A 57,671-nucleotide genomic window follows, 5' to 3' on the forward strand; every position below is an offset into this window, starting at 1 on the left:
GAAAAACTGGGTCGAAGCGCAGTTCAATCTGCTAATGCAAATCGTGGACTCCGTGCAGCATCTGGGCCGCTCGCTGGGCAACTACCTGCGCAACACGGAGCTCACAATGCAGGGAAATCTCTGTCAATGCGAACACGTGTTCGAACCGAACCAGGACCCGTTCCAGCTCTCGCGTATGCAGGCGCGCAACATCGCGTTTGACACGGTGGACAAGAAAGTCAAACGCGGTTATATCTCGAAAGACGACGGCGCTCGCGAGTTGGGTTATCAGAAGGCGTTTGCGAACGACTAAGGGGTGGTGCTTCCCACTTCAGTAAACCTGGGTCCGGCCTCTGGCCGGACGCATTGTCGCGCCAGAGGCGCGACCCAGGTCATATTCTGCAATGAAACAGGGCGCCACTCGCGTGGCGCCCTGAAACCCAATGCGTTTGCGCAGCGCAATGTGCGCCGTTTGCAAGCGGCTACTTCATCAACAGCATCTTCTTCGAATCCACGAAACCGTTGGCTTCGAGACGATAGACGTAGACGCCGCTGGCAAGCGAGGCTGCGTCAAAGTTGACCGTGTAACGGCCCGCTTCGTGATGGCCCGTGGCGAGTGTCGCGACTTCGCGGCCCAACACGTCAAAGACCTTCAGGCTCACGTGGCTCGCTTCGAGCAGATCATAGGCAATCGACGTGCTCGGATTGAAAGGATTCGGATAGTTTTGATGCAGTTCATACGACTCGGGCAAGTAGTCCTTGTTCGGATCAGCCATTTCAACCGCAATCACGCCGTCGCCATCGTTAGGACCGTCCGGATTGGCGCAGGCCGTGCCGGTGACGTTCAGCGTGTACGCGCCGCGACGAGTTGAATAACCGTGTACCATCAGCCAGTAGGTCTGATTCGCATTGGCCGTGAACGTGATCTGGCTCGAGTTGCCGCAGAAGTCGTCGTTGCACGCGACCAGCGTTGTGCCGGGGCAAGCGCCGCTTGTGCGAATGCCGAGACCCGTGTCATAGCTCGAACCGCACAGTGACACGGTCACCACGCGGCAGGTCGAGAGCGTCAGCGCATAGACATGCTCGCGCGAATTCGCGCCCACACAATCGGCGTAGTTGTTGACCGCGTTGGTGGTGTTGCCCGTCGTCGAATAGGGCACTGCCGTGATCGCCACACCCGGACAAACGTCAGGATTCGAGCCGCCGCCGCTGCACGCCGTGCCCGTGACATTGATCGTGAAGTTACCGCTGTTGGTCGAGTAGCCGTGCACGCGAATCCAATAGGTCGTATTCGCAGCCGCCTGGAAGGTCACCAGCGACGAGGTCGAGCCGCTGCCGCAGGTCGTCGCGTCGTCGTTGCACGCCACTTGCGTCGTGCCGGGGCAGGAGCCGCCGCTGTAGACGCCGAGACCGGTGTCATAGCTCGAACCGCAGAGCGAGACGGTGACATTCTGGCAACTGGTCAGGGTCAGGGAATAGATGACTTCCTTCGAGGTCGCGCCCACGCAATTCGTGTAGTTGTTGGTCGCGAGCGTGGTCGAGCCGCTGCCGCTATAGGGCAGACTCGTGATCGCTGTACCGGGACAGAGATCGTTGGCCGGAGGCGTGCCGCCGCCGCCGCCCGTGCCGTTCAGACCATTCAGAGTGTTGGGCGCGGTGCCAGCCGGATCGAGCCAGTTGCTCAAGCGCGTCGCACTCGTCCCGCCGCCCGCCCACGACGTCGCGAACTTGCCGAAGTAGTCATTGACGTTATTCGTGCAGGTCGCGTCGCCGCCATGCAGCTGGCCCGTGATGCGCGAATTCTGATCAAACAACGGCGAGCCCGACGAGCCGGGTTCAGTCGTGCCGTCGTCCCACGCACCGATGTTCCAATGGTTGTCGCCTGTCGTGTACCAGCCGCTGGACGTGGGCGCGTTGTTGTCAAATGAAATCTTTTTGATGTCGCCGCTGGGATGGTGAATGCAAATCGAATTGGTCGAGGCCGCGTTCACGCGATTCCAGCCGTTGTAATACGGGTTGTACGTCGAGGGCACCGCGCTGGAGAGTTGCAAGAGCGCGAAATCCGACGTGCTCCAACTGGCGCGCAGCGTCGCATTGGCTACGGTTTGGCTCGTGGGGCCGTCCACGTTCGAGCAGCTTGCGCTCTCGTAGTTGAACATGAACACCCAGCTCGCCTGACTGCCATTCAAGCAGTGATAGGCCGTGAGAAAATAGGGCGTCTGATCGGCTGCGGTGTTGTTCACCAGTGAGCCGGTGCAGATGCGCGAGCCGCCGGAGAGAATCATGGCCACGCCGCGCTTTTCGTCCTGCCAGTTCGCGCCCTCCGGACAGTTGATGTTATTGTTGCACGAGCCCGACGACCCAAACGCGTCGAGAGCACGGTCCCGCGGGCGGCTGAACACGTCGCGATAGCCGTGGCAGACGGTCATAATCGAGAGCGCCGATTGGCCGCTCGTGACCGCCGGTTCGAGATATTCGAGCGTGACCGCGGAGCCCTTAACGGGTTGGGTGATGTTCGTGCCGTCTTCCCAGTTATTGAACGTGGTGAAGGCGCCGATAACCTGCGAACGGTCGTCGTTGTAGATAAACAGTTGGCCGCCCTTGGGAATGAACCACTCATCATAAACCAGACCGATCGTGTTGGCATTCGCCGAGGCGATGCGCACTCGCCACAGGCGGTCGCCGTTGGGCAGAGTCTCCCACATGCCGCTGTTGTTCAAATTGAGATTCACGGGAATTTCCGCGGCAAAACGCAGCGGGACGTCCTTGCCTGCCGTTTCGTCTTCAGCCAGCAAGGCCTGATGATCCTGATAGACCATGTTCACCGTCGGCACGTTGGCGGACACGGCCCACTGTTCACTCGGCGGCGTCCCCCCAGCCGATATCTGTGCATACCCCAGTTGACACGCGGTCAGCACGACGACCGCGGCCACGACCCAACGACACCATTTGCGCATGAGTTGACTCCTTGCTGCTTGCGGTTGAAATTTACTCCGTCTTCCCGGCGGAGGGCAAGTAGCTTAATGGAATTGCCGCGAATAGTCAAGACCCTCACGGCTTGTCAAGAAAATAAACACGCGTCAGCCCGGCGAACATGTTGCCAAAATGAAACGGGCGACCCGAGGGGCCGCCCGCTGCAACAAGGCAAGCAGGAAGTTACCTATTCCTTGGCACCATTTACCGAGGGCAGGCGGAAATCGCTCAGCACGCCCGGCGTGGTGGCGAAGGTCACATGGTAATGCGCATGCACAATTGCATTGGTCACGCCCGGATCGGTGTAGGTCGAAGCGGTGGTCGTGCCGATAATGTTGTATACTCCGGCGGGCATCGTGGCGCGCCAGATGCTCCAGTCGTGTTGCTGAGGTGCCTGTGTCCAACTCAGCACAATATCACTGCCGTTGGAGTTGATCACCAACAGCGGACCGACGGTCACCGTGTCAAGCGCGACATTGCTCCATTGGCCCAGATCGTTGCGCAACCTGACGCCCACGACATGCAGGCCCATGGGCACGGAATCCGTCATCGTAATGTAGGCACTTTCGTTCAATTCGTCCCACACGCCATCCGACGGCAACAACGGCAAGCCGTTGCCTTCGCCGGGATCGGCATTCACCCAGCATTCACCGCCCGCGATATGGCCGGCGTTCGGATCGAGACTGCCCGGCATCACGAAGAAACGGCGGCAATCGGGAGAACTCCAGATGCCGCGTTCGTCCTGATAGCGCGCGCAAACTGTGTGTGTGCCATAGCCCATCGCGCTCGCCGGAAGATGCGCGATTAGGTTGGCGAAGCTCGAATCGGTCACATCGTGGTAGGTTGCTGGCTGCGCGTCCACTTGCAACTCGACCTGCGTGACGTTCAAGGTGTCGTTCGCGGCGGGCGCGAATTTGTAGAACCACTCGCCGTGAATTTGGCCCCAATTGCCGAAGTTGTCACGGGCGCGCACATTGACATAGTGCAAACCGTTCGTGAGCGTGTTCACGGCGATATTGCGAATCATCTGCACCAACGAAGCGTCGGGGACGTCATATACCGTGCCGACGTTGCCATCGAAACCTACTTGCAGTTCGAGCACTTCGCGGTTCGAAGGCGTAATCTGCGGGAATTTATAGAACCACTCGCTGTGAATGGAACTCCAGACCCCGAAATTATCACGAGCACGAACGTTGACGTAGTGCAGGCCGTTGGTCAGCGCATCCACCGCAATATTGCGAATCAACTGCGTCGTCGAACCGTCGGGTACGTCATGGATTGCTCCGACGCTGCCGTCAAAGCCGATTTGCAGCTCGAGCACTTCGCGGTTCGAGGGGGTGATCGTCTGGTACTTGTAGATCCACTCGCTGTGAATCTGGCTCCAGTTGCCGAAATTGTCACGGGCGCGAACGTTGACATAGTGCAGGCCGTTGGTCAGTGCGGCAATCGGGACATTGCGAATCAGTTGCACTGATGACGCGTCAGGCACGTCATAGACCGTGCCGACGTTGCCGTCGAAGCCGATTTGCAATTCGAGCACTTCGCGGTTGGAGGTCGTGACCGGAGCGTATTTGAAAATCCACTCGCGGTCAGCCGAGCCCCAGCCCGCCGAGTCGTCGTAAGCCCGGATGAAGAGCTGGTGCAGTCCGGCGCTGAGTGCGTTGATCGGAATGTTCTGCACCACGTTCACCTGTGCACCGGGAGCGGCAACCGTCAGCGGTGCTCCGGTTCCAGCGGGCGCCGGTGTGTCCCACGAGTACTCGACGGCCGTGATGTTGTTCGCGAACAGATTAGCTGTGCACAGCAGCAGCAAGAGAATATATCTCATGCGCGCCTGATTAGTAGCGCGGACCGACGCGGCCCGTGGTGTTGACATTGAGCGAATCACCCGCGATGATCGCCGCCGGAGCGATGATCGAGGTCACGAACGGATAGGAAGACACACCGTTCTCCACGAACTGATACGGGCCGCCGTAGATGCCGAGGTCCGAACGCGAGCCGTCACGATCCAAAAGTGAGGGCACACCGGCGTCAATCAACGACGAACCGGCCGCGAGATGCAAGTCGCTGATGCCTTGCTCGTAGTTGTTCGCTTCGGTGTACAGCACGAACGGATCGGCTGCCAACGTGATGCCGTTCGTTCCTGGCGGAGCAGGCGTCTGGGAAGCATTGTAGTCAAACAAGGCGCTCGAAGAGTAGGTGCCCCACGTGCCGCCGGAGTTCCAATCCCAGACAATATTGTTCGCGACGTACATGCCGTAGTTACCCGGCGACGCAAACATCTCGCGCACGTTAACCATCGTGTTGTTCACGAATGTCAGGAAGCGCGGAGTACCGTCGAGCAGCGTCTGCGTGGCCGCTTGCGTGGTCGCCATGGTGATCAGGCAGTTGCGAATCACGAGGGAGTCCTGCACCGTCCGAATCGCGTCGGCATTCAAAGCGTTGTTGCCGGCCTGATGAATGACACAATCTTCAAAGGTCACCCACTTCGACGACGCGCCGGCTTGGCGCTCGAAACATGGATAGATGTTGCTGTTGTAAATGTAGCAGCGACGGAACGTCAGCGAGTCCGGTGTTGTATAGGCATAGAAAGTTTGAGCGGCGGTATTACTGTTCACGCGCATGCCTTCGACCGAGCACCCCGTCGAGCCGGTATTGAAATAGAAATAGGACGAGGTCACGAGGTCCCAGCCCGCGCCGATGATCTTCACGCGCTTCAGGGAGGTGAAGAAGTCCGTGTAATTGCCCGGCGAGACGATGATTGTGTCACCATTGACGGCGGCGTTATAGGCCGCTATGATCGTGGTGTAGGGTGCGCTGCCGTTGGGGTTCACGCGCAGAATCGCGGCTTGAGCCGAGAGCGAGGCCAGAACGAGACCGAGTGCGTAGGTCAGTAGTCTTTTCATCTTGTTCAGTGTGGTTAACAGGTGCGATGTCTTCAAGTTTGCGAAACCGCTAATTTACCAAATCCTTGCAGACATCGCAAGGCCGGACATGGGGCATTTGTCCTATGCTGAGCAGTAGATGGTGAACAATGCGTCACACCGCTCGCCCTAAGCCTCTTCACGGCGCGATGCAAGCAAAACGGCCCGGCGCTTGATGCACCGGGCCGCAAAGGAAGGCGTTGCCGCGAAGTGATTACGTCAACAGCAGCATCTTCTGCGTCGAGCCGAATGCGCCCGACTTCAACACGTAGAAATAGAGACCGGAGGGCACGGGAGCGCCCCTCGGGCAGTTCCGCGTCATGAAGACCGGCAATCGTGCGGAATCGGCACAGCGAAGAATCAGCGCATGGCCACAGCGCGGCACCAGTCTACAACTACTTTGACGATGTCCCGGTTGAATTCCTTGTTCGGCATGCCGCTGATCATGTTGTCAAAGCTGGCCTGCTGGTCAGGCTGGCGGAACATGAAATGATCCATGTCGTCAATCGTAACGAACTCGGCTGTCCCGGGGCGGAATGAGTTGATGAGGTCCACGCCATATTGATGCTCCTCGGGCGCGGTCACGAAATCACTGGTGCCCTGAATGAACAGCACCCTGCCCGTGGCCTTCTGCCACAGCGCGCCGGGATTGTTCAGAACGAGGTCCTTAATGAAGCGCGGATGCACGGGATACTGCAAATACTCAGCAAGTTCGGGATGCGCGGCGATGATCTCGTCGGCGCTCTGACCGGAATAGCCGAGCAGATAGAGCGCCTGCAATTTCAAGTGCGCCGCGATTTCGATCGAATCGTAAGGCGACTTGGCGAGCAGCATCTGGCGGCGCTGGTTGATTAATTCGTACTCGCTCCAGTCAATCGCCGAGGTGTTCAGCGCGACGATACCGACGAGCGGAATCTCCGTGCTGATATAGGGGCCGACCAGTCCGCCCATGCTGTGACCGAAGGCGATAATGCGCTGCTTGTCGGCGAACTTGAATTTGTCAAGCTGCTTCAGCGCCTCGACGAAGCCGTGCACCTCGTCATAAAAGCTCATCTCGGCGCAGGGCGGGCCCTGGCTGTCGCCCATGCCGGTAAACTCGACGCGCAGCGTGGCAAAACCCTGCCGTGTGAGTTCCCAGAGAATTTCTTTGTAAGACTCCATCGAGGCAGCGAGCGGATCCACCGAATAGCAGCCCAGCCCGGGGCAGAGGACGACCAGCGGAAACGGGCCCTCGCCGTGCGGCTTGGTAAACACGACGCGGCGCAAATGGCCGTCAATATTCACGGCGTCGTGCAGGATCTCAAACTCTTCGCTCGTTTCACGCGGGCGCTCCTTCAGCGTCACGGACTTCGAGAGCTTTTTGCTGCCGCGCATCAACTCGAGCTTCACTTTCGCGCCGGGGCCAAGTTCTTTGATCAGGCCGGTCAGATCGGCGGAAGTCTGGAGCGCTTTGCCATCGGCGGTCAACAGAATGTCACCCACTTCGAGACCACCGTCCGCGGCGCTGGAATTGGGAAGAATCATGGGCAGAACGAGACCCTGTCCGAACGGCTGGTTGACCGCGAGCAGTTCGGCATCGGTCGCCGGACGCAGTTGCGCGCCGAACTGCGGGCCGCGCGGCAGCGGGTCCTTGGCATAGGTCAGCGAAACAAGAAGGAGGAAAATCAAGAGGCGAATCATGGGAGTCTCCTGGAAGGTGGGGGTTAACACTTTCTTGGAGTGGCGGGCCGCGCCGGAGGTTGCACAACGAAACGGCCCTCCGAAGAGGGCCGTTTTCGGGACCAAATGGCTAACGGGCTATTTCCCGTTCTTGTAGGCCTGCTCTTCGACTTCGTTGTTCATTAGGAGCGCAGGATTCTCGCGGACAACGCTCATCACAGCGTCGGCCTTTGTCAGACCCAGCGCGGCGTTGTTGCCGGATTCGTTGGGCGCGGTGGCAGCGACGGGAACGTATTCAGCGGTGACCGCGAAGAAGACTTCAAACGACGGTTCGTTTAGACAGCCGGAACAGTCGAAGGAGTTGGTGGCCACATCGGCAATCAGATTGGCAGGCGAGACGATGTCGTTCTGATCCGTCGAACGATAGATATGATAGACATTGGCATTCAGCGCGCTCGACCAGAAGAGCTGCGCCGACGAGGTGGACGGCTCGACGCGAATGACGAGACTGTCGGGAGCAAGAGCGACCGGCGGCGGGCAGGGCACACCACTGGCGTTTATCACATAGTTGCCGCAGTTGCTTGAAAAACCGTGCACCAGAATCTGATAGTTGGTATTCGGTTCGGCACGGAAGGTTGCGGTGGACTGATAGGAGAGGCCGCCGCCGCAGTCGTCGTCATCGCTGCATACAATCAGCGGCGCGATGTTCGGACAAGTGCCGCCATAGATTCCGAGGCCGGTGTCATAGGAGGAGCCGCACAGCGATACGGTGACGTCCTGACAGGTCGTCGAGTAGTAGTTGTACACGACTTCACGCGAATCGGGCCCGACGCACGGCGTGTAGTTGTCGGCCATGCAGCAGGTGTTGCCGTAGTCCGTGAAGGGCAGCGTCGCGATTTGCAGCGCCGTCTCACACACATCGCCGGCGGGCGCAGGGATGGCGCCGGGAATGTTGTAGAACTGAATCGAGAACGGGCCTGCGCTGTCTTGAAAACCGGAGACAACTATGTAGTAGGTGCGGTTGGCCTCGGCAGCCCATGTCGCTTGACTGGCCAGACCGCAGTAGTCGTCGTTAAACGCGACAACGGTCGTGCCGGGGCAGGGGCCGCCGGTGCGCACTTCGACATACGAGTCGTAGCCGGTTTCAAAGCACATGGAGACGCCCATATTCTGGCAAATCGGCGACGTGTATTGGAACAACACGTCTTTCGCCGCCGGGTTGAAATAGGTCGCGATGTCGTCGCGCGCGGGGCGCGTGTCGCCAAAGTCATTGAACGGGAGGCTGGGGACGACATAGGGTGTGGCACAGGCATCGTTCCAGACTTCAAGTTCGAGCGACGAGAAGCCGGTCGCACCATTGTATCCGTCCATGGTGATGTAGTAGACTTGGCCGACGCTGGCATCAAATACGACGGTACTGGCCAATGAGCTCGTTCCGCAGAGGTAGTCGTCGCTGCAGCCAGTGGCCCACGTTCCCGGGCAGGCACCGCCCTCGCGAACCTGAAGAATCGTGTCGAAATTGATGTAACAGGTCTTGGCGCGCATAACCTGATTGTAAGGCGAGACCCAGTACCAATGCACGTCCTGTGCGTCGTTGCTCTGACAGGTCGGGTTGACATCATCTCCGCCGCAATCCGTCGCGCCGTAGGTGAAGTAGGGGACTTCGGTGATTTCGTAGCCGGGGCACTGCGCGTTGCCCTGCGCACCGGCGGCGGTGCCGGTGACATTCAACACGAAGTTACCCCACGAGGACGCATAGCCTTCCAGCACGATGGTGTAGCTGACGCCGCCCTGCGCGTTGAACGTGACCTGACTCTGCGTGCCGCAGAAGTCGTCGTTGCAACCGGCTTGCGTAAACCACTGACTGCAGCTCCCCTGAAACACGAACAGCTCGGTGTCGAAATTTGAGCCGCAAGTCGAGACCGTGACCGTGTGGTCGCAGGGCAGATTCAGCGTGTAGATGACTTCCGGAGCGGTATTCGTATAATTGCAGGCGATCGTGTTGAAATTGTTCGCGGCGAAGAGCGTGCTGCCGGACGCGGAAAACGGAAGCGTCGTGATATTCGTGAAGCCCGGCTGACCGCAGGAGTCGTTGGGCGGGCCGAAGGGCTGCCAGTAGTTGCTGACTTGCGAGCCGCTGTTGTTGGGATCAAGCCAGTCGCGCAAGCGCGTGCTCTGATTGCCGCCGCCGTCCCAGCTTACGGACAGTTTGCCGTATCTGTCCGCGGCATTCGGCGTGCTGCAAGATGATAAACCGCCATGTAACTGGCCAATCACGCGGCCAGTGTTGGCGATGAGCGGCGAACCGGAGGAGCCGCCCTGAGTGACGCCATTGTCCCATTGCACCGCCCAGTGGGTGTTGGGGAAATTGCCGTTCCAACCCGAGGTGGTCGGAGGATTGTAATCTTCACAGCCCTTTTTCACATCGCCGATCGGATGGTGAATGCCATACGTGGACGACGGCGTGCCGGTCCAGCGATCCCAACCCATGAACGCAGGAATGAAGGGTGAGTTGGGGCGCGGACGCGACAAGCGAAGCAGGGCGAAGTCCGAGTCGAGCCAATTTGAGAGAAGCGTGGCGTTCGAGACGACGTGGTTCAAACTACCGTTAGTATTCGGCGAACACGCTGGGCTTTCGTAGTTGAAGTAGAAGAGCCAGTTATTCTGATTGCCATTCAAGCAATGGTCGGCGGTCAGGAAAAGCGGATCACCGTTCTGCAGAGTGTTGTTGAGCATGGTGCCTGAGCAAACGCCGCCCATCGGATCGGCAACCAGCGCCACGGCACGCTTCTCTTCCTGCATGTAGCCAAAGCAATTAATATTGACATGACAGGCTTCGGCATCGCCGAAGGCGTCGAGTGCGTCGCGGTCGCGGGCTTCGACGTCATGAAAGTGGCGGTAGCCGTGCAGCACGCGCAGCACCGACAGTTCGCCGACGTCCGACTGATCAACGGGCACATGATACTCGAGCGTGACCGCTTCGCCGCGAATAATCGGCGTTACGTTCGTGCCATCCCAATTGTCCACGCTGGTATAGGGACCGTAGATCATTGAACGGTCGTCGTTGTAGAGAAAGAGCTCGCAGGGCTTGACGATGCGCCACTGGTCATAGACCAGCCACGTGTCGGTGGCGTTAGGCGAGACGATCCGCAATCGCCAGATGCGCGAGCCGTCGGGGAGCATTTCCCACGAACCGGAGTTGTTGAGGTTGTAATTGACTTCCTGCGGCCGGGCAATCAGCGCCGGAGGCGTCACGCCTTGCTGCTGCGCGAGCGCGTAGTTGGCCTCATCTTCCAGCAGAAACGTGCGGTTGTCCTGCGCGGGCAGCGTCACCGTTTGCGGCGCGGAAACCGAGTACTCGGAACTCGGCGGGAGCAGTTGCTGATCAGGCGGCGCAAAGGCCTGTGTTTGCGCAAAGGCATACGACGCGCACAACAGCACGAGGAGCGTCCACATAATTCGCGAGCTCTTCATCCAAATCTCCTTAAGTCTAAGACACAATACGCCGCCCGAAAACAGGCGGCGTTCAGCAAAATATTCTACGACCAACATGTAGTTCAATCTAACGAAAAATCATCGATACTACAACAAACCCCATCAGAAATAATAAGTAATTATTGTCCATCCGCTATCCTAACCCGCTGTTAACCCTACACAGGAGTCCCACCTCATGATCCTCCAGACCCGTTCGCTTCCCATCGCCCTCCTCAGCACGCCGCCTGCTCACGATCAACTGGCGGCGATCCATGCGCTGCCCAATCCGCCCTTGGTGCCGTTGCATGAGCATGAAATACACGTGCGCCGCTGTCGCTTGGCAGGCGACGCGATTGACGGCCACTTCGGCTGTTTTCGCACAGGCGATCTCGACAACATCTTGCAACTCACCAACGGCGCACCGGCCTTAATCGGACACAACCGCTATTCGATTGCCGTGGCGCGGTTTTTCGGCGGCACGATTGAGCCGCATCTGAATCACCGTTACATCGTGCCGAATTTCTATTGGCCCAAGGCGCACAGCGGCGCGGAAGATTTTCGCGTGCTGCTGGACAGCGGCATCATCACCGAAGCGTCCATTGCGTTCACCTTTCAAAAACCCACCTGCGCGGTGTGCGGTCACGACATCCGCGACTGCGAACACGAGCCGGGCGTCATGTACGGCCAGCAGTTGTGCCACTACTGGTACGACGGCGTGGACAAGGTGCTGGAAGGCAGCTTCGTCTATCGCGGCAGTGAACCGGGCACCGGTGTGCTGGCCGAAATGAAAAACCTGCAGCGCGGCCTCAAGCACAAGCGCCTGACCATGCGGCTGGGCGGGAAGGTGTATGAGGTCCTTCCGCAATAAGTTAAGGGCCGGTCAATTGACCGGCCCGTATTGTCTTGGACAAAACCCACGCCGGAGGCGCGGGCTAGGCTAAATTGTTCATTTCTTCCAGCCGAATTTCTTGAAATCCACTTTGTCGCGGTGATCGAACTCGACGCCTTCGTGTTCGAGAAACTTGCGTTGGATTTTGGCGGCGAGGGGGTTGCTGCGGATCGAAATGTAGCCTTGCGCGTTGATGACGCGCTGCCAGGGGACGTTCTCGACGTCGCTCTCACTTAGGGCGTGCAGCGCGTAGCCGACCATCCGCGCATGCCGCTCGAGGCCCGCGATGCGCGCGACCTGACCGTAGCTGGCAACCTTGCCGCGCGGGATTTTTTTCACAACGGCGTAGATGCGGCGGTAGAGGGAGTCGGACTTCACTTGTGAAGGATGAAGGAAAAAGGCGGATGCGGAATAGATGATATTTGATTGATGATTGCGGAGACGCGCGCTTTGGGGTTCGGGGCACCCGCAGCGGGTGCCGCCGCGACTCTTCTTCAGACGTCGTAGTTCAGCAGCTTGTAGATGATCAGCGCGCGGACGGTCAGCTCGCGGTCGGGCGCGGAGTCCTCCAGCGGAAAGTACCACGACAACGACAACGGCGTTTCGGTGAAGTCGAAGTGCCACAAACCGTCGGCGTCCTGCGCGACTTCGAGTTCATCGTACAGCCAGCGCAAGTGCTCCACATCTCCGACGATGCCCGCGCGCGCGCCGTGTTCAAGATCATAGAGCATGCGCACCGGTTCGGCCAGATAGATGCCTTTATCGGGAATCAGCAGGCGCGACGCTTCCGGGAGCAGCGCCGTGGGGAGATTCTCGACTTCAGTCAGAAGTTTGATCAGCAATTGACGTTTGCCGAGCATCTGCTGCGGCGGGGCTTGCCACCAGGCCATCGCGGAGTAGGCAGGCACCGTGGGCGGAGCCGAGCGCTTGTTCGCAAACCAGCGCTCCCAATCAAGCCTGACCAATTCCAAATAGGTCTCTAACAACGGATGCACGCCGCGCGTGGCCCGAGCGAGCATGTGCAGGCAGATGTCGCGCACCAGCGAGCGCTGGGCGGCGGGGAGTTCCCACGTCGCATTGTCCTGCGCGAGGGTGGGCAGCACGACGCGTTCAAGCGTGTTGGTCACCGCCTGATGCGATTCCGCGCCGGCTTCACAGAGCCAGAGCAAGGCTGCGGCCGTGTGCGACAGGCGATCCCCGAACGAGCCGTTCGTCAACTGCTGGCCGGTTATTTCAAGCACGCGCGCATGCTTCAGCACGGCCGCTTGCGCCGCGGCAGTTTCAATCCAACTTTCATCACGGCCCAATACGTCTCGCAAAATGCGAAAGCGCAGCAGCGGGCCGCTGTCGGTGAACAGCGACTGAAAGGAAGGCGGTAGGTCGGGAATCACGGGAGTAGTGCGAAAATCATGAGATTAGGAATATTCACGCTGACGTCAAAAAGCTATGAGCAGCCTACAAGTCCCGGTTAATATGCAAATGAGTTTTAAGAAATGCAAACGGGGCCGATTGCTCGGCCCCGTCCACACAGGTATGCGGTTGCACTTCAAGGTGTGCAGTCAGAGGTTACCACAAAATAGTTGCGGCCAGAGGGCGGTTCGGGCACGATGGACGTTGTGGCGGTCGAGGTGGTTAGCAGATCACCAGGTAGAGGCACAGCCTCGGGACTTGAAACCGCGTAAACGTGATACCGGAAGGCTCCGTCAACGGGTAGCCAGCTCAGACCGAACTGTAACGGAGTGAAGTTCGCGACGCGTAGGCGCAGCGCAACAGGCTGGGGGCAAGCGGCAGGCTCGACACAGCTAACGGTCAGCACGTACGGACCGTTCCCGGATTCAGAGTAGGCGCGGACCCTATAAGAACTCACCGCTGGCTCATTCAAGGCGACTATCCGCGCGTCGCCACCGTAGCCAGAATTGGCATCCCCCGCTACAACTGTGCACGCGCCGCCGCGCATTAGTTGAATCGCGGGATCGAGAGTCGACCCGAATGGAAACCAGTTAGGGTTGTCGCCACCGTGGATGTTGATTTCAACATAGTCGGTCATCCCAGAAAGATCAACGCGAATGTAATCCGAGGCGCCGTTGTCAAGTTCGCCGCAAATCGTGTCGCCGCACAGCACGATCTGTTGAAACCCGTTTCCGCTGCAACTATTGTTAGGTTCCAGATCGCGATCGGGGTAGTCACACGAGTTCGGCGGACAGGGAGATGTTACGGCGGCCAGGGCCAAGACGTAGTTCCCGACTTCTCCGGGCGTGGCCATGACATCAATCACGTAAGGTGTGCCGCCTTCAATGAAGATATTATCAAGCCGGGCATCGCCTCCGGTTCCGCCGGAGTCGTCGGAGGCGATCTCGACGCAGTCACGAAACACTCTCAAGTTCGGATTCACGCCGACCGTATGCGGAGAATGTCCGGGAGTGGATCGACCAAAGGCATCGATCGAAAGGAAAGCGCATTGTCCGGCGGGCAACGTGAGACGGAAGAGATCGCGGTCGCCGTTGGCGTCGATGAATCCACAGATGGTGTCCGTGAAAGCGACGACCGGAAGCACGGGCTGACCGCAGCTTGGCGCGTTTGTGCCATCGTCGACAAGTGCATGATCGCACCATAGATTGCAGTCAATCTCAACACCCGACGCATGCAGCAAATAGCTCCCATAGCTTGCGTTAAGGCCGGAAACGCGCAATCGATAGAAACCGGGCGGCAGCGGCAGGCTCAACGACGGATCGGACATTGCCGAGCCTTGCGCGCTAATGATGAAATCGTCGCATGTGGGGCCGTAGAGCGCGATTTCCGTTTCAGGACCCTGGGCGGCCAAACAGCTTGCGGTCACCTCGCGAGACTCTACCGAGATGTCCACCTCGTGACAGGTGGTCGGGACATTGAAATAGTACCATACTTCGGGGACGGATACCGTCAGCGAATCGTAGCCTGAAATCTCATTGATGGTCAGAAATGCGTTAAAGAAGATGCAGTCCTCCGTCACGAAAGACTGCCCGGCGGCATCGTAACACGTTTCGCACGGACGAGGATCCGCTTCCCACCGAATAGCGTAGCTGTCCGATATTGGTCCATTTCGTCGGACACGCAAGTAGTAGGAGCCCGCCGAAAGCTGCAGATTCGACGGAGCCAAAACTGGATCAGCAGAGACACCACTTGCAGAAGCCAGTACCGAGCTGCAGTCTGATTCAAGGAGATCCACACTGCACGATGCATAGGAGTGGAAACCGGGGATATCGTATGTGTAACCCGCGAAAACAGACGCGTACACTCTCGTGCAGTTTTGCGGAATGTTGATCAGAAAGACGTCCACGCTGTCGCTGGGCGAGAACTCTGCGCACATTGTCGTATTGGGCAGCAACTCTGGCGCGCCTCCACAATAACTGTCCCCGTTTACCTCTAAAGAAGCAAACGGGCAGGTGCCGTTCAAATGCTCGCATGCTACGTCGTGAGATATGCTAATCGTGGCAAATTCATCGCCGCTGGCGAGGAAGCGATCCACGACGACAAAGTACGTTTCACCGGCGACTAGCGGTGCGCTATGAATGCAGTTCTGGTCTGGCGAATAACCACTTGAGGTATCATTCTCGCACGCGATCAAGGTCGCGGCGCTGTCGGGACAGCCGAGCCAAAGCGAGACGCCTAAGACGGGTAAATAGATGTGGGGGTCTCTCTGAAGGACGATGGTGACTGGCAGCGTGTCCGCGGCCGTGAAGCGGAAAACGGCGTCGTCACCGACTAAAGGTGCCGTGCAGGGGTTAGTAAAATCATCGGCGAATGCGGTGAGAATAGCCAGTCGACCGCAAAACGGTATGGCCTCGATCAGAAAGGGGTTAGAACAGTCATCGCCTTCGATCGCAAAGGCAGGCGATGCGAAAGGAAAGAGGATCAAGGCAAAAGATAGAATTAAGAATTCTCGCATGTCCAAAGGGCTCTCGGTTGCTTTAAATGTTTCGGTCTCTGCTCCATCGCAAACGGGGCCGATTGCTCGGCCCCGTTTGAACTTGGCGAGATTATGGGGTTATTCGCGCGGCATGATGATATCCGGCGCGGGCGGCGTCACCACGGTGGGGACGACATCGCAAGGCGGGAAGTCGTGGCGGCAGTAGCCGACTACATAGTAGATGTACTCTTCGACCGGATTGCCGAGCGGAATGACGTCTTCGTGAACAAAGAAGGTGTCATTCGTCGTGGCCACGTAGGTAAACGGCGACGGAATGAACACGCCGACCGGATCGCTCGTACGGTAGATGCGGTATTCATCCACGCCGGGAACAGGCGGCCAGTAGAGCACGATGTCTTCCAATTCGTTGCCGACGCCAATCGTATCCGGGAAGTGAATCACGACACTGTCAGGGGCTTCGCAGCGTGCGGGCTCGCAATCGGAGCAGACGGCACCGAGCAGATAGTTCCAACAGCTGAAGACTTGACCGGGTTGCGGCTCGTAGTTGATGAAATACACACCCGGCGAGAGACAAACCGACAGGCATTGGAATCCCTGACAGGCGGCGATGGGTGTGCACTCAACGAGATCAATGTTTTCACAGCCGTCACGGCCGGGGCCACGACTGTAGAGACTCAATGTACCGTCGAATTCACTCGACACGCACAGACGAACTTGCGTGGGCTGGAGTACAGGCATGAAATACCAATCCTGATCCGACGTCACGCCATTGGAGAATGACGTGCCGCAATAGAGGACGTCGCATCCAATTTCGAGGAAGTTTTGCGGATCGGTGTCGCAGCCGCCGTTGGTCGTATCCACATTGCCCGGGCAGGGTTCATTCTCGATTCGCGCGTCCTGCGGGCAGGGAACTTCACAGGGCGGATTGCAGGTGCAGCTCTCGCAGCCGATGAAGAGAATGTACGGGCCTTCGGTGAGACCTTCGCCGAAGACTCGGAGCATGTAGAAGCCCGGCTCAAGGCATGGCGTGTTCAGCTGGGCATCTTCACCAACACCGCTGTTCAAATCCTGATAGAGCATCTGCTGACAATCAGCTCTCCACAATTCGGCGGCGGTGTTCAAGCCGCGGCCGAACGGATAGAAGCCGGGAGTGTCGTCGCCCAGGATGTCAATGAAGAGCTGCGTGCACTGCGTAATCTGGAGCAGATACCAGTCGTCGTTGATACCGTGATCCTGCGTGATTTCCCCGCAGAGCGCGTCGTTGCAATGAATGAGCGGATTCTGCGTGCCGCAGTTGTCGTTGATCGGCTCGATGTCGAGACTCGGGTAGGGACAGGTGTCGCAGGGGGCACAGGAGATGGCCAGAATGTACGGTCCGCTGGTGAAGTCCTCCTGCTGCACCTGAATGTTGTAGGAACCTTGCGGGACGCAGATTTCCAGACGCGCATCTTCACCCGCGCCACCGGCTGTATCCACTCCGAGAATAGTGGTGCAGCCGTTGCCGACAAGCCGCACGAGCGGATCGAGACCTTGACCGAACGGGAAGTAGCCCGGAGTGTCATCGGCGAATACGTCGAGTGTCACGCGCGTGAGACCCGGACCGACGACGGTCAATAGATACCAGTCGTGATTATCCGTGGGCGAAAGCAGATTCCCGCAGAGCGTATCGCCGCACAGTGTCGGCGGATTGAACGTGCCGCAGGTGTTGTTGACCGCTTCGTTGTCGCGATTCGGATAGGGGCAGGTGCCGGGGCATTCGCACGGTTCACAGGCCGTGGCGAGAATGTAGGGTCCCGGTGCCGTTGCCGAGGTTGTTGATGAAGAGCTTGTAGGTACCGGCGGGCACGCAGACTTCAATATAGGGATCGAGGCCGACGCCGCTTGTATCATCGAAGGTTATCGTCGCAGCACAATCTCCCGTGATCATGCCGACGAACGGATCAAGACCGCGGCCGAACGGATAGAAGCCCGGCGTGTCATCGCCGAAGACGTTGATTTTCACGCGGTAGCAGCCCGTGCCGACGACGCGCAGCGTGTAGTAGTCCGTACCTGTTGCCGAGGTGAAGTCGCCGCACAGCGTGTCGCCGCAGGCGATGACTTCGCCGCCGTTGGCGCAGGTGTTGTTCGGCTCGATGTCGAGATTCGGATAGATGCAGGTGTCGGTGCACTGACAACTGCCGCAATTAATCGCGACAACGTAGGGACCGAAGTCCGTCGCAACCGGATTGCCGACGACGAGCAGGCGGTAGATGCCCGGTTCCAGACAGACGCTGTCAATGCGGGCATCGTTGCCGACGCCGCTGCTGCCGTCCGCGGCGTAGACAGTATCGCAAGCCGCCGAGTAAATGTAAACCGAGGGATCGAGTCCTTGTCCAAACGGCCAGTAGCCCGGAGTGTCGTTGCCGAAGACATCAATGGAGACATTGCGGCAGCCTGGTCCGGCGACTTGGAAGTAGTAGTAGTCTTGTGTGTCGTTGCCACCGAGAATATCGCCGCAGACGGTGTCACCGCACATCAATGTGCCGCCGCCACCGGAGCAGAGATTGTTCGTTTCGAAATCACGATTGGGAAAGGTGCAAGTGTCCTGACAGGGTGTGCTCGGGCAGAGTTCGCCCTGAACGACGTTGAATTGGTAGGGGCCGGAGTGCGGCGTGAGACCACCATCCACGACGACGAAGTAGGTGTTGTTGGCGGCCAGTGTCACGCCGGAACAGCAGGCGTCATCGCCGCAGACGTTGTCGCTGCAGCAGACCAGCACGCCGCCCTGCGACGGGCAGCCGCGCCAGATGGTCAGCGCTGAATTGTAGGACGTGCCGCAGAGCGAAAACGGAGCGTACTCGTCACCGGCGGCGTGATGGAATAGACGACGTCCGGCGCGACGCTGCCGGTCTGACAGGGCACACCGTAATCATTGAGGTGACCGGCGGTGCTGCCGGTGTCACAAAACGGGATCGTGGTGATGGCCACGGCGGTCGCGCAGGTCTCGCCACCTTGGTCGAGCGGGTTGTTCGGGTCGCGGCTGTCCTCTCCTTGGGCGGCCCAAAGTGGTAGAGCCAGCGTCAGCAGAAGCAGGGTAAGCACAAGGCTACGACATCGCTTCATCTTGATTTCTCCTAATTTAGTCATATTTCATCTGTGCAGCGCAAGTTGCTATTCTATATGATATAATAAAACACCCTACCCCAAAGGCGCAAGCCATTCTATGATAATCTTTAGAATCGATCAAGAGAGTTTGGAATTAGTTACTACACTCGTCGACTTGAGATAATATAAACAAGTATTTAAAGCGATAAGTGAGTAAATAGATTTCATGATTGCTTGACAATCGTGAGGCGAATGCCGTTCTTTTGTCCACATCGAATGAGGTTTCTAAAGGGGGTCACATGGAACAGATCGCGGCGTTTCGGCTCTGTCCAAAATGCGGGTTTGAATGGGAGACGGTTGAGCACTTCCTGGTCGATCAGTCCGTTCGGGTTATTGCGTATGAGCCCATGTTCAGCAACCCTGAAGAGGGGCACTTCTTTTTCGTCCATGAGGCCGTGGGTTGTCACGAGGGTTTTCGCTGATGGTGGGTCAACTGGCTGGTGCGTTTCGCGCGCCGCGCGGCAAGGAGTTACATTTCGCGGGCCCTGAGTGTGAGGGGCGTTGCTTTGTGCGGCATGATCTGGCGCCATGCGAGGTGGAGTGCTCGATGCGCTGGCGCGGGTCATCCGGCAGCACCTGCGCGAGCACAAGCTGCCGGAAGCGTAGGGCGATTGCCAAAACTATTCAAAGCAAACAGCCGCATGGAGTGTCAATGCGGCTGTTGTTGTTTAATTGGGTGCGTGAAATCTTGCGATTAGTTGCCGCTGTCGCAGGGTGGGGCGCTGGTCAGGAAGCGGACAACGACCGCATAGTAGACCTGTTCGGTTGATCCGTCGTTTTGAATCCGACTCTCATCAATGTAGCGGTTGAGATCGGTGACGGCGATCAAATTCTCAGGCGAGATGATCGCCCCGGGATCGGTATTGGTCGTGCGATAGACCAGATATTGATCGGCGTCTTGGATTTCTTCCCAGCGCAGCACGACATTCGTGCGCTCGGGGTCGGCGACGTACTCGTCATCCGGGAAGTGAACCGTCAAGTGTTCGATCGGAGCAGGACGTGACGGCTGACAATCTCCGCATTTCATGCTCAAGCGATATTTGCCGCAAGTCACGAAGTAGGGAGCGAGCGGCTTGACCTCGAAGAAGTAATCGCCGGGAGCAAGACAGAGTGAGTCACATGTTGTGGCGCACTGCGGCGCGATGGTGCAGTTCAGGAGGTCGCGTTCCCAGCAGAAGTCGGAGGCGGGTCCGGCGGCGATAACTGAAAGTGCCGCGTCGAAGCTGGATTCGGGCAGACGGCAACCATGTCATTGGAGTCGTGGACTGTGAATTGGTACCAATCTTGGTCAATGAATGCCTCGTTCGCATCGGAGTAGCCGAAGTAGGATTCGCCGCACTGGATGGAATAGGCTGAGAAGAACTCGCCTTCGCAGCCGTTGCCCGCGGACGACATCCCACAGTACTCGTATTCGAACAGGTCGCCCGGCAGCGGTTCGACGATGCAGACTTCCAAACACTCCGCCGGTTGACCATTCACTTCCAGTATGTAGCGGCCGCTGGAGTTCGCAGTGCCGCGTACGACGATCGTGTAGGCGGATTCGGGATACTCTTGGCAAAAGGTTGCGATTGGATCGGTACCCACGCCGCCGAAGTCTTCGCTGTAAAGGACCGCCGCAGTTGGCGCTATAGACGTCAATCGCCGCATCGAGACCGCCGCCGAAGGCGCATTGGTCCGGAGTGTCATCGGCGAGCACTCGGATTGTGAACCAAGTGCAGGCGTCCTGCGGCGGAATGAAGGTGTAGTAGTCGAGGTCGTTGGGATTCAGAATCTCGCCGCAGAATGTTTGACCACAGGAGACGACAGGATTGTCCAGACCGCACGAGCCGTTGTTCGCCTCGTTGTCGCGATTCGGGTGGGGGCACGTCTCGCACGGGCAGCTTTCGCAGCGCGTGCCGAGAATGTACGGGCCTACGCTGCCGTTGCCTTCAACCTTGATCGAGTAGAAACCTTGCGGCAGGAAGATCGGGCCGAGGAACGCATCCGCGCCCAAGCCGCTGTCGTCGTCGTTGGCAATCATGCTTTGACACTGGTTGCCAAACAGGAACAGCTTGGGGTTAAGCCCTTGACCATATGTGAAGAAGCCGGGATGACCGTCGGCGATGAGAGACACTGAAACTGTTTCGCCCGATTGTTCGGTTACCTCAAAATTGAACCAGTCCACGTCCGCGAGGTTCGTGATGGCGCCCCAGAGCGAATCACCTGAGGCGAGTGCGGGGTTGTTCGGGCCGCAGAGATTGTTGTTTTGCTCAAGATCAAAATTCGGCAGCGATGTCGTGCCGCAGGCGCATTCGGTACACTTGAACAGCAGCATGTAGTAGCCGCCCGGACCTTGACTGGCCACACCGAATTGATAGAGTCCCGGCAACAGGCAAGCGAGGTCAAGATAGACATCGTCTTCGCCGGTAACACTCGCCTCGGGCAGGCCCACGAACTGCATCCTTCGTCAATGCGGTGAGTGTAGATAACCGGATTGAATGTGCCAGCACCGTCAGGAAATCCGAAGACTTCAATGGTGGGTTGATAGCAGAATCCGGGGTCAATGTAGAAGGTGTAGTAGTCAACCGTATCCGGTCCGCTCATCGAGGAAACGTGACCGACCAAGGTATCGTCACAAACGATGAACGGGGCATCCAGCCCGCAACGCTCGTCGTTTACCGGTTCGATGTCGCGGCTTTCGCCGGGGAAAGGGTTCGAGTCGCAAGCGTTCTCAGAGCAGATCGTTCCTTCGCGAATGTTGAGCTGGTAGATGCCGCTATTCATCCAACTTTGGCCGCCGTCTACCACGATATAGTAAAAGGAATCGGGGTGCATGGTGAAGGTGACACAACCGTCATCTTCGCAAACGCTGTTGCTGCAGCCGATCAAGGTGCTGCCGGCGCGTCGGGGTGGCGATTGCGCCAGACATGCAGTGCGCCGTCAAATCCGGTGCCGCAGAGTGAGGCCGTGACGGTGCGGACAAAGCTGTCGCCATAGTAATCGAGACAATAGACCACGTCAGGACCGGTATTGAAAGGCCCACCGATGCAAGGAACGCTGTAGTCATTGCGCGCCGGCGGTAGTGGCGGTCGTGCAAAACGGAAGCTCAGAGAAGTGGAGCGGGATGGAATCGCGACAGGCCTCGCCCCACGAAAGGTCATCCAGAGGGTGTGATCGGCGAGCGGTCCGAAGGGTTGGCCGCGTTGGCCAGAGCCACGGTCGAAGCAAGGATAAAGCACAATAGCACAGAATAGAAGATTTTCATGCAGGACATTCCTGATCATTCGCGGTTCATCAAACGACATGGAGAACCTACAATATATGACCAAAGGTTATCCATAAAGCAAGTGGTGACACGGGGCAGGAATATGCAACAGCCGCATGGGGGGACCATGCGGCTGTTTGGTGTTCTGTCCGTCAGGCCGGAGGCCTGACCTATGCTCGCGGGAACAGACAATGTGGCGGGCCGGGGGCCTGACACAGGGATCGCGCGTGTTTACACCCCGGCGTCCTTGCGGGCGACGATCTTGACGGATTTCATCTTGATCTTTTGCAGCGGCGTTGAGCCTTGCACGGCGGTGTTGGCGATCGCGTCCACGATTTCCATGCCCTTGATGGTCTTGCCAAAAACGGTGTACTGATTGTCCAGGTGAGGGCGTGGCGACGTGGCAGATGAAGAACTGCGAGCCCGCACTGTTCGGGTCTGGCGTGCGCGCCATCGAGAGCGTGCCCGGCTCGTGCTTGCGATCATTGAACTCGGCATTCACATTCCAACCGGGTCCACCGCCGCCGGTGCCGGTGGGATCGCCGCCCTGAATCATGAAACCTTTGATGACGCGATGGAAAATCACGCCATTGTAGTAGTCGTGGTCGGCCAGCCATTTGAAATTGCGCACGTGATTGGGCGCCTTATCGGGATAAAACTCGCAGACGATGGTACCCTTGATTGGGCCGCCTTCCTGCTCAATTTCGATCACGGCGACGCTATCGCCATCCACCGGATAATCGGCGGGCCACTTCTCCAATTTGGGTGTATCGGACACGGGTTTCGTTTGCTCCTGAGTGTTCTTGACTTCGGTCTTCTTCGGCTCTTCCTTCTTGGCAGCCTGATCAGCGGGCTTGTCCGCCTTGCTGCAACCGGCGAAAGCAACACCGGCCGCCAGCAGTAACGCGAAAACTGTCTTCATGCGGGTCCTCTATTTGAATGATGAATGATGAATGCGGAATGATGAAACGGGCGGCGCCGTATTGTACGACGTTTGCCGGTGGTTAGCGCAACAGCATAATCTTGCTTACGAGCGTATTCGATCCGCTCTGCAATTCGACCATGTAGATGCCGCTCGCGCAGTCGGCGCAGTTCCACGCGAGCTGGTGCTGGCCTGCGCTCATGGGGCCGCTGAGCAGCTGCGCGATGGAGCGGCCCAGAATGTCATACACGTTGATCGTGACCTGCGCTGCGCGCGCCAGTTCGAAGTGTATCGTTGTCGAGGCATTGAACGGATTCGGATAGGCCTGCAGCAGGCGGACGTCACGGGGAGCCGGGACGACTTCGGCGGCAGAAAACACCGAGTCGCAATTGACAGGCACGCCGTCGTCTTGATGCAGAGTACCATTCGAAACATACCAGTTCTCCCATTCGCCGCCGACGCTGGTCTCCCAATCGGCGACGCTAAAGGTGTACATGCCCGTGTTGGTGCCGTAGACTTTGCAGACGCGCACGGCCTGTCCGGCGAGATTCCAATCCAACGGCATCGTCGGTGCGCAGAACTCGGGCCTGAAGTCCTCCAGTTCGCAATTGGTCTGCAGGAAGAAAGCGGCTTCCTCGTAGTTGGGGTAGTCTCCGTACACGGTGGCGATCCCGTTCGTGTCAATACAGACCGCCGTGTATTCGTTGCAGGCGATGCCGCGCGGCACCCGCGCGTTGTCGGTCAGGATTCTGGCCATGAACACGACGTGACGGCCTTCGCGCGCCCGGGCATCATAGTGAGTGTCGGTCACCACATCGTCCATATAGCGGACGTCAATGAACTTCGTGGAATCCACGGTCACCAAGGGATCGTAGGGATTATTCAAGGCGACCGGGGACGTTACGCTGCCGTTCTGCCCGGTGTAGTAGAACCCGCCGAGTATGGCCATGCCGGCGCTGGTGCCGCCGACGACGACATTGCGATTGGTGATACCGAGATTAATTAGGCTGTCTATGGGAGTGTGGCGCCAGTATGACACATAATCCCACTGGTCGCCGCCGGCGAACCAAATTGCCTCGGCCATGCGGATCTTGGTGTGGATGTAGCTTTCGCCCGCCGACAGAGCATTATGACAGACGATGGTTTCAACCGAATTCACCGGCACACCCAATTCAGAATACAGGTAGTCGTTGTAGCCGTCCGCTCCATCCGTCCGCAAAACGAGCACGTCCCCGCCATTGGCCCGCCGGAGAAACCACCTCATCGCTTCGTCATGTTCCGTCGCTCCGCCCATCATGCACACACCGCCTTCGGCCTGGACCGGGATGTCTAGCGGGCTACCTGTGAAGTAGGACGTGTAGTTTTGGGCGCGGACGAAATTGAACGCGGAACACGCAAGAACAACGGCAATCACATACAGAAGATTCATGGTGCATAATTAGTCTAGATAACGAACGGGGTACCTAAAGCGGGTGCCGCCGCGAGCACGCGCACCGGCTATTTTCAAACACGAGCCTGTGATGCGCGGGTGCCGCGGAAGCGCGTCCAACGAGTCGGTCCACAGATTTGACGCGGCCGTTGTGGTCATCGCCTGATCACAAAGTGAGAATGGGGCCGAGTGTCTTTTGGGCGGTCAGGTGCACGGCGATCTCGGGGTTGTCAAGCGCGGTACGGGCGCTGGCGCGCGCGAGATCGGGATGATTGTTCTCTTCGGACAGATGCGCGAGCACCGTGTGCTTGAGCTTCTTGCACGAGCGGAGCACGTCGGCGGTCTGGCGATTTGAGAGATGGCCCGTGTGGGAGGCGATACGCTGCTTGAGCAGTTCGGGGTAGGGACCGGTGCGCAGCAGCTCCTCGTCGTGGTTGCTCTCGATAACGGCAATCGTCGATTCGGCAAATGCGTCGTGTAAGTCAGGGGAGACCTCGCCCAGATCGGTGGCGACAGTCAGCACTTCGTGGCCGCAATGAATTTGATAGGCCGCAGGTTCGGCGGCATCGTGCGAGACGTGCAGTGCGCGCACCGTGAACGGGCCGACATCCACGAGTGTGCCGTTGATCGGAAAGGCCTTCTGACGACGCATGAAACCCGGTGACAGGGCCGTGAGCGTGCCGGTCGTGGCATAGACCGGGGCCTGCGTCTTCTTCAACAGGCTGTTCAAACCTTTCGTGTGATCGGAGTGTTCGTGCGTAATGAAAATCGCGCTGAGATCCTGCGGCTGCTCGCCGAGTTCCTGCAACGCGAAAAGCAGCGCACGCACGCCGAGGCCCGCATCCACGAGCAGGCGCGTGTCACCCGAGCGGATGAACAGTGAATTGGCCAGTGAACCGGAAGCGAGTGTGGCGACGAACACGGGAAAAAGTATGAGGTATGAGGTATGAAGTATGAATCAGCGGTGATTCATTTCTGGACGACTAAGGTGTCGGCGAGAATGTCGTGCAGGCCTTGCTTCTTCTCGGTGAACGCGACCATGATATAGCCGATGCCGAGAATAATCGCGCTGATGTACTTGGCGAAGTGGCGGCCCGTCGCCCTCGCGAAAGAAATACGGCGATAGTTCAGATCGGTGACGACGATGTTCATCACGATCTTGCCGATGGTGGCCTGCCGGAAGGAACTTTCAAACAGCGCGCAATAGAGCCACTGAATAACCAACTCGAGACCAAACGTCATCGAGAATAGATCAAACTCCGCATGCCAAGTGAACGGTGCCGCGGCAATCTGGATAATGATGGTATCAATAATCGCGGCCAGCACGCGCCGCCAGAAGCCGGCATATTGCACCGGAAAGACGTTGAGCGAGTCCGGCGCATGCGCGGTCTGCTCAGTCTTGGGCAACACGATTTCCCGGCCGCAGTTTTCGCAGTACTGCGCCGTTTCGTGTGTTTGCTTGCCGCAATGTGGACAGAACATGGGCGGAAAATTTAGAGGAATGAAGTCAGAAGCTAAAAGTCAGAAGTCAGAAGTCGGACCGTGGAACGATGGCCCGGACTTCAGCGTTTGTAGGGGTTGCCGACGTAGGCATTAATGATGTACAAGAGATGCAGAATCAGGCCGGGCACGATGAGCAGCCAATAGCCTACGGCAGTGGCGCCCATCCAGAGCAGACCGCGCAGGATCTTGCCGCGATAGATCTGACCGAGGCCGGGAATGAAGAAGCTCAAAACCGCGGCGATGCCCGGATGCCAGTGTTTCTCGGGCGGTTGTTGCACGACCACAACGGGCCGTTCCTTCGCACCGCTGTCCGTGCCGCACTTCGGACAGAAGCGCGCGTCAGACGCGAGTTTTTCGCCACAGACGGTGCAATGCATGGGGATTCCTCAGACAGCGACGCGGCTGCCGCGCTTCGAGAGCGGGACGCCTTGCAGGCAGAACGGGCAATCGGCGGGCGCAAATGACTGGAGCGCCAGTTTCACCACGGCATAAGGAGTCGGCGAAAGGTGCGTGTCACCGCGCTGAATCAAGGCGCCGATACCGATCACGTTGCCGCCATCACGTTCAATGGCTTCCTTGACCTCGCCGACCGACAGGCCGGTGGTGATGACATCTTCGCAAATCAGCACGCGCTGGCCGGGCTGAATTTCAAAACCGCGCCGCCATTCCATGCGGCCGTCCACACGTTCAGGGAAGGCGATTTGTACTCCCATATCTTTACCGACTTCGTGCGCCACCAGCACGCCGCCGGTCAAGGGACCGACGACCAGATCGGGGCTGGCAATCCGGAAATGATTGGCCAGAGCGTGCGCGAACTGTTCCGTCAGTTCAGGCCGTTCGAGCAGGCGAAACTTCTCCACATACACATCACTGTGTCGGCCACTCGACAACAGAAAATGCCCTTCGAGAAACGCGCCGCATTCGCGAAGGAGATCCAGGGCGATTTCTTGATTCATGATTAGGGCCACGCGGGACGTGGGTTGGGGGGTTAGGATTTAGATATCAGGCGAAAGGGATCGGGTATGAGATATGAAATTTGAAATTAGAGATTGCAAAAGCGGATGCCGGCCGGCGCACCGAGGGGTATTCTAACCGAAGTCCCAGTGAAGCGAGGAGCTCCAAGGTGACATCGGGGCCGGGTTGCGCGGCGGGCTTAGTATTCCTGCTGCCGGGAATAGATCACGTAGGTGTCCGCCAGAATGTCGTGAAGCGCCTGCTTCTTGGCGGTGAAGCCGGCCATAATGTAACCGATCATGAGAATCATGCTCGAGAGAAATTTAGCGAAGTAGCGGCCCGATGCGCGGGCGAAGCTGATGGTTTGGCCGCGAGAATCCACGACTTGCAGGCCAACGGCGATTTTACCGAGCGAGCCGCGCGAGGGCGAGCTTTCCATGAACGCAAAATAGAGCCACTGGCCGATGGAGATGATCGCCGCAAACACCAGCCAGCCGCCGATGACAGCGATAATCGCCGCCGGGTCTGGGTCGTCGAGCTCAGTGATGGCCGAGATGCTGCCGATGCTGAAAACGATGCCGATCATCACGAAGACGAAGCTCACGACGGAGATCACGAGTTGGTCAATGATGTGGGCCACTAAGCGAATCCAAAAACCGGCGTAGCGGGGCCGCGGGACCGCAGGGGCAGCGGGGGGCGGCGGCACAGCTTCGGCCGCAGCGGGAACGAGCGGCAAAACCGGCGCGGGATGACCGCAACGCGAACAGAACTTCACTTCGTCGTTCAGGGTCGAACCGCATTTTGTGCAGAACATGACTTACTCCTATGGGGAGAGTTTCTCCACCTCGTTGACGGCAGCCTTGATGCAATCGGGGCCGTTGGAGGCATAAAGGACGCTGCGCGAGACATTCAGTAGCGCGGTGCCGCCGGCGGCTTTGACCTGATCCAGCACGGCGACGCTGCCGCCTTGGGCGCCGCTGCCGGGCAAGAGGAGCGGCAGCTCGGGGGCAATTTTCAGCACGCTGGCCAAGGCCGCGGGTTTGGTCGTACCGACGACCAGACCCAGGTTGCCGTTCAGGTTGGAGGCCTGAACTTGCCGCGCAACTTCCTCGTAGAGGGCGCGTTCACCGACACTTAGCTCTTGTATCAGAGCGGCGCTCGGGTTCGATGTTGCAGTCAGCACGAAGACGCCCTTGTCCGTGTGCCGCCAGAAGGGTTCCAGGGCCGCCATACCCAGATAGGGCTGTACGGTCACGGCATCGGCACCCACGCGGTCGAATAGGGCGCGGGCGTAGAACTCATTGGTGTGCTCGATGTCGCCGCGCTTTGCGTCCACCAGCCAAAGTACGTCGGGGGGGCAGGCGATGCGCAGGCGCTCAAGCATCAGCCAGCCGCCCGAACCGTAGGCCTCGAAGAAGGCGGTATTGGGCTTGAAGGCCGCGACTTTCGTCCACAGCGCGATGATGATCTCTTCTAAGAATTTCTGCGCACCTTCAGCTCCGTAGCCGAAGTGCTTGGGAATCTTGGCGGGATCGGGGTCGAGGCCGACGCACAGAGGGGAACCGGCACGCTCGATACTGGTTTTAAGACGGGAGAGAAAAGTGGTCAAGGAAAGTGCAGAGTTCAGGAATAATCCGTAGAATATACCGAATTTGTGACAGAAGTGCAACCGGGCGATAGTGTAAATTGCCGTCTGGAGTTGAAGTTAGGTAGAGGATTGGGTAGATTGGGGTGGGGCCACGGGGACCAGTGACGGCGTTGCGCCGGGTCGGTGTGGAGCGAGCAGAGGCCGAGGGATTCTTCGGCCCGCAGCGGGCTTCAGAATGACGGCGGTGAGATGGGGTGATCGTCCTGCCCCCCGCGTGAAGCGAGAGGGGATTAAGAGAGAGCATGATCGAACGATATTTCATTGAGACTTGGGCGCTGTACATGGAGATGGCGCCGTACCTGCTCCTGGGGTTTGCCCTGGCTGGAGTGCTGCACGGGTTTGTGCCGCGCAAGGCGATCGGGCGGCATCTGGGCGGCGAAACGCTGCTGGCGTCGTTTAAGGCATCGCTAATTGGTGTGCCGATGCCACTGTGCTCGTGCGGCGTGATTCCCACGGGTGTGGGCCTGCGCAAACGAGGCGCCTCGCGTGCGGCAACGGTGTCCTTTTTGATTTCCACACCGCAGACGGGAGTGGATTCGATGATCGTGACGTACGGCTTCTTCGGCTGGGTGATGGCGATCTTTCGACCCGTGGCGGCGTTCGTCAGCGGGGTGCTGGGTGGGCTGGCGGTGCTTTTGGTCAAACCGGGCGCGCGCGAAGAAGAGTGGAACAAGCATCACTTGCACAGTGAAGACGCGCTGGCCGAAGCCGACGAGCGGCGCTCATTCGGCGAAAAGCTGGCTGGCGGCTACGACTTTGCCTTTAAAGAACTGTTAGGGGACATCGCGTTCTGGCTGATCGTCGGTATCCTGTTGGCGGGCGTGATCTCAACGGCGATACCGGATGACTTCTTCGCGGGGAATCTGGGCGGCGGAATCGGCGCGATGCTCGTGATGATGCTGATCGGGCTGCCGCTGTATGTTTGCTCGACGGCCAGCGTGCCGATTGCCGCGGTGCTGATGACCAAGGGGATCTCGGCGGGAGCGGCGTTCGTGTTCTTGATGACCGGCCCGGCGACGAATGCGGCGACGATGCTCGTGATCGCGAGAGCCTTGGGCACGCGCGTGCTGGGCGTGTATCTGGTTTCGATTGCCGGATTCGCGCTGGTGTTCGGACTAGGATTGGACTACCTCCTGGCACAAACGGGCCTGACGATTACTACGCCGGAACATCTGCATGAGCATGGTCCGTCATGGTGGCAATGGGCCGCCGCGGCGGTGTTGAGCGTGTTCATTGCGCGGCATTATTTTTACAAACTCAAACGGCGGTATGGAACCGCACCGAAAGCCATGAGCAACGAACTACAACTGAATATTGAGGGCATGAACTGCTCGCATTGCGTGAAGAACGTCAAGGACTCGCTCGAAAAAGTCACGGGCGTGACGAGCGTGGATGTGAATCTTGACGCGGGCACGGCCGTGGTGCAAGGCGAGCAGATTTCGCGCGAGTCGCTGACCAGCGCGGTCGAAGGCGCGGGGTATAAGGTCAAAGGATGAAGGACAGAGGCGGAAGCAATTTGGTTGAGCAGATAGTGAGCGCATGGCGCGACTGAAATATCGCTCGCCGGGTTATGATCCCGGCCTGTCGCAGCGCGTGGACGGCGATCTGCGCCGCGCGATTGAACATGACGGCAGCTTCAACGTACGCCGCTTTGGCAGGCGGTTCGAAGGGCTGCACGCCTACCAGTACCTTGTGACCTGTTCATGGACGCGCTTCATGGTGATCGTGGGCGCGTTTCTCGTGGGCATCAACGTTATCTTCGCGGGATGCTATTGGGCGCTGGGGATTCAGCATTTGCAGGGTGTGCCGGACGGCACGCCGTTCGAGCAGTTTCTCTACGCATTCTTCTTCAGCGTGCAGACGTTCAGCTCGGTGGGATATGGTGCGATCGCGCCGCGTGATATTGCGGGCGGCGCGGTCTCTTCGATTGAGGCGCTGTTGGGATTATTGGCCTTCGCGCTGGCGACCGGACTGCTGTTCGCACGCTTCTCACGACCCAGCGCGCATTTTCTATTTTCGCAATCGGCGATCATCGCGCCGTATCAGGATCGCACCGCGCTGATGTTCCGACTGGTGAATCAGCGCGGCAATCTGGTGACGGATTTGTCCGCCGATGCGATCTTTGCTTATGTGGATGTGGTGGACGGGAAGCCGGTGCGGCGCTTCTCACCGTTGACGTTGGAGCGGCCGGCGATTCTGTTCTTTCCGCTGCCGTGGACGATTGTTCATGCGATAGACGAGAACAGCCCCTTGTGGGGGCTGGATGCCGAAGCGCTGGCGAAGCGTAAGGCGGAAGTCATGGTCATCGTACGCGGCTATGATGATACATTCGCGCAGTCCGTGCATGTGCGGAACTCATACCGTTTTGACGAAATCGAATTCGGACGGCAATTTGTCCCGGTGTTCCATGTGGATCAGCACGGCACCCTGATGGTCAATGTGGATCGCATTGACGAGACGGAAGCGGCAGCACTGGCCGTGGAATTGAGTGATAACGCCAGCACCAGCGCCAGCGTGGACGCTGGACCCGGTGCCGCTGGCGCGTAGAGCTTGTGGGTGTGGGTGTTGTTTGGGTGAACGTTGCCTTGTGGACCCGGTGACGCTGGCGCGTAGAGCTTTCGGGTGTGGGTGTTGTTTGGGTGAACGTTGCCTTGTGGACCCGGTGACGCTGGCGCGTAGAGCTTTCGGGTGTGGGTGTTTTACCCGCCTAATCCCCTTGTGAGACCGGAGGGGAATCAGAGAAGATGCGGGGGACTCGCGGATTTAGCCATGTGGTGAGTTCGTAGGGCAGAGCGTCTATCAGGGGGGAAAGTTCATAGAGGTAAATGGTCTCTGTTCCCTGGCGGCCCCAGAAGACGATTTCTTCGGCGACAGCTGGTTTGCCACCTGTGGTGAAGGCGTAGGATCTATCGCGGGACATGACGCCGACTAAAGGAATCCGCCGACCGTTCAGGAGAACTTGCGCCGAGCCGACCATCGTGCGGGGATAGCCTGTATCGTAGCCCAAGTCAATCTCGATGCCCCAACCGTCATACGGCGCTTTCCAGAAATGCGGCGCGGGAAAGCCGTGACCGCGCTTGACTTTGCGCACCGCGATAATGCTGCCGCGCAATGTCATCACGGGTTCTAAGGGCAACATGTCCGCGACGGTCGGCGAGGGCGGTTGACCGTAGAGCGCAATGCCCGTGCGCACGAGATCACCGGGGACTTCAGGCAAGGCGAGGGCCGCGGCGGAATTGGCCAGATGAGTGACCGCAGGAGTGATGCCTGCGGTTTTTGCGTTCTGGAGAATCTCGGTGAAGGTGGCGATCTGCGCCAGGCCGCGGGCACGGTCGTGCGTACCACCGTAGGCCAGATGAGAATAAATGGCATCAAGTCTCAAGTGCTTCATCTGTGCGAGGGCGGCCAGTGTCGGGCGGTGTTGAGTGTGATGAATGCCGACGCGACCGAGGCCGGTGTCGAATTTGAGATGCGTCGAGATGGCTACACCCGTCTGTCTCGACAGCGCTTCGAGATATTCCACCTTGTACCACGAGGTCGCGGCGAAGGATAGATTGTACTCGGTAAAACACTTGACGGGTTTGCCGACCCAATCGGTCATGACGAGGATTGGCTGCGCGAAACCGTGCTGCCGCAACGTGACACCGTCCGCAGGGGAACTCACGCCGAAGCCCCAGGCACCCGCCTCGGCCAATACACGTGCGCACTCGAGGAGGCCATGCCCGTATGCATCCCACTTGATCACCGCGAGCACCTGCTTGGGTGCCACGCGCTGCGCTAGCGCCGTGAAGTTGGCGCGGAGCGCGGTGAGGTTGATGACGGTGGAAGGCACGCGGACGAAGGATGAATTATGAAATGCGGAGGGGGGCGTACGGTTTGGGTGGGGGCAGAAAAAAGGCGACCGTGCGGTCGCCTTAAACTTTTCACAGCGCGGGTTAGTAGTTGCCCGGCAGCTTTAGACCGTCCAGACGGGCGAGCTCTAACTGCGCTTGAGCAAACGACGTGGTGCCGGCGAACGTGGAGCTGGTAATAAAGGCCTCGAGCGCCTTGCGACGTTCGTCAGGACTGCGGAATGTCATGATGCGCTCGTATTCAGCGCGCGCCAATTCATCGCGGGCGCGGCTGCCCGCCGGCGTCTGCGGATACTCGCGGGCGGCTTCGGAGATGCGACCGGCATCATACAGCGTCTGCGCCGCCATCTCACGCGCCATAATCGCGGCCGGTGTGTCCGCGAAGTCACTGAGGACTTCTTCATGCTTACCGGCTTTTAACAGCTCCTCGGCATAGCGTACGCGGGCCTCAACCGCCAGCGGCGATCCCTTGAACTCCGTGAAGACCCGCTGGTATTGCCCTTCCTTGAGCAGCTTGGCCGCCAGAGCATCGCGGGCCTTATCGGCGGCAGGCTCCTGCGGGTAGCGCGCGAGCACTTCCTCGTACTTGCCGTCTTCAAACAGCTTCTCGGCGCGCTCGGCAGGCGAGGCGCAGCCCAACACGAGCCAGAGCAGGGCAAAGCCGAGCATCCGTGCGACGTGGATCATATCCGATTCCCCTCCGCGGCGGCGGTCTTACTTTTGTTTGGCGCGGACATCGCGCAGCAGATTGGCCGCTTCTTTGTATGCGACGGTCTCGGTGTAGTTGCGCATAATCGCTTCGAGCGCCGCGATCTGTTTGTCACCCTTCATCTTCTTGGCGGCCTCAAATTCGGCGGCGGCGCGCTCATCCTTGACCTTTTTGCCGAGTTCAGATTTGGGGTACTTGACCAACAGCTCGTCAAACTTGCCCTGGCCATGCAGTTCGGTCGCTAACACGCGCTCCGCTTCGGTCGCCAGCGGCGAGCTCGGGAATTCTGCCAGTACGCGCGCATACTCCTTGTTGTTGAACAACGTCTTGGCCTGCTCTTCGCGAGCCAGAAACGCCGCGCGAGTGCCCGGGTAGTTCTTGAGGACGTCGTCAAATTTACCGGACGCCAGCAGGTCCTCGGCCATTAACGCACGAGCCCGGCGCTCAAACTGAGTGTTGGGGAACTTGTCAATGACCTCTTGATACTTGCGGTCTGCAAGGAGCTTCTGCGCATCGGCAGAGGGATTCTGACAGCCAACCAAGGCGAGCGTGGCAATACACCACAACAGGGAGACAACAATCAGTCTGCGGGATAGCATGGGTGTGCGGGGTTTGTTTGGACCTTTGTATATGGAACTTAGAAAGTTAAGGATTCCCTCGGGGATTGTCAAGGTCTGGTCATCCCGAGTTGCCGGAGCTTATGGAGAATCAAGAGGTTGCGCAGGTTCAACGGGTTCAAATCGGCACAGAGCGTGCCTTTCGTTCTGTGAAACGACACGACAGTGTTGACAGTTCCACGCTGGGATGCTATATTACCTGTTATAACAAAGATTTACCGTGGGTGGGCGGAGAATCGGAGGAAAAGCGTATGGTCAATGATGAATGGCGGACGGGTATGCGGAAGGATGAGGGACCTATGATGAATCAGAGAAGGTGGATTGTGCGGCGAAGCAGAGTACGACGGATCGCGTGGGCCGCGGTCCTGTGCGTGTTAGGCGGTTTGTGGAGTACCGCCGGTGCACAGACGCAGACGGCGCAGGAGGCGGACTCTCTGGCCAAGCTGCTGTTCGGAAATGAAAAGACCGAAGAGCAGGCTGCTGTGCTGTTCCAACGCGGGCAGGACGATTTCGCGGCAGGTGAGGAATTTCTCAAAGAGGCCGGCAAGATGCGCGCGAGCGGCGAGGATACAACGATGAAGTCCCGCGGCGGCGTGCTCGGTTTGATTGGTCAGGCCATGGGCGACACGACCAAGTCCTCCAAAGAACAGGACACGCGCAAGCGGGCGAGCGCGGCCTTTAAGGATGCGGCGAAGAACTTCGAGCGCGCGCTGGCCAAACAGCCGGAAATGAAAGAGGTGCAGCTTTGGCTGGTGGCGACGTATGACCGCTTGGAAGAGTGGGACAAGTCGCTGCCGCTCTATCGCGAGATTCTAAACGAGCGGCAGGGCGAGGACAATCTGTGGTTTTCGTACGGCTATGCGGCCTTCAACGCCAAGCAGTTCGACAAGGCGGTGACGGGATTTGATCAGGCAATGCGTATCCGCGAGCTGGTGACTGGGAGCGCGGATTCGATACCCAACAGCTACCGGCTCTATCTGGCCGAAGCCTATGTGCGAACTTATCAAGATGGCAATGCGCTGAACATGTTCACGCTGGCGCAGGCGCACGCGACGCCGGAGGATTCGGCGGAGATTCAGAAGACGATAGACTGGATCAATTGGGATAGCGGAGGCATTGCGGCGGCGGAATACCGCGACGCGGGCTTTGCGGCAGAGAATGCGGAAGATTGGAATGCGGCGCGGGAAGCGTATCTGGGCGGCATCGCCTCGTCGCGCACGCTCAAGGCGCGCGATTTTCTGACGTGGCGACTGGCGCTGGTGACGTATAACCACGGCAACAAGACCGAGGGGATTCAGCGGCTCTCGGAAGTGGTGACGCGGCTGGCCGCGGAGTGTCCGCAGGACTATCTTGAGAGTTACGGCCGCATGCTGTTCGCCTACGGGCAGGAGCTCACGGCTAATGGCGACCGGCGCGGCGCGCTCGAATACTATTTGAACAGCACGAAGGTGAAGTGGGAAGGACAGGGCGGCGGATTTGTGGCGATTGCGCAGATTGCGGCGAATGACTTAACGCAATCCATCGAGCAGGCGGAACGCGCTCTGGCGTATCCGCTGACGCCGGAACAGCGCAAAGCGGCGTACGAAGTGCTGGTAAGTGCGTACCGCTCAAAGGGGAAGTGGGACGAGATGAAGAAATATCAAGCTCTGCTGGGAGAAATGCAGTGAAGCATACGAGATGGCTATGGACAGCGCTAACGGCGCTTATGATAACGATGAATGCGTTGGCCGAGGTGGAATACAAACTCGTGACGCAGCAGAATGTAACCACGGCGCGCGAGATTCAGGTGCTGCGTGAAGAGCTGTTCCTGGGCAACGAGACGGTTGAGCGCGTGCTGATCACGGATTTGCTCAGCGACGGTTTCGATCAGAACGACGCGGTGGTGCTCTATCCGACGGGGCGCGTGCTGCGATTGGAGCCGATCTCCGAGCGGCTTGATTCGCTGCTGCGCTCGTTCCGGCAGCCGGCGAACACGGAGATTTACGAAGGGCGCCAGTTCCATACGCTGTTCGATTCGGTGTCGTACACGAGTCGCGGCGGCAAGGCGCTGGGTTACGGGCTGTTGGGCGGATTGCAGGAGCGGCTGGCGCGCGGCTACCGCGGCGAGCACATTGAAGGCTATTTCCAGTTTACGGAGAGCGGCGCGCAGATCCGCCTGTGGGATTTCGACTCAACGCGCGTGAGTTTTCCGCGACCGCAGCCGTCGAAGTATGACACGGTTGTGATCTACCAACGCGACACGGTATTCGTGCCGGAAATCGTGACGATTGAGAAGGATCCGGTTGTTATTCACGACACGGTGTATGTGCCGAGTGAACTGCTTGAGCGACCGCGCGGATTGTTCTACCGCGAAGCGCTGGGGATGATCGGCGGCGGTTACAATATGTCAAAGCGCGAGGTATCGCGCGGGAGTTTGGCGTTTGCGGCGGGCAATGAGTGGGAGTTTGGCGTGTGGGATCGCTGGATCGCGGGGCGGCAGGAGATTGATTCGCGGTTGGGCTTGCGCTTTCAGACGGAACTCGCGCCGTGGAAGAGCGACACGCTTTCGGCAAGATTTTTGAGCGCGTCGGGCGAGATTATGTATATTCCGGCGTGGGATCGTTCCCTGTTTGCGTTCGTGGGCCTGCGCGCGTTTTTTCAGGACAATTTGTTTTGGGATCGCGTGCGCGCGGGCTGGGATGATGATCTTTACCCTACTGGCAGAACGAGCCTGCCGCGCAGGACTTGGCGCATTACGAGTTAGCCATTAAGACAGGTGTCGACAAGCTTGCGCCATACGGTGCTGGAAAGAACATCGGCTTGTGGCTGCGAGCCTCCGCGATTTGGCCGGGCGGCGACGAAGGTCGGTATTTGATGTGGCAAGACACATCGCTGATTCAAAACGCAGTGCGTAATTTGTTTTGGGAGTGGCGCTTGAAGACTGCTCTTGACGTAAGCGGTAATGTTAACTTCAAGCTATCTGACCAGACGCAGATTACGGGTGGAGTCGGTATCTATACGAACTCAGGAATTTCGTATTCAATTGCGCGCTCCACATCCTCAGAGGTCCCTGAACTCACTGAGGCGAATTCAATAGCCGCTAACATCTTCTATCAGTCGCTTGCGCTAAGGTGGACATTGGTTAGCGCTGCTTCGTATCGTTTCCGAATGGAGCTTGGTGCGACAAACCATGTGCTGAACGCGACATTTGACCGCTTCGAGTATAGCCGCGAGACTGCGGATAAGTTCTTCCCGTATATCGAAGCGCCAATGTTCGACGGATCGCTGCAGCTTGACGTGGATATTGTGCAGGTGAATCTGGGCGTGAAGGCCTACATGCCTGACGGTGAGGATGCACAGGTGCGGCCGTGGGGCGGAGTGTACTTCCTGTTCAAATAGGAAACAGGAGATTAGAAATTAGAAAAGGCGGCCCAGTGGGTCGCCTTTTCCTTATTCAAAACGCGGAAGGCACGCCTGCCGCTTCATACCGTTACTCGGTTAGCTCGGCGGCGGCGTCTTCGTCAACGATCCAGATCAGGCGGCCCTCGTGCGGGTTGATACGCGCGGCGGGCAAGCGTTGGTCGTTCTCGATGAGCACGTTACGCACGGTCTGGGATTTTTCTGCGCCGGTGACCAGGAAAATGATTGCGCCCGCGCTGTTCAAGACACGCAGAGTAAGGGTGAGGCGGTGCGGCAGTTTGTTGCCCGCGACTTCCACGGCTTCGACCAATGCGCCGCTCTCGAGCGCCGAGGTGCCGGGGAAGAGAGAAGCGGTGTGCCCGTCGCTGCCCATACCGAGCAGGACGGCGTCGAAGGAAACGGTTTCCGGCGTGAAGCGGCCTTTCAAGGTGCGCGCATAGGCGTCGGCGGCTTCCTGCAAGTTGGCGTGATCAGCGGGCATGCGGAAGACTTCGCCGATTGGAACATGACTCAGGAAGAGCTCGTGCGCGAGCCGATAGTTGGAGTCGGGATGCGTGGGCGCAACGGCGCGTTCATCGGACCAGAAGACTTCCCACTTAGCATAGTCCATCTCGACGCGCCACTCCGGGGCGGTGAGCAATTTGAAGAGCAGTGCCGGCGTTGAGCCGCCGGAGAGTGCAAGACGAAAGACGCCGCGCGCGGCGATGGCTTCGTCCTGCAGTTCTTTCAATACCGCCGCTGCGGCATCGGCCACGTCGTCGGGAAATTCACAGTAGATGACTTCAGGATTCATGCGAAGAGCAGTTCAGGGAGCCAATCGTGAGCGAGACGCACGCTTTTGTCCATGCGCGGATCGCGGCCCCAGGCGTGCAGCTCGTGCGACAAGAGCGTAAGGACATCGGCGGCGCGGGCGCGCGCGGCGTGTGTGTGCGCGCCGCAGGTGAGTGAAAATTGCGCACCGGTATGCAGGACGGCGGCGGTGCGGTCGCCCGTGAACAGAAACTCGATTCCCGACGTGGGCGAGCCTTCGGGAATAAAAATGATGCGACGGTCGTCGGCGCACTCGATGACGGGGCGGCTGCCTAGCAGCGCGACGTTGGTGAGTCGCCAGTCGAGCGTCGAGGCCAGCCACGCGCCGCACAGCAGCGCGCCGCAGGTGAGCTTGTCGCCGCGCGAGTGAATGCGCACTTCGTGGAGTTCGGAGACGGCGGGGCACTCGTCGAAAAGCTCGGCCACGGCGCCGCGCCAGCCGGAGAGTTCGGCCCAGAGCAGATCGGTGATCACGCAGTCGGCCGGGGCGTTCTCGTAGAGATCAAACCAGGTGTGCAAATGCGAGGCCGGGGCGAGATGATCGGCGGCGCAGGTAATAATGCGTTCGCAATTTCGCGCCAGCGAAAGCAGCAAAGGGTGCGTCAACGGCAGCGACTCGTGCCAGACTACGGCCGTTGCCAGGCTGCCCAACGCGAGCGAGTGAATCAGCGATTGAGCGCGCAGTTCGGCTTCGCCGTCAATTTCCAGAATGATCGCTTCGGAACAGATCTGGCGATTCTCGCCTTCGAGCTTGCGACAGTGCGCGGTGACCCACGCACGCTGTGCGGTCGGCGCGGTTTCGTTGAGCACAACCAGAATGGTGCGCGTGGGATGCACCAGCGCGAGTTCGGGCACGAGATCGCGTACGGCTTCCTGCGCCGTGTGATGACAGACGAGCGCAAGATTGAACGCCGTGGCGCGCGTGACGGGATGATCGGTGGACTCGGCGTCGCGCCAAAGCTGTTCGAGCTCCTGCTCGATTTTGGCCACGTCCACAATCGCCGGTGGAGCGAGCGGCGTGATCAGCGGGCCGCTCACAGCTTTCTCCAACGATGATTACGGGCCGCGAGCATGAGATCCGCTTCGGCGGGTCCCCATGACCCGGCGACATAGTGCGGCAGCGGGTCGCTCGCGTCTTGCGCCCAAGCGTCGAGAATCGGCTGCACGATGCGCCAGCCCTCTTCGACGGAATCGCGGCGGGCGAACAGCGTTTGATCGCCAATCATGGCATCGAGCAGCAATCGTTCATAGGCATCAGACAAGCGGCCGCCGAACGACGTGCCGTAGCGGAAATCCATCTCGACGGGCCGCACATGCAGAGCATGGCCGGGCAGCTTCGCTTCGAACTTGAGGCTGATGCCTTCGTTGGGCTGAATGCGAATCGCGAGCACGTTCTGTTCGAGACGATCCACGGGTGATTGCGCGAAAACCATGTGCGGCACGGAGCGAAAGACGATGGCGACTTCGGTGACGCGCTTGGCCAGGCGCTTGCCGGTACGCAGATAGAAGGGCACGCCGCTCCAACGCCAGTTGTCTATATGCAGTTTCAACGCGGCGAAGGTTTCGGTGCGCGAGGCGGGATTGACTCCGGCTTCCTGCAGATAGCCTTGCACCGCGCGACCGGCGACGGCGCCGGGGGCGTATTGGGCGCGCACGGCGACTTGCGTCACTTCATCGGGACGTATCGGGCGCACGCTTTCGAGGACCTTGCGTTTTTCGTCGCGGATCGCTTCGGCGGCGAGACTGGCGGGCCGCTCCATGGCGATCATGGCAAGGATTTGCAGGAGGTGATTTTGAATCATGTCGCGCAGGGCGCCGGACTCTTCGTAATACTGCGCGCGCTCTTCGACGCCCAACGCTTCGGCGGCGGTGATGGCGACGTGATCCACGTAGTGATGATTCCAAATCGGCTCGAAGAGCGTGTTGGCCAAACGCAGAACGAGAATGTTCTGCACCGTCTCTTTGCCGAGGTAGTGATCTATGCGGTAGATCTGCTCTTCGCGGAAGACGTTGGCGGCGGCGGCGTTCAGTGTGGCGGCGCTGGCCAGATCACGACCAAATGGCTTCTCGATGATGATGCGGCTCCATGCGCCTCGGTCGGGCGCGGCCAGACCGACCGCGCCGAGCGCGGCAATCGTGGGCGCGTAAGCGGTCGGCGGAATCGAGAGATAGATCAGATGATTGCGAGGGCCACCCGCTCCGGCCATTTCACCAAGGCGCCAGCGCAATTTGTCGAAGCGTCCGCCGTCGCCGCTGTCGGTGACCAGGAAGATGCGCTCGCCGAAATTGCGCGCGAAATCGTCATCGGGAATTGAATCGGGCGCAAGCTTGCGCGCGTTGTCAATGACCTCGGCGCGAAAGGCGGCCTGATCCAGTTCTTTGCGCGTGACGCACAGGAATTGCGTCTGCTCGGACATTCGGCCCTCGCGCACGAGATGGGCCAGCGAGGGAAACAGCTTGCGCTGCGCCAGGTCACCCGTGCCGCCGAAGATGACGAGTACGCACGGGTCGGCGGGATGCTCCATCAGCATACCGGCGCGGAAGGGATTGGCGGCGCTCATTTCTCGGTCTTGATCGCGTGGCCGCCGAATTGATTGCGCAGAGCACTTAACAGACGCAAACCGTAGCCTTCCTCGTCGCGCGAGGCGAAGCGAGCGAAGAGCGCGGCGGCGATAGTCGGAGCGGGTACAGCGTACTCGACGCACTCATTGACGGTCCAGCGACCTTCACCGGAGTCGGCAACCCATGGCTTGACCTTCTCAAGTTGCGGATCATCCTGCAATGCACGCGTGGCGAGTTCGAGCAGCCATGAGCGCACGACACTGCCGTTCTCCCAGAGTGCGGAGATCGCGGGCAGATCGAGTTTGTATGGGCCGCGGTGCATGAGTTCAAAGCCCTCGGCGTAGGCTTGCATCATGGCATACTCGACGCCGTTGTGCACCATCTTGACGAAATGGCCTGAACCGGTTGGACCGCAATGCAGGTAACCATTTTCAGGCGCGAGCGTTTTGAGCGCCGGTTCGATCAGCTTGAAGGCCTCGGGACTGCCGCCGACCATCAGACAATAACCGACCTGCAAACCCCAAACGCCGCCTGAAGTACCCGCGTCCACATAGTGCAGGCCGATCTTGGCCAAGTCTTCACCCCGGCGCATCGAATCGCGGAAGTTCGAATTGCCGCCGTCAATGATCACGTCACCGGGCTTAAGAATCGTCTTGAGCTTGGCGATACTATCGTCCACCGGCGCGCCCGCGGGGATCATCAGCCAGACGACTTTTTGCGGTGATGTGAGCTTGGCAACGACGTCTTCCAATGATTTGGCGCCAGTCGCACCTTTGTGCACGGCGACGTCTATCGCTTCCTGCGAGCGGTTGGTGACGATACAGCTATGCCCCCCGCGCAACAGGCGCTCGACCATATTGCCGCCCATCTTACCCAGTCCGACGAAGCCGAGTTCCATTCTAAGCCCTTAGAATAATTTAGGTTAAGACATCCCGCGGGATGCCAGATTTCGATCTTTGCGAGCACAATAAAGCAATTTCCCGGTGTGATTGCAATTTACGGGACAAACCACCTTGAGAATCTGCGCTGTAACTTGTATCATGTAAAACTATGATGCAAATGCGATACAGGTGTGACGTCCCGAGAGCATGCTGAGTGCATCCGCCAAACCGGAGCGCTGGCTGTGGCTGCTGACAATCGTTGGCTGCGTGTTTCGTCTATACGATTTGGGCGGAGAAAGCCTGTGGTTGGATGAGGTCGTGACGGCTGAGCGGGTGTACCAACCGATCGGCCAAATCGTGCTTGGGTGGGACTCCGTGACACAGGGCCCGCTCTACTACCTGTGGGTTAAGGCCTGGTGCCTGCTGGTCGGGACAAATGAATGGACGCTTCGCATTTGGTCGGTTGTTTGGGGGACGCTGACGATTCCGGCGGTCTTTCAACTTGGGCGGCTACTATTCACGCGGTCGGTGGCAATGTGGTCGGCGCTGTTCATGACCGTGCTGCCGTTCGCGGTGCACTACTCGCAGGAGGCGCGGCCCTATGCGCTCTTCCTGCTGCTGTCCACGCTGTCGTTCAGGTATTGGTCGCGGCTGCTGGCTCTGCACACGCGGCGTGACGCGATCCTGTATGTCGTGGCGACCGCGGGGGCGTTTTATACGCATCCGTTTGCCGTTTTTCTGATTATGGCGCAGCTGCTGCATGCCATTGTGTTCAGGGGCGATGAGCGTGTGGCGGCGGCGTGGCGCACTCCGCGCCCGTTCGTGTGGACGCTTGTATGTTTGGGTTTAGCCTGCCTACCTGAGATCGTGCAGAATCTCAGCGCGATGAAGGCGAAAGTCGGTGGTACGTCGTCGGCAGGGTGGATTCCCGTGCCGGACTGGACCTGGTTTCTGGAAACGCCGGTACAATTCTTTATGTCCATGACGTTTGGCGCGGCGGTTCTTACCATCACGATGGCGCTCATTGTGCTGAGTACGCGGGGAGACCGGTTGTTGCGTGAATGCGTGAAGTGGTCGCTGGTCGTGGTGGGCTGCTTCTGGTGTGTACCGTGGATAGTGTCGCACGCGCTATCGCCGGTTGCCGTGATGCGCTATGCCGCACCGAGCCTCTTGGCGCTTGTGTTTCTGATGGCGGCGGCGACGGTTGCGCTGCCCAAATTGCCGCAACTTGGTGTGGGTATTGTTCTGGCGCTGCTCACGGCGTTTCCGTTGTGGAATTACTACACGAAAGTGGACAAGGACCCGTGGCGACAGACGGCGGAGTATTTGACCGGCGTGGTCGGTCCGCGTGACGTCATCGTGAGCTATCCATACTTCACGCGCGGCGCAGTGGCGTACTACCTGCCCGCAGGACTGCGGACGAAAGTGATTGCCCCGCGTTCAGTCGCGGCGCTTGACTCCGCGCTTGCCGAGGCTGCGAGTGTGTGGGTTGTTGACTCGTATTCCACGACCGCAAAGAACGGCGCAGCAGAGCTTGCGCGGCTCAAGCAGTGGGGAAGTGAAGGCGTCAGCGTGAACATGCACGAGCAACTGACGATGAACCCGAACCGCTATTGGGCCGCACCCGTTCAGGTTTGGCGGCGCGACCGCGACAAGATCGGCGTGGCCCCAAGGACAGAATGAGTACCCGCGTTGCCAGTCACTATGGGGATGGAGCCCGCGGCTTGCAATGGCTGTGGTTCTGGACCGTCGTCGGACTGGCGCTGCGCTTGTGGACACTGGGCAGTGAGAGCCTGTGGTTGGATGAGATTCTCGCGGCAGAGCGGGTTGATCAGTCGCTCGGGTTCATCTTGTCCGGTGGAGATTCGGCGTCGCAAGGGCCCATCTTCGCGGTTTGGATCAAGTTCTGGGGGATGATCGCCGGAACTGACGAATGGATGCTGCGCATTTGGCCCGCGATCTGGGGCACGCTATGCATCCCTGCGGTGTATTTCCTGGCCCGGCAGCTATTCACGGGAGCGATTGCGCTGCTGGCGGCGCTGTTCATGGCCGTGCATCCGTTCGCGATTCACTACTCGCAGGACGCGCGGCCTTATTCGTTGTTCCTGCTGTGCAGCATCGTCGCATCGTATCTGTTGTTGAAGATGATGCGGCAGCATCGCTGGCCCGTCGCGCTGGCCTATGTGCTGGTCGCGGGTGCAACCGTGTACATTCATCCGTTCGCCGCATTTTTGATTGCGGCGCACCTATGGATGTACCTCTGGTTTCGCCGGGAGTCGCGTTTTCGCGGAGCGCTGCGCTATCCGCGCCCCTACGCATGGACTTTGGTCCTGCTCATCGTCGCTTGCAGTCCCGAGATCTGGCAGGATGCGGCGATAATGTTCAGCGACACGGTGCGTCCGCAAGCCACCGCGTGGATTCCCATCCCCTCGTGGAATTGGCCGCTTGTCAATGCGGGTGACTACTTCATGTGGCGCAAATTAGGTTATGCCGTCCTGCTGCTGGCGGCACTGCCGGCGATATTTCGAGCACTTACAGAAACGCAATTGCGAATCGGTTTTCAGTGGATGCTGATCGTGGCCGTGTGCTTCTGGATATTGCCGTGGGTGATTTCGCTGACGGTCAAGCCGATTACCGTGGCGCGCTACACGACGCCGGGACTGTTGGTGATCATCTTGCTGATGGCCGTGGCCGCGACGACGCTGCAAGCGCTGCCGCGTCAACTCTATATGATGGTGCTGTTTGCGCTGACGGTCTATCCGTTGTGGGGCTATTACACGGGGGTGGACAAGGACCCGTGGCGGCAGCACGCACAGTATCTTGCAGAGCGCGTCAAACCCGGCGACCGCATCGTTGCCTATCCCGACGTCGCCGACGTAGCGCAGGAGTATTACCTGCCGCCGGGCGTGTGCTCGCAGGTGGCGCGCGCCGACAGCCCGGCAGAGTGGGACTCGCTGCTCGTGAACACGCCGCGCGTGTGGCTGGTCACGTCGTATCTGCAACTTACGCCTGCCGATCGCTCGCAAATCGAGCTGATCGAGCGCACGCACGTGCGGGCGCGACAGATTGCCATGCGTGACTTGCTGCGCATGCATAAGCACCGCTTCTGGGCGGCGCCGATCCAAGTCACCTTGTACGAACAGCACGCGACCGAACAACCGGGACCTGCACCGGCCATGCCCGCTGATACGACCACATCTTCATGATACTCTCGATTGCACTTTACACCGTTCTGGTGTTGGCGGCACTGGCCGCGCTGATTTTGTTGGGATACAAGCCGCGCACGGAGATCGGCGCCGTGTTTGAACGCTATCGCCGGACCGACGCGCTGCGGCGCACGGTGACGGCATGGTTTGTGGTGATGGCGGTGGTATTCGTGTTCGTGCAGGTGCTGCGTTTTCCGTTTATCAAATACGCGGCGCAGCGCATTGCGGCCACGGCGGCGCTCAACACGACCGGCTGGGAGCCCGTGCATGTGCTGGGCCTGCTGGTGCTGGTGCTTTGCGAATATGCCGTGTTGATGCACTGGCTGATGTACATCTACTACTGCTGGAGGGCGACGCACCGCTATCAGTTGCCGCCGCTGCTGCCGCTTGACGATGCCGCGCCGGAGGTGCTGATCTTGATCGCGTGCTGCGATGAGGATCCGGAGATCCTGGCGCGCAGCCTGGGGAGCGTCGGGAAACTCGACTATCCCGAATACCGGGCCTATCTCGTGGAAAACTCGCGATCGCCGGAGAAAAAGGCGGCGTGTGTCGCCGTGGCCGACCGACTCGGAGTGGCTGTACACCACGTCGTGAATCGCGGTCACAAGGCGGGCGCGCTGAACGATGCGCTGCCGGACTTGCGCGGCGCGGCGAAATACATCGCGGTATTCGATGTGGATCACGAGATTAAGCCCGTGGCGCTGCGTGAATTGGTGCCGCTATTGGAGCGCGACGACGGCTTGGCGTTCGTCCAGACGCCGCAGCTCTACGCCAACGCTGAAGAGACGTGGACCACACGCGCGGCGGCGATGCAGGAGATGTTGCTCTATGATTCCGTGATGGAGGCCAAGGGCGCGAACGAACGGGCGCTGTGCTGCGGTTCGAACTTCGTGATGCGCATTGAGGCGCTGGACAGCGTGGGCGGATGGGACGAGAAGACGGTGTCGGAAGACCTGATGACGTCGTTTTGGATGCACGCCAAGGGCTGGCGCTCGCTGTATCACCGCAAAGCGTTCGCGATCGGCATGGGACCGACGACGGTGCACGGCTATTGGAAGCAGCAGCGGCGCTGGGCCACGGGCAACACGACGGTGGCAAAAATCGTGGCGAGCAATATCTTCGGCGGCGCGCGTGTGCCGGTCAAACTGGGCGTCGAGTATCTGTGGTCGTCGGGCTACTATCTGGTGACGCTGGCATTGGCTTATCTGGCGACGGTGCCGATGCTGCTGCTGCTGTTTGTGCGCTTCGGCGTGGGCGGCGCGGATTGGTATTTACAACCGGAGATGCGGCCCATTGACTATGTGTATCTGTCGGTATACCCGCTCTATATTGCGGTGGCGCTGTTTCCCTATGTACACATGCGGCTGCGCGGCTATTCGATTCGCAATCTCGTGCTGCTGCAAGGGCTGTTGGCCAACACGATTCCGGTGTACGTTACATCCGTGATCAAAGGTCTATGGAAGAACATTCGGTTGTTTGAAGTTGCGCCCAAGACGGCGATGATTCTGCACCGCCCGTTCTGGCGCACGCCGCAGACATATATTTTCGCGGTGCTGATCGTCACGGGCGGCTCGTTGTTTCACATGGCCCGCACGGAAGCGGTCGCGCCGTTTGTCTTTGTGCTGCTGTTCTGGACGTTTCTGTACACGCTATCGTTCGCGCATTTCTTTATCTTCACGATAGATAGCCGGCGCGTGGCCGCGCAGGAGTTACGAGCGGAACAGGATCGGAGGCTCAATGGCCAAGCCTAATGTGCGCAAGATTGAGCCGGTGATCGCGGCCGAGCCGCGTCCGCGCGGTGACGGGCGGGCGGTGTTCGCCGTGCAGAGCGTCGCGGTGTTGGCGCTGGCCTTGTCGGTTGTGGCGATGCCTAAGCCTGAGTTGCGGCTGTGGGCGGTGCACCAGACGGCGTTCTTGCATCCCGTGCTGGCGATTGCGCTCCTGCTGGCCGCGGCGCTGCTGATCAGTCCGTGGGGCGGGGTAGTCGTCGCCATGATCGCGCGGCGCGCGCGCGCGTGGCCGCCGGTGACGTATGCGGCGGGAGCGTTCGCCGTGTTCATGGTGTTAAGCGTGTACGGCAGTCTGTTGGGTGATGGACAGCTCGCGTTGACGAGACTCGCGCACATCGGTGACATGCTTGAAGAGGGGCAGCGGATTCCAGCCGGGCGCTTTTTCTCGCAAAAAGAGCCGGGGACGATGCTTTTGCATGAAAGCGCGTTTCGCATCGGCATGGCCGTGGCTGGGCCGGAGATGAATGTGGCGAGCGGACGGGCGGGCCAACAGGCGCGAGTCGAGCGCCAGTTGGCGTACCGCGATATCGCGCAATGGTGTTTTCGAATTCTGTCAAGTCTGGCCGGCGCTCTGCTTGTCTTCTGGTTCACGCGATTCCTGCGCACGCGGCATGAGCGCGACAGCGCGTTGTGGTGGAGTGTGATGGTGAGCGGCGGCGTGTGGTTGATGTTCTTTGGTTACGTCGAGAACTACGCGTGGGTATCGCTGGCAATGCTGATGTTTCTGGCGGCGGGGATACGAGCCACGGAGCCGCCGCGCCGGATTCCGATCGCGCCGATCCTGATATTCAGCGCGGCCTGTGCGCTGCACTTCATGGCGATTGTCCTGCTGCCGGCACTGGTGTTCCTGCTGTGGACGCTGCACTTTGAACAGCACGACTTGGCTGCGCAGGCGGTGGATGCGCCGCGCAAGCGCGTGCGGCTGCTCGTGCTGAGCTTCGCGGTGCTTGGGTTGGCGGCATTCTTCTATTTGAAGGCGTGGGATGGATGGAGCGGTTTCATTCCGCTGCTACCGCGTTGGGTGAAGGACGGCTACGCGCTGCTGTCCGTTAAGCACGGTGTGGATTTGCTAAACCTGTTCTTGTGGGTGACCGCGGCGCCGCTGGTGATCCTGCTTGCAACGAAGCGCCACTTGACCGGTGTGCGCAGCCGCAATCAGGAGTATTTCCTGCTCCTGGCGGCGGGATCAGGCGTGCTGTTTGCGTGCACATTCAGTCCGAATTTAGGCATGGCGCGCGACTGGGACGTAGTCGGCGCGGCGCTCTGGCCACTGCTGTTTTTCGGCGCGTGGCGGCTGGCGCAATTTGAGTTCGGTGACGTTGAACGCGCACGCTTGCAGGCGGCACTGCTGGCGCTGACGGTCTTAATGGTTGTGCCCGCAGTGCTCGTGCAGACGCGTCCGGCCAGCGCGATCGAGCGGTTTCGAGCGCTCTTGGAGCTGGATCGCTCGCGCTCGGCGTACGGCTGGGAAAATCTGGCGCTCTACTATCAGCGCGAGGGAGATTTGGAGCGCCGCGTGGAAGCGTGGAGCAACGCGGTCGCTGTCGAACGCAATCCGCGCTACTTATACAATTTGGCTGAAGCGTTTAAGCTGTCGGGGCGCATCGTGGAAGCCGATACGATGGCCGTGGCCGCGGCACGGATGAATCCGGACTACGCGAGCAATCTATTCTACTACGTTGTGGCCCAGGCCAAGCGCGGTGATCTGCTGCGGGCGCGAGAGTTGGTGACGATTGCCCTGGAGATTGATCCGCAAGTTGAATATGGTCCGCGCATGCGACAGTGGGTGGGGCGAGCCTGTGAAGTGGATTCTATCGCCAAACTCGGTGATATCGCGCGGGCGCGCGAACTGCTGGCGGTCTATACCGCGCAGGATTCGAGCAACAGCTTTTGGCGGGAGTATGCGCTGACGCTCGGGAGGTAGCCGGGCGACAGCGCGCGACAAGACAAAGCCGCCCACCTCTTGCGAGGCATGCGCGGTTCGACCGTGCGAAATGCAAGTGTAAACTCGGTTGAAGAAAACAAGAAGCCCCTACCGAAGCAGGGGCTTTCATGCTTTCATCCGGCTGGGAGGAGACCGGATGATAGGGAGGCTTTGTTGATCGTTGCCGTCCGGCAACGGTACTAATATACTAACGCGTGACCCCCTGTGCAATAGGTTTCGCACTTGTGAAATCAGGACAAGACAGCAAAGTGATTGATTTCACGAAAATTTACGATTGCGCATGGAAAGCACAGAGGCATGGTGGGTCAAATGTAATGTGTGACATGGTCACAAATGCAAAGCGGGCAGCCATTTGGCTGCCCGCTTGTCGTGCAATATTCAAGAAGGTATCCTGGCGACCATTACTTCATCAACACGAGCTTCTGCGTGGAGACGAAGCTGCCTGCATGCAGTTGCGCGAAGTAGAGACCGCTGGGGAGACTGCTTGCTTCAAAGGTCATCGTGTGCGCACCGGCGGTCACTTGACCGTCGAGCAGCGTGGCGACTTCCTGGCCCAGCGAGTTGAAGACCTTCAACGTGGCGTTCGTCGTCGCAGGCACGTCGAAGCTGATCTGCGTGCTCGGGTTGAACGGATTCGGATAGGCCTGATGCAACGCATAGGCGGACGGAATAGCGGGCGCGTCGTTGGCATCGGTCGTGGCCGTGAAGGTAACCGTACCGGTTCCGCTTTCGGTGCCGAAGCCGCCGACGCGAATCAGGTAGGAAACGCCGCTCGTGATATTGAACGTCAAACGCGACGTAAAGCCACCGCATCCAGCGCCATCATCGTTGCAGCCGAGGAAATCGTCGTTCGTCGTCGGGCAGGCCGGAGCGCTGCCGGTGCCGTCGGAATAGACGGCCATACGGGTATCAAAATCAGCCTGATCACAGGTCGAGACTTCCAACACGCCTGTACCCGGTGCCGTGTAAAGGAACCAGATGTCGGGACCGAAGGCGACGCCGAAGCCTTCGTTGCACGAAGCGGGCAGTGCGGCGATGCTCGCGTCTACCGTGGCTTCAGCCGTCGAGAAGGCATAGTCGCCGGCAGTGACTTCCAGCGGAGAGTCACAGTCATCGTTGGTTTCAGCTTCAGGAGCCAACAGGGCGTCCACCATGACGGTGTCACCTTCAACAACGGTGATGTTGGGTACGGTCAGCGACGTGTAGCCGTCCTTGGTGAAGGTAATTGAATAGGTTCCGGCAGGCGCACTGAAGACGTAGTTGCCCGAGGCATCGGTCGTTCCGCCGCCACCCGCGCCCGAAACGGTCACGCCAGCCAGCGGATCGCCCGACACGTCGTCGAGCACGAGACCAGCGACGTGGCCGACAGCACCAGCCGTACCTTCGAGCACGACGTCGTCAATCTTAAAGACAAACATGTCCACCGAAATGTAGTGGAACGCAATGTAGAACGGCGCGCCCGCAAAGGCGGAAAGGTCTTCCGTGTACTCGGTCCATGCCTGCGGCACACCGGAGTGCGTCGCCACCAGGTTCGTGAAGTTCGCCGGAGCATTGCCAGTGGTCGAAACGCGCACTTCGAACGATTCCGGGTAGATGGGGTCTTGCGTGGACGCCCAGTAGTTCAGCGTGATCGTGCCCGTGAGGTTCTGCTGCGGCAGGATCAGCCAGTCGTTGTTGGCCACCGCGCCGTTGTTGTAGGCATTCGCGACGGACTTGGTGCCGGTGTGAGCAGGCCACAAGCCGCCCTGGCCCTGCTGATTCAAGACGATCCAGCGCGAGAAGCCCTCGAACTCGGGAACGGGGCAAGCCGCGTTGTCTACGTCCACCTGCGTCCAGCCGGTCGGCAGATCGCCGGTATCATAGGCTTCAAAGCCCTCCGAGATGATGATCTCGTCGAGCGATCCGGGGCGGCGCGAGCCGACCGCGGGAAGCTGGTAGTCTGACGCACCGCTGAAAGCCGGGCTCTCGATGACGCCGTTCTTGCCGATCAGACCCGCGACGGGGCCCTTCACCTGGCTCGCGAACGCCGTGCCGATGAGCAGCAGGCAGGCCGCCAGAACAAATAGTTTTGTCAATCTGTGCATGTGTGTGTCTCTCTTCTTAGTGGGAATCCGCCCGCCCGGGGTGCGGGTAAGGATAAAAAAAGGTTTCTGATGATGCAGGCGAACCCGCGACGGTCTTCGGCATGACGACCGGTTTTGGCGGGTCCCGCCTTACTTCAATAAGACGAGTTTGATCGTCTGCTGTTGCGAGGCCGAGAGTGCGCGGGCGAAGTACACGCCGCTGGAGGCTTCGAGGGCCGTCCAATGAAACTCATGGCGGCCGCCGCTTAACTTGCCGTCATACAGCGTGGCGACCAAACGCCCGGTCACATCAAAGACCTCGAGCGAGTAGTCCCCGGTCTGCGCGACATCGAGCGTCAGCGCGGTGCTGGGATTAAACGGATTGGGATACGCCGGACGCAAGGCAAAGGCTTCAGGTAACAGGGCATCATGCTCAGCGGCGGCAACCGGAAGCGCAAAGTGCAGCGTAAAGTTCTGCAGCGTGCCCGTGTCGCCCACGCCGTAGTCATCAGCCGAGAACGTCCACGTCCCTTGCGGGGAACGATTGTCAAACAGGGACAGCGCTTCGTAAGGCCGGAACGAACCGGTGAACGGACCTTCGCCGTCGGCATAGGATTGCGCGGCCTCGTCATCGAAGCGGCAGTTGACCATGTTATCGCCGCGATCCGGCAGCGTGTCGCCGAAGCTGAACAGCGTGATCGAATCGCCCGCCGGATGCACCAACGCGAAACGCAGTTCGGTAATCCACGAACTCGCACAGTTGACGGTGACATCCAAATCCATAATGGGCGGCGCGAGGGGCACATTTAATTCGACTTCAACGCGCGCCTGATCGGCAATCGGTCGGGCCGGGCCGGGGTAGATAACGTCGCATGTGCCCGAATCCGCGATCATGATCGCATCCACGACGGTCGGATTGACACCATCCACGACGACGGGGGTAATCCAGAGCGAATCGTAGGTTGCGGCGCGGACTAACATCGCGTAGCTGCCGGGCGCCAGGCGGGTGAAGCCGTAGGTGCCGTTGGCTGCGGTCGTAGTCAGTGCAATCGTGTCCACCAGCGCGAGGTCTTGCACGACGACGGACGCACCGCCCAGCGGCAGTCCGCAGGTGGAGCTGGTGATCGTGCCGCGCAGAACCTGGACGCCGTTAATTTCAAGCTGGAAGGCCTCGAGCAGACCTTCATCGCCGAGGAAATTGTCGTGCACGACCAAGCGCCACTCGCCGTACGCATTATGGCCTACGAACAAGCTGTCCATACTGCGCAACGGTTTATAGACGCCCGTGAAGGGCGGCAGTCCATGGTAGATGCTGTCGCGGGCTTCATCGTCAAACCACGTGTCCGTCATGTTGACGATGTCATCGCCGGGGAAGAGGTCGAGCAATAGCGCTTGCGCCACAGAGGGAATCAGCGTGTCCTGCCAGGTTGAATCCCAGCGCCACGTCGTGTCGGTGACCCAGAGCGTATCGCGCCGCACGAAGAAGCTGTCCAATACCGTGGTGTCGCGTTCGAGCCAAATCGTCAGGTCGCGCACCCACGGATGCGTGAGCGTCATGCCCACGTCCACGTCCTCGACATTGTACGAGTCGGGCACGATAATCGTGGCCACGGTGATGTGCAAGTCCTCAATCGGCAGCGGCAGGCCGGGCGCGGAATACAGCGAGTCGAGCGCCTGATGGGGCCAGCGCACGAGCGACTGTTGCGGGCGCGTCGCGCCAAAATGCTTCCGCGGTTCCGGCTGTGTCGCCCACAGGGAACTGATCAGAAGCAAGGCGGCAAGGACGGCGGGAAGGCTATTCTTTGGTAAGGTCAATCGAGTAGTACACACGGCCGGCGGATTCGGCCTTGTAATAGTCAAAGAGGTACTGTGCGACCATGTTCATGGTTTCGACGGTGCAGTCAATGTGCGTGTATTTGTGCTTCTTCGCCCAGCGGATCGCATGGTCGAAGAGCTGCCGCCCGAAACCCTTCTCGCGCTGGTTGACCCGCACGAACAGATCGAGAATTGTGGGGATGCGCTGCGCTTCGAGCGTCGAGGGCGTGAGGTACATGAGCAGAAAGCCGACTGGCACTCCGCTCGACGTATAGCCGATAATCACATGGCCCAGCCGGTCATTCTCCAGAATCTCACGGAGATATTCTGTGTTGATGTCTTCCGCGAGGGCTTCGAATTCTTCGCCGTCAGCTTGGTATTCGGCGATCAGCTCGAGCAGCTGAGGTAGGTCCGCAATTTTTGCGGTGCTAACAATCATGAAGTGGGTGAAACGGGAAAAGTACGTTGTTCGCGCCCCGATACCGCTCCTCTTTCAGCATCGGTCCCCGGGCACAGGCCCGAAGCAAGTCTATCACAAAGCGAACATTATGCCAACTTACGGTATTTTCTGCAATTTCGCCACACTCCAGTTAATTTAGATTTTCCAATAAGATAGCCTGACCCTGTCCGACCCCAACACAGAGACTGGCGACACCCCAACGGGTACCGGCGTCCCGCATAGAGCGTGCAAGGGTGCCTAATATGCGCGCCCCGGACATCCCCAGAGGGTGGCCGATGGCAATGGCTCCGCCCTTGGGGTTAACACGGTCTATGTGCGGATCCAGTTCCGCCACCACGGCCAGGACTTGCACGGCGAACGCCTCGTTGATCTCCCATAGGCCGATTTCGAAGCGTGTCAGGCCCGTGCGGGAGAGCAGCTTTTCGACAGCATTGACGGGGCCGATGCCCATGATGCGCGGATCAACCCCGGCGGACGCCGTTCCCGCGATACGGGCCAGCGGCTTGAGGTTGTGTTCTTTGACAAACTGCTCGGAGCAGATTAAGAGCGCCGCGGCGCCGTCGTTCAAACTCGATGAATTGCCCGCCGTGACCGTGCCGCCCTTGCGGAACGCGGGTTTCAGCGAGGCCAGTTTTTCCAGCGTGGTATCACCGCGCGGCCCTTCGTCGCGGTCGAGCACGAGTGGATCACCCTTCCTTTGCGGGATCTCCACCGGAATAATTTCGTCCTTGAACAGACCGCGTTCGTGTGCGGTGACGGCTTTCTGATGCGATTCGAGCGCGAATTGGTCCTGAAGTTCGCGCGCGATGTTCCACTTCTCGTAAATATTCTCGGCCGTCTCGCCCATGCTCTCGAGTGGGAACAGCTCTTTGAGCGCGGGATTCGGGTAGCGCCAGCCGAGCGTTGTGTCCCAGGCCGTGAGATTACCGAAGGCGAAGCCGTTGTCGAGCTTGGGCACGGAGAACGGTGCACGGGTCATGGACTCCACTCCCCCTGCAATGTAGCAATGTCCTTCACCGGATGCAATGGCACGATAAGCGCATGCTGCGGCTTCCAGCCCCGATGCGCATAGACGGTTGATCGTCACGGCGGGTACGGAGTGCGGAAAGCCCGCCAGCAGCACGGCCATGCGCGCGACGTTGCGATTGTCTTCGCCGGCTTGATTCGCGCAGCCCAGATAGACTTCGTCAATCAAACCGGGATCGAGCCGGTTGCGTTCGGCGATCTTTTTCAGTACCAGCGCGGCCATGTCGTCGGGCCGGACTGATTTCAGGATTCCATTGTGTTTGCCAACCGGCGTGCGGAGGGCGTCAACGAGATAGACTGGGGGCATGCGAAGAATTGAAATTAGAAATTGGAAATTTGAAAAGCGGACGTTGGTGCGCCGAGCGGGGATTTAGTGCGTTCGTGCGGTTCCCCGCCGGAATCTGAAACGCTTAGCCTTTGGGCAAATTCGGGGGCGTGACGCCTTTGGAAAACTGCTCTTTCAGTGAGGTCAGGTTCTCCTCCATGTTACCCGCCTTGTGCAGCATGTTGTGGCAGTTTGAACAAACACACAACAAGTCGGATACTGTCGTGACTCGCACCTCACCAGTAGAAATGGGATTCAGGTGATGTACCTCAATGAATCCACGGCCAATATCGCCGTAAATGGTATGGAAATCGAAACCACAAATCTCACAAAAGAGTCGCGAGTGTTTCGCCTCAAACTGTCTCTTCTTTTCTTTGACGAGACGCGCATCCCGCTCGTAGTAAAGGTGGCTTCGCAGCTTCTGCGTTCCTTCCTTTGCTTGGAACTCAAGGTTTGGGTCCGATAAGGAGTCTTGCAAATTCCAGAGGTTGCGCAACTCTTTAGCTATGTTGGCATCATCTTCCCGGAAGGAAGTCCCTGTCTTTTGCCGTATCGCGAGAAGATTGCATAAGACGGGATGCGTACTTAGAACCATCTCGTCAATAAGCACGGCACCACGCGGCGCAAACTGAACTACACGCAGTCCAGTATGGAAGTCTGCGCTATAACTGTTGTCGAGCCAGTACTCTTTGCCAAAGCTGACAGGATGGTCGAAGTTCTCAGTTTTGGGTAACTCCGCGACTATGCACCGAGCAAGTATTCCACGCGGCCCACCAGTCTTGCCCCGAGCACGCCAAAGGTATGCCTCGTCTCCAATTCGAATTTCGCGGACATGTTTGCCAATCTTTACGCTCCAATAGATGTAGTCGCAGTCCGCGAGATACTGGTCGACATCATACGTGTCGGGGTTGGCTTGGAAAAACCAGACGTTTTGCATCTATGCTTATCTTCCCAGCTTCGGCACGTCGTCGTTGAAGTGGACGACTTCTAAGAGATAGTCGTCCTTGTTCTTCAGGAAGTCGGCCATGCGACGGCGGCCGAGTTTCAGACCGGATTTGACGGCGTCTTTGTCGAAGGTGCGCGCGCTGTCGGAGAATTGGCCCATCTCGGACTTGCTCGGGCCGATGACATAGGCGTCCACCAGCGAATAGCGCTCTTTGTAATCCTGGAACGCGGAAGCAATCTCAGGACTCGTGGATACACAGGATCGGTTGAGTCGGCCGAGAATATCGTTGATTAACACAGCGCGCTCGTAGTCTTCGCGGTCCGTGTTGTCCACAAACAGCGTCAACGTCCGCTCAAGCACACTCACGACGCGCTCAAACGGCCCGGCATCGGGCGCGGGAAAGCCGACGCACGCAGGATATGCAATTCAAGCGGCTGCGGCGACAGCATGCGCTCCGCGCGGGCTTTGCGCTGCTCGTTGAACTGTTTAAATACGCGGCGCAACGGCGTCACATCAGTCACGCCGCCGTCCACGAAATAGAAAATCGGCGGAAAGACAATCGGAATCGCCGCCGAGGCCATGACCGCATCCACCGCACTCCTGCCGCGCGGCGGGGCATTCAGCGCCATCTCCGTAAACTCGCCAGTCTGCAACTGTACCGCGCCGACGCAGACATTGTCGGGCCATTTCTTGTGGCCGAGGTGTTTGTGCAGCAGTTTGCGCAGCGGCGAGGTATCGTAGACCGAGGCCTGCTTGCGCAGCATGGCCACCGCCAAGTCGCCGTGCAGGTTCTTGCCCAACAGCTTTCGCACGCTGACGGTCAGCGCACCGGTAGCCGCATGAGGAATGTAGACCGAGGCGTTGGCCGAGATTTCCGACTCCCACAGCGTCGCCAGCCGCGCGGCGTTGGGTGCCTGCGCGATCTTACTGGTTTCCAAAGAGCCATCGGAGGTGCCGAAGAGCTGCGCGACATTCAATCCGCCCACGGAGACGCCGTACCCGCCGTTGTAAGGCTGGCCGCCGCGCTCAAAGTACTCGGCGAGCATCCCGGCCTGATAGGAGCCGTAGGCACCGCCGCCCTGCATGGCGAGTAGGAGATAGGGGTTCATGGGGGGGAGGGGGATATGAAGTCAGTGGTCAGACTTCAGCGCGAGGCGTCTAAAGCGAACGTCAGGGGGATTTCCGGGTCGCCGTCGGGGAGGCGGTACATGTCGGGGCCGGCCTCAACCAAATGCGGATAGGGTTTGTAACAGAGTAGCGGATACTCTTCAAAATTATGTACCGCGAGCCCGGCGCGCTTCAAACTGCGAAAGACATCGGCGGACTCCACTGCCACTCGCGCGTCTGCGCCTGCGGCACGTAGCTGTTGTCCGCGTAGTCGGGCATCGGCGGCAGTTCCAGACCGTCGGCACAGTGGAAGTACCCGTATTTCACAGTGAATTTTCCATCCTCCCAATCGAGCATCATGAGCGTCGGGTGAATTTCAACGATCACGAAGCGACCGCCAGGTTTGAGGAGTTTGGCGACGACTTCACCCCAACGGTACAGGTCGGATAGCCAGCCGAGGACGCCGTAGCTGGTGAAGATGATGTCGAACTGCTCGTGCAGAACATTGTCGAGCAGCAGGACATCGCTCTCGATAAATGTCACGCGGTCGGCCAGCCCGGCTTTCTGCGCCAAGTCGCGGGCCGTGGCAAGAGCGACCGGTGAAAAGTCCACGCCGACGACGGCCGCCGCACCCCGGCGGGCCAGCTCAATCGTGGATTTCCCAAAGTGGCACTGCAAGTGGAGCACGCGCCGACCTGCAACCTCTCCCAGCCAGTCCGACTCCAATCGGTCAAGCGCGGGTTTTCCGGCCAGAAAGCCCGCCACGTCGTACATTTCGCTGCGGGCGTGAACCGGAGTCACTTCATCCCACCATTGGCGGTTTTGGGCATGCCCGGGGTGCGCTAATGGCGGCGCGGTTGTGGCGTCTAAGTTATTGGAAGTTGTCATTTTATTCTGGTCGAGAGCTTGAGAATGTAAGGTTTTTCCGGCAGGTTTGCAAGGCAGGGCGCGGGGCAAAAAGTTGAAATACTGCCGTAATTTGTGTATTTTCTGGTCCTGGAGGGCGGGAGAGTTATTCTAACTTTGAAAGGCTGACATGTTCGATCCTCGTCACAAGAAATTGGCCGATGTGCTGGTCAAGCACTCGACCCGCGTTAAGCCCGGCGACAAGGTCCTCGTCGAGTGCTCCGACACACCGCCGGAATTCGTGTCGGTGCTGGTGCAGACCATCTGCGACGCGGGCGGTTTGCCCGTGCTGGAATATAAGCATCAATCGGTCATGCGGACCCTGATGCGCAACGCCACCGAAGAGCGTATGAAGCTCATCGCTGACGCGGAGCTCTACCGCATGAAGCAGATGGATTGCTACATCGCTGTGCGGGGTATTTTCAACTCCAAAGAGTTGATTGACGTTCCCGGCGATCAGATGTCGCTCTATGAGAAGCACTGGCTCAAGCCCGTGCATCTCAAACAACGCGTTGAGAACACGCGCTGGGTAATTCTGAAATACCCGTCGCCGCAGATGGCGCAGATGGCGCGCATGAGCCACGAGGCCTTCGGAAGACTTTTT

Annotated in this window: 48 protein-coding genes and 2 pseudogenes (2 of these 50 only partly in view); 12 read left to right on the forward strand and 38 right to left on the reverse strand. The window is 59.2% G+C overall.

Going from position 1 to position 57,671, the window contains the following annotated elements:
• On the forward strand, window positions 1-292 hold the final stretch of the coding sequence (locus tag IPH10_14035; protein ID MBK6912027.1) for a hypothetical protein. 1,001 nt of this gene lie to the left of the window's left edge; only the last 292 of its 1,293 coding nucleotides appear in the window; the start codon falls outside the window, past its left edge; its stop codon occupies window positions 290-292.
• Window positions 293-461: 169 nt separating this feature from the next.
• Here the strand turns inward: IPH10_14035 and IPH10_14040 are convergent, their stop codons facing one another.
• The 5 genes from IPH10_14040 to IPH10_14060 form a co-directional block, all read right to left on the reverse strand.
• Window positions 462-2,936 carry a trypsin-like peptidase domain-containing protein gene (locus tag IPH10_14040; GenBank protein ID MBK6912028.1) on the reverse strand — a complete coding sequence of 825 codons (2,475 nt, stop codon included), beginning with the start codon at window positions 2,934-2,936 and terminating at the stop codon, window positions 462-464.
• 203 nt (window positions 2,937-3,139) lie between these two features.
• Complete coding sequence (locus tag IPH10_14045) at window positions 3,140-4,780, reverse strand: hypothetical protein (GenBank protein ID MBK6912029.1); 1,641 nt, start codon at window positions 4,778-4,780, stop codon at window positions 3,140-3,142.
• 10 nt (window positions 4,781-4,790) lie between these two features.
• The gene (locus tag IPH10_14050; protein MBK6912030.1) at window positions 4,791-5,858 is read right to left on the reverse strand and encodes a hypothetical protein; all 1,068 of its coding nucleotides are present in this window, start codon (window positions 5,856-5,858) and stop codon (window positions 4,791-4,793) included.
• A gap of 378 nt (window positions 5,859-6,236) precedes the next feature.
• Window positions 6,237-7,556, reverse strand: coding sequence for an alpha/beta fold hydrolase (locus IPH10_14055; protein ID MBK6912031.1), 1,320 nt, complete (start codon window positions 7,554-7,556; stop codon window positions 6,237-6,239).
• A gap of 117 nt (window positions 7,557-7,673) precedes the next feature.
• Window positions 7,674-11,009 carry a trypsin-like peptidase domain-containing protein gene (locus IPH10_14060; GenBank protein ID MBK6912032.1) on the reverse strand — a complete coding sequence of 1,112 codons (3,336 nt, stop codon included), beginning with the start codon at window positions 11,007-11,009 and terminating at the stop codon, window positions 7,674-7,676.
• Between the two features lie 196 nt (window positions 11,010-11,205).
• Between IPH10_14060 and IPH10_14065 the strand changes: the two genes are divergently transcribed.
• The gene (locus IPH10_14065) at window positions 11,206-11,877 is read left to right on the forward strand and encodes a hypothetical protein (protein MBK6912033.1); all 672 of its coding nucleotides are present in this window, start codon (window positions 11,206-11,208) and stop codon (window positions 11,875-11,877) included.
• A 78-nt stretch (window positions 11,878-11,955) separates the two neighbouring features.
• Here IPH10_14065 and IPH10_14070 read toward each other — a convergent pair whose 3' ends face one another.
• The 17 genes and pseudogenes from IPH10_14070 to pyrF all read right to left on the reverse strand — a co-directional run bounded on the left by IPH10_14070 (window position 11,956) and on the right by pyrF (window position 28,610).
• Complete coding sequence (locus tag IPH10_14070) at window positions 11,956-12,315, reverse strand: MGMT family protein (protein ID MBK6912034.1); 360 nt, start codon at window positions 12,313-12,315, stop codon at window positions 11,956-11,958.
• Window positions 12,316-12,392: 77 nt separating this feature from the next.
• The gene (locus IPH10_14075) at window positions 12,393-13,289 is read right to left on the reverse strand and encodes a hypothetical protein (GenBank protein ID MBK6912035.1); all 897 of its coding nucleotides are present in this window, start codon (window positions 13,287-13,289) and stop codon (window positions 12,393-12,395) included.
• Window positions 13,290-13,444: 155 nt separating this feature from the next.
• Window positions 13,445-15,793 (reverse strand): hypothetical protein, encoded by a 2,349-nt coding sequence (locus IPH10_14080; GenBank protein MBK6912036.1) that lies wholly within the window; start codon window positions 15,791-15,793, stop codon window positions 13,445-13,447.
• A gap of 129 nt (window positions 15,794-15,922) precedes the next feature.
• The gene (locus IPH10_14085; protein ID MBK6912037.1) at window positions 15,923-17,662 is read right to left on the reverse strand and encodes a hypothetical protein; all 1,740 of its coding nucleotides are present in this window, start codon (window positions 17,660-17,662) and stop codon (window positions 15,923-15,925) included.
• A complete protein-coding gene (locus tag IPH10_14090) occupies window positions 17,571-18,563 on the reverse strand; it encodes a hypothetical protein (protein ID MBK6912038.1) in 993 nt (330 codons plus the stop codon). The genes IPH10_14085 and IPH10_14090 overlap by 92 nt, the downstream gene beginning before the upstream one ends.
• 32 nt (window positions 18,564-18,595) lie before the next feature.
• Window positions 18,596-18,907 (reverse strand): hypothetical protein, encoded by a 312-nt coding sequence (locus IPH10_14095; protein MBK6912039.1) that lies wholly within the window; start codon window positions 18,905-18,907, stop codon window positions 18,596-18,598.
• A gap of 206 nt (window positions 18,908-19,113) precedes the next feature.
• Window positions 19,114-19,338, reverse strand: a complete 225-nt coding sequence (locus IPH10_14100; protein MBK6912040.1) for a hypothetical protein — start codon at window positions 19,336-19,338, stop codon at window positions 19,114-19,116.
• Between the two features lie 305 nt (window positions 19,339-19,643).
• Complete coding sequence (locus IPH10_14105) at window positions 19,644-19,976, reverse strand: hypothetical protein (GenBank protein MBK6912041.1); 333 nt, start codon at window positions 19,974-19,976, stop codon at window positions 19,644-19,646.
• A gap of 261 nt (window positions 19,977-20,237) precedes the next feature.
• Window positions 20,238-21,389, reverse strand: a complete 1,152-nt coding sequence (locus tag IPH10_14110; GenBank protein ID MBK6912042.1) for a hypothetical protein — start codon at window positions 21,387-21,389, stop codon at window positions 20,238-20,240.
• Between the two features lie 1,035 nt (window positions 21,390-22,424).
• Window positions 22,425-23,115 (reverse strand): annotated as a pseudogene (locus tag IPH10_14115) (peptidylprolyl isomerase).
• 82 nt (window positions 23,116-23,197) lie between these two features.
• The gene (locus IPH10_14120) at window positions 23,198-24,544 is read right to left on the reverse strand and encodes a T9SS type A sorting domain-containing protein (protein ID MBK6912043.1); all 1,347 of its coding nucleotides are present in this window, start codon (window positions 24,542-24,544) and stop codon (window positions 23,198-23,200) included.
• 166 nt (window positions 24,545-24,710) lie between these two features.
• On the reverse strand, window positions 24,711-25,466 hold the full coding sequence (locus IPH10_14125; protein ID MBK6912044.1) for an MBL fold metallo-hydrolase: 756 nt from the start codon (window positions 25,464-25,466) through the stop codon (window positions 24,711-24,713).
• Between the two features lie 47 nt (window positions 25,467-25,513).
• A complete protein-coding gene (locus IPH10_14130) occupies window positions 25,514-26,026 on the reverse strand; it encodes an RDD family protein (GenBank protein MBK6912045.1) in 513 nt (170 codons plus the stop codon).
• Between the two features lie 80 nt (window positions 26,027-26,106).
• Window positions 26,107-26,424, reverse strand: a complete 318-nt coding sequence (locus IPH10_14135) for a zinc-ribbon domain-containing protein (GenBank protein ID MBK6912046.1) — start codon at window positions 26,422-26,424, stop codon at window positions 26,107-26,109.
• Window positions 26,425-26,433: 9 nt separating this feature from the next.
• Window positions 26,434-27,003 carry an orotate phosphoribosyltransferase gene (locus IPH10_14140; GenBank protein MBK6912047.1) on the reverse strand — a complete coding sequence of 190 codons (570 nt, stop codon included), beginning with the start codon at window positions 27,001-27,003 and terminating at the stop codon, window positions 26,434-26,436.
• 197 nt (window positions 27,004-27,200) lie between these two features.
• The gene (locus IPH10_14145) at window positions 27,201-27,815 is read right to left on the reverse strand and encodes an RDD family protein (GenBank protein ID MBK6912048.1); all 615 of its coding nucleotides are present in this window, start codon (window positions 27,813-27,815) and stop codon (window positions 27,201-27,203) included.
• 9 nt (window positions 27,816-27,824) lie between these two features.
• Complete coding sequence (gene pyrF, locus IPH10_14150; protein MBK6912049.1) at window positions 27,825-28,610, reverse strand: orotidine-5'-phosphate decarboxylase; 786 nt, start codon at window positions 28,608-28,610, stop codon at window positions 27,825-27,827.
• Between the two features lie 281 nt (window positions 28,611-28,891).
• On the opposite strand from pyrF, the gene IPH10_14155 reads away from it, so the two are divergent.
• Window positions 28,892-30,145, forward strand: coding sequence for an SO_0444 family Cu/Zn efflux transporter (locus IPH10_14155; GenBank protein MBK6912050.1), 1,254 nt, complete (start codon window positions 28,892-28,894; stop codon window positions 30,143-30,145).
• A 43-nt stretch (window positions 30,146-30,188) separates the two neighbouring features.
• Window positions 30,189-31,196: a hypothetical protein gene (locus tag IPH10_14160; protein MBK6912051.1), complete on the forward strand. Its 1,008-nt coding sequence runs from the start codon at window positions 30,189-30,191 to the stop codon at window positions 31,194-31,196.
• A 160-nt stretch (window positions 31,197-31,356) separates the two neighbouring features.
• Here IPH10_14160 and alr read toward each other — a convergent pair whose 3' ends face one another.
• The 3 genes from alr to IPH10_14175 form a co-directional block, all read right to left on the reverse strand.
• On the reverse strand, window positions 31,357-32,481 hold the full coding sequence (gene alr, locus IPH10_14165; GenBank protein ID MBK6912052.1) for an alanine racemase: 1,125 nt from the start codon (window positions 32,479-32,481) through the stop codon (window positions 31,357-31,359).
• Window positions 32,482-32,584: 103 nt separating this feature from the next.
• Window positions 32,585-33,187 carry a hypothetical protein gene (locus IPH10_14170; protein ID MBK6912053.1) on the reverse strand — a complete coding sequence of 201 codons (603 nt, stop codon included), beginning with the start codon at window positions 33,185-33,187 and terminating at the stop codon, window positions 32,585-32,587.
• Between the two features lie 27 nt (window positions 33,188-33,214).
• Window positions 33,215-33,808, reverse strand: a complete 594-nt coding sequence (locus IPH10_14175; GenBank protein ID MBK6912054.1) for a hypothetical protein — start codon at window positions 33,806-33,808, stop codon at window positions 33,215-33,217.
• Between the two features lie 341 nt (window positions 33,809-34,149).
• Here IPH10_14175 and IPH10_14180 point away from each other — a divergent pair, with 341 nt between their 5' ends.
• The 3 genes from IPH10_14180 (at window position 34,150) to IPH10_14190 (ending at window position 37,204) form a co-directional block, all read left to right on the forward strand.
• A complete protein-coding gene (locus IPH10_14180; protein MBK6912055.1) occupies window positions 34,150-35,493 on the forward strand; it encodes a hypothetical protein in 1,344 nt (447 codons plus the stop codon).
• Entirely contained in the window at window positions 35,490-36,569 is a 1,080-nt protein-coding gene (locus IPH10_14185; protein ID MBK6912056.1) for a hypothetical protein, read from the forward strand. Before IPH10_14180 ends, IPH10_14185 begins: the two co-directional genes overlap by 4 nt.
• Before the next feature lie 170 nt (window positions 36,570-36,739).
• A complete protein-coding gene (locus IPH10_14190) occupies window positions 36,740-37,204 on the forward strand; it encodes a hypothetical protein (GenBank protein MBK6912057.1) in 465 nt (154 codons plus the stop codon).
• A gap of 91 nt (window positions 37,205-37,295) precedes the next feature.
• On the opposite strand, the gene pgl is transcribed toward IPH10_14190, so the two are convergent.
• From pgl to gnd, 4 genes are read right to left on the reverse strand one after another with little or no spacing between them, the layout of a single operon-like run.
• Complete coding sequence (gene pgl, locus IPH10_14195; GenBank protein ID MBK6912058.1) at window positions 37,296-38,018, reverse strand: 6-phosphogluconolactonase; 723 nt, start codon at window positions 38,016-38,018, stop codon at window positions 37,296-37,298.
• A complete protein-coding gene (locus IPH10_14200; GenBank protein MBK6912059.1) occupies window positions 38,015-39,073 on the reverse strand; it encodes a glucose-6-phosphate dehydrogenase assembly protein OpcA in 1,059 nt (352 codons plus the stop codon). The genes pgl and IPH10_14200 overlap by 4 nt, the downstream gene beginning before the upstream one ends.
• Window positions 39,070-40,596 (reverse strand): glucose-6-phosphate dehydrogenase, encoded by a 1,527-nt coding sequence (zwf, locus tag IPH10_14205; protein ID MBK6912060.1) that lies wholly within the window; start codon window positions 40,594-40,596, stop codon window positions 39,070-39,072. The genes IPH10_14200 and zwf overlap by 4 nt, the downstream gene beginning before the upstream one ends.
• Window positions 40,593-41,495, reverse strand: a complete 903-nt coding sequence (gene gnd / locus IPH10_14210) for a decarboxylating 6-phosphogluconate dehydrogenase (protein ID MBK6912061.1) — start codon at window positions 41,493-41,495, stop codon at window positions 40,593-40,595. The genes zwf and gnd overlap by 4 nt, the downstream gene beginning before the upstream one ends.
• Before the next feature lie 190 nt (window positions 41,496-41,685).
• On the opposite strand from gnd, the gene IPH10_14215 reads away from it, so the two are divergent.
• From IPH10_14215 to IPH10_14230, 4 genes are read left to right on the forward strand one after another with little or no spacing between them, the layout of a single operon-like run.
• Window positions 41,686-43,161, forward strand: a complete 1,476-nt coding sequence (locus IPH10_14215; GenBank protein MBK6912062.1) for a glycosyltransferase family 39 protein — start codon at window positions 41,686-41,688, stop codon at window positions 43,159-43,161.
• Window positions 43,158-44,684: a glycosyltransferase family 39 protein gene (locus tag IPH10_14220; protein ID MBK6912063.1), complete on the forward strand. Its 1,527-nt coding sequence runs from the start codon at window positions 43,158-43,160 to the stop codon at window positions 44,682-44,684. Before IPH10_14215 ends, IPH10_14220 begins: the two co-directional genes overlap by 4 nt.
• Complete coding sequence (locus IPH10_14225) at window positions 44,681-46,435, forward strand: glycosyltransferase (GenBank protein ID MBK6912064.1); 1,755 nt, start codon at window positions 44,681-44,683, stop codon at window positions 46,433-46,435. The genes IPH10_14220 and IPH10_14225 overlap by 4 nt, the downstream gene beginning before the upstream one ends.
• Window positions 46,422-48,398 carry a tetratricopeptide repeat protein gene (locus IPH10_14230; GenBank protein MBK6912065.1) on the forward strand — a complete coding sequence of 659 codons (1,977 nt, stop codon included), beginning with the start codon at window positions 46,422-46,424 and terminating at the stop codon, window positions 48,396-48,398. The genes IPH10_14225 and IPH10_14230 overlap by 14 nt, the downstream gene beginning before the upstream one ends.
• Window positions 48,399-48,820: 422 nt before the next feature.
• Here IPH10_14230 and IPH10_14235 read toward each other — a convergent pair whose 3' ends face one another.
• The 9 genes from IPH10_14235 to IPH10_14275 all read right to left on the reverse strand — a co-directional run bounded on the left by IPH10_14235 (window position 48,821) and on the right by IPH10_14275 (window position 57,049).
• Window positions 48,821-50,503, reverse strand: a complete 1,683-nt coding sequence (locus IPH10_14235) for a choice-of-anchor J domain-containing protein (GenBank protein ID MBK6912066.1) — start codon at window positions 50,501-50,503, stop codon at window positions 48,821-48,823.
• 129 nt (window positions 50,504-50,632) lie between these two features.
• Window positions 50,633-52,255 (reverse strand): proprotein convertase P-domain-containing protein, encoded by a 1,623-nt coding sequence (locus tag IPH10_14240; protein ID MBK6912067.1) that lies wholly within the window; start codon window positions 52,253-52,255, stop codon window positions 50,633-50,635.
• A 22-nt stretch (window positions 52,256-52,277) separates the two neighbouring features.
• Window positions 52,278-52,736 (reverse strand): GNAT family N-acetyltransferase, encoded by a 459-nt coding sequence (locus IPH10_14245; GenBank protein ID MBK6912068.1) that lies wholly within the window; start codon window positions 52,734-52,736, stop codon window positions 52,278-52,280.
• Window positions 52,737-52,887: 151 nt separating this feature from the next.
• The gene (locus tag IPH10_14250; GenBank protein MBK6912069.1) at window positions 52,888-54,090 is read right to left on the reverse strand and encodes an acetyl-CoA C-acyltransferase; all 1,203 of its coding nucleotides are present in this window, start codon (window positions 54,088-54,090) and stop codon (window positions 52,888-52,890) included.
• 103 nt (window positions 54,091-54,193) lie between these two features.
• Entirely contained in the window at window positions 54,194-55,045 is an 852-nt protein-coding gene (locus tag IPH10_14255) for an HNH endonuclease (protein MBK6912070.1), read from the reverse strand.
• 6 nt (window positions 55,046-55,051) lie between these two features.
• Window positions 55,052-55,420: a hypothetical protein gene (locus IPH10_14260; protein MBK6912071.1), complete on the reverse strand. Its 369-nt coding sequence runs from the start codon at window positions 55,418-55,420 to the stop codon at window positions 55,052-55,054.
• Window positions 55,417-56,163, reverse strand: coding sequence for a patatin-like phospholipase family protein (locus tag IPH10_14265; GenBank protein MBK6912072.1), 747 nt, complete (start codon window positions 56,161-56,163; stop codon window positions 55,417-55,419). Before IPH10_14265 ends, IPH10_14260 begins: the two co-directional genes overlap by 4 nt.
• A 35-nt stretch (window positions 56,164-56,198) precedes the next feature.
• The gene (locus IPH10_14270) at window positions 56,199-56,390 is read right to left on the reverse strand and encodes a hypothetical protein (GenBank protein ID MBK6912073.1); all 192 of its coding nucleotides are present in this window, start codon (window positions 56,388-56,390) and stop codon (window positions 56,199-56,201) included.
• Window positions 56,354-57,049, reverse strand: coding sequence for a class I SAM-dependent methyltransferase (locus IPH10_14275; protein ID MBK6912074.1), 696 nt, complete (start codon window positions 57,047-57,049; stop codon window positions 56,354-56,356). Before IPH10_14275 ends, IPH10_14270 begins: the two co-directional genes overlap by 37 nt.
• 148 nt (window positions 57,050-57,197) lie before the next feature.
• On the opposite strand from IPH10_14275, the pseudogene IPH10_14280 reads away from it, so the two are divergent.
• Window positions 57,198-57,671 (forward strand): annotated as a pseudogene (locus tag IPH10_14280) (aminopeptidase); it runs 652 nt beyond the window's last position.

This window comes from bacterium (assembly GCA_016702305.1).
Taxonomy (GTDB): Bacteria; Electryoneota; RPQS01; order RPQS01; family RPQS01; genus JABWCQ01.

Coding starts and splice junctions, on each gene's coding strand:
- IPH10_14135 (MBK6912046.1), bottom strand. CDS start 26,424: ATGCATTGCACCGTCTGTGGCGAAAAACTCGCGTCTGACGCGCGCTTC.
- IPH10_14130 (MBK6912045.1), bottom strand. CDS start 26,026: ATGTTCTGTCCACATTGCGGCAAGCAAACACACGAAACGGCGCAGTAC.
- IPH10_14040 (MBK6912028.1), bottom strand. CDS start 2,936: ATGCGCAAATGGTGTCGTTGGGTCGTGGCCGCGGTCGTCGTGCTGACC.
- IPH10_14215 (MBK6912062.1), top strand. CDS start 41,686: ATGCTGAGTGCATCCGCCAAACCGGAGCGCTGGCTGTGGCTGCTGACA.
- IPH10_14140 (MBK6912047.1), bottom strand. CDS start 27,003: ATGAATCAAGAAATCGCCCTGGATCTCCTTCGCGAATGCGGCGCGTTT.
- IPH10_14245 (MBK6912068.1), bottom strand. CDS start 52,736: ATGATTGTTAGCACCGCAAAAATTGCGGACCTACCTCAGCTGCTCGAG.
- IPH10_14175 (MBK6912054.1), bottom strand. CDS start 33,808: ATGCTATCCCGCAGACTGATTGTTGTCTCCCTGTTGTGGTGTATTGCC.
- IPH10_14095 (MBK6912039.1), bottom strand. CDS start 18,907: ATGAAGCGATGTCGTAGCCTTGTGCTTACCCTGCTTCTGCTGACGCTG.
- IPH10_14055 (MBK6912031.1), bottom strand. CDS start 7,556: ATGATTCGCCTCTTGATTTTCCTCCTTCTTGTTTCGCTGACCTATGCC.
- IPH10_14220 (MBK6912063.1), top strand. CDS start 43,158: ATGAGTACCCGCGTTGCCAGTCACTATGGGGATGGAGCCCGCGGCTTG.
- IPH10_14230 (MBK6912065.1), top strand. CDS start 46,422: ATGGCCAAGCCTAATGTGCGCAAGATTGAGCCGGTGATCGCGGCCGAG.
- IPH10_14065 (MBK6912033.1), top strand. CDS start 11,206: ATGATCCTCCAGACCCGTTCGCTTCCCATCGCCCTCCTCAGCACGCCG.
- IPH10_14110 (MBK6912042.1), bottom strand. CDS start 21,389: ATGCAGTTCGTGGGCCTGCCCGAGGCGAGTGTTACCGGCGAAGACGAT.
- pgl (MBK6912058.1), bottom strand. CDS start 38,018: ATGAATCCTGAAGTCATCTACTGTGAATTTCCCGACGACGTGGCCGAT.
- IPH10_14100 (MBK6912040.1), bottom strand. CDS start 19,338: ATGGACGAAAAAGAAGTGCCCCTCTTCAGGGTTGCTGAACATGGGCTC.
- IPH10_14235 (MBK6912066.1), bottom strand. CDS start 50,503: ATGCACAGATTGACAAAACTATTTGTTCTGGCGGCCTGCCTGCTGCTC.
- IPH10_14145 (MBK6912048.1), bottom strand. CDS start 27,815: ATGTTCTGCACAAAATGCGGTTCGACCCTGAACGACGAAGTGAAGTTC.
- IPH10_14160 (MBK6912051.1), top strand. CDS start 30,189: ATGGCGCGACTGAAATATCGCTCGCCGGGTTATGATCCCGGCCTGTCG.
- IPH10_14265 (MBK6912072.1), bottom strand. CDS start 56,163: ATGAACCCCTATCTCCTACTCGCCATGCAGGGCGGCGGTGCCTACGGC.
- IPH10_14255 (MBK6912070.1), bottom strand. CDS start 55,045: ATGCAAAACGTCTGGTTTTTCCAAGCCAACCCCGACACGTATGATGTC.
- IPH10_14060 (MBK6912032.1), bottom strand. CDS start 11,009: ATGAAGAGCTCGCGAATTATGTGGACGCTCCTCGTGCTGTTGTGCGCG.
- IPH10_14155 (MBK6912050.1), top strand. CDS start 28,892: ATGATCGAACGATATTTCATTGAGACTTGGGCGCTGTACATGGAGATG.
- IPH10_14250 (MBK6912069.1), bottom strand. CDS start 54,090: ATGCCCCCAGTCTATCTCGTTGACGCCCTCCGCACGCCGGTTGGCAAA.
- IPH10_14170 (MBK6912053.1), bottom strand. CDS start 33,187: ATGATCCACGTCGCACGGATGCTCGGCTTTGCCCTGCTCTGGCTCGTG.
- IPH10_14050 (MBK6912030.1), bottom strand. CDS start 5,858: ATGAAAAGACTACTGACCTACGCACTCGGTCTCGTTCTGGCCTCGCTC.
- IPH10_14045 (MBK6912029.1), bottom strand. CDS start 4,780: ATGAGATATATTCTCTTGCTGCTGCTGTGCACAGCTAATCTGTTCGCG.
- IPH10_14275 (MBK6912074.1), bottom strand. CDS start 57,049: ATGACAACTTCCAATAACTTAGACGCCACAACCGCGCCGCCATTAGCG.
- gnd (MBK6912061.1), bottom strand. CDS start 41,495: ATGGAACTCGGCTTCGTCGGACTGGGTAAGATGGGCGGCAATATGGTC.
- IPH10_14105 (MBK6912041.1), bottom strand. CDS start 19,976: ATGAAATGCGGAGATTGTCAGCCGTCACGTCCTGCTCCGATCGAACAC.
- IPH10_14225 (MBK6912064.1), top strand. CDS start 44,681: ATGATACTCTCGATTGCACTTTACACCGTTCTGGTGTTGGCGGCACTG.
- IPH10_14120 (MBK6912043.1), bottom strand. CDS start 24,544: ATGAATCTTCTGTATGTGATTGCCGTTGTTCTTGCGTGTTCCGCGTTC.
- zwf (MBK6912060.1), bottom strand. CDS start 40,596: ATGAGCGCCGCCAATCCCTTCCGCGCCGGTATGCTGATGGAGCATCCC.